At 61.9% G+C, this 56549-nt stretch carries 54 protein-coding genes (2 of these 54 running past the window's edge); 29 read left to right on the forward strand and 25 right to left on the reverse strand.

Annotated features, from left to right (window positions below; all coding sequences use genetic code 11):
* Positions 1-923: the 3' portion of a dihydrodipicolinate synthase family protein gene (locus B5E41_RS09770; RefSeq protein WP_176439364.1), read on the forward strand. It extends 25 nt beyond the left edge of the window; only the last 923 of its 948 coding nucleotides appear in the window; its start codon lies off the left edge, out of view; the stop codon is at positions 921-923.
* Positions 924-1102: 179 nt separating this feature from the next.
* Positions 1103-2488, forward strand: coding sequence for an MFS transporter (locus tag B5E41_RS09775; RefSeq protein ID WP_088393103.1), 1386 nt, complete (start codon positions 1103-1105; stop codon positions 2486-2488).
* A gap of 109 nt (positions 2489-2597) precedes the next feature.
* Here the strand turns inward: B5E41_RS09775 and B5E41_RS09780 are convergent, their stop codons facing one another.
* Complete coding sequence (locus B5E41_RS09780) at positions 2598-2906, reverse strand: hypothetical protein (protein WP_088393105.1); 309 nt, start codon at positions 2904-2906, stop codon at positions 2598-2600.
* Between the two features lie 338 nt (positions 2907-3244).
* Between B5E41_RS09780 and B5E41_RS09785 the strand changes: the two genes are divergently transcribed.
* A complete protein-coding gene (locus tag B5E41_RS09785; RefSeq protein ID WP_088393107.1) occupies positions 3245-6670 on the forward strand; it encodes a response regulator in 3426 nt (1141 codons plus the stop codon).
* A gap of 26 nt (positions 6671-6696) precedes the next feature.
* Here B5E41_RS09785 and mnmC2 read toward each other — a convergent pair whose 3' ends face one another.
* A complete protein-coding gene (gene mnmC2, locus B5E41_RS09790) occupies positions 6697-7425 on the reverse strand; it encodes a tRNA (5-methylaminomethyl-2-thiouridine)(34)-methyltransferase MnmC2 (RefSeq protein WP_088393109.1) in 729 nt (242 codons plus the stop codon).
* Between mnmC2 and B5E41_RS09795 the strand changes: the two genes are divergently transcribed.
* The 8 genes from B5E41_RS09795 to B5E41_RS09830 all read left to right on the forward strand — a co-directional run bounded on the left by B5E41_RS09795 (position 7424) and on the right by B5E41_RS09830 (position 12920).
* A complete protein-coding gene (locus B5E41_RS09795; protein ID WP_088393111.1) occupies positions 7424-8602 on the forward strand; it encodes an NAD(P)/FAD-dependent oxidoreductase in 1179 nt (392 codons plus the stop codon). The two genes, mnmC2 and B5E41_RS09795, sit on opposite strands and share 2 nt — an antisense overlap.
* A gap of 114 nt (positions 8603-8716) precedes the next feature.
* Complete coding sequence (locus tag B5E41_RS09800) at positions 8717-9424, forward strand: DUF1045 domain-containing protein (protein ID WP_088393113.1); 708 nt, start codon at positions 8717-8719, stop codon at positions 9422-9424.
* 114 nt (positions 9425-9538) lie between these two features.
* Positions 9539-10462 carry an allantoinase PuuE gene (puuE, locus tag B5E41_RS09805; protein WP_088393115.1) on the forward strand — a complete coding sequence of 308 codons (924 nt, stop codon included), beginning with the start codon at positions 9539-9541 and terminating at the stop codon, positions 10460-10462.
* Positions 10462-10962 carry a 2-oxo-4-hydroxy-4-carboxy-5-ureidoimidazoline decarboxylase gene (uraD, locus tag B5E41_RS09810; RefSeq protein ID WP_088393117.1) on the forward strand — a complete coding sequence of 167 codons (501 nt, stop codon included), beginning with the start codon at positions 10462-10464 and terminating at the stop codon, positions 10960-10962. The genes puuE and uraD overlap by 1 nt, the downstream gene beginning before the upstream one ends.
* Positions 10959-11321 carry a HepT-like ribonuclease domain-containing protein gene (locus B5E41_RS09815; protein ID WP_088393119.1) on the forward strand — a complete coding sequence of 121 codons (363 nt, stop codon included), beginning with the start codon at positions 10959-10961 and terminating at the stop codon, positions 11319-11321. The genes uraD and B5E41_RS09815 overlap by 4 nt, the downstream gene beginning before the upstream one ends.
* The gene (locus tag B5E41_RS09820) at positions 11305-11826 is read left to right on the forward strand and encodes an ureidoglycolate lyase (RefSeq protein ID WP_176439365.1); all 522 of its coding nucleotides are present in this window, start codon (positions 11305-11307) and stop codon (positions 11824-11826) included. The genes B5E41_RS09815 and B5E41_RS09820 overlap by 17 nt, the downstream gene beginning before the upstream one ends.
* Positions 11823-12179: a hydroxyisourate hydrolase gene (gene uraH / locus B5E41_RS09825; RefSeq protein ID WP_064804252.1), complete on the forward strand. Its 357-nt coding sequence runs from the start codon at positions 11823-11825 to the stop codon at positions 12177-12179. Before B5E41_RS09820 ends, uraH begins: the two co-directional genes overlap by 4 nt.
* Positions 12180-12920, forward strand: coding sequence for a metallophosphoesterase family protein (locus B5E41_RS09830; RefSeq protein ID WP_088393123.1), 741 nt, complete (start codon positions 12180-12182; stop codon positions 12918-12920).
* Between the two features lie 21 nt (positions 12921-12941).
* On the opposite strand, the gene B5E41_RS09835 is transcribed toward B5E41_RS09830, so the two are convergent.
* The 4 genes from B5E41_RS09835 to B5E41_RS09850 form a co-directional block, all read right to left on the reverse strand.
* The gene (locus tag B5E41_RS09835; protein ID WP_088393125.1) at positions 12942-14708 is read right to left on the reverse strand and encodes a flotillin family protein; all 1767 of its coding nucleotides are present in this window, start codon (positions 14706-14708) and stop codon (positions 12942-12944) included.
* The gene (locus B5E41_RS09840; protein WP_088393127.1) at positions 14705-15352 is read right to left on the reverse strand and encodes an OB-fold-containig protein; all 648 of its coding nucleotides are present in this window, start codon (positions 15350-15352) and stop codon (positions 14705-14707) included. Before B5E41_RS09840 ends, B5E41_RS09835 begins: the two co-directional genes overlap by 4 nt.
* 5 nt (positions 15353-15357) lie before the next feature.
* Positions 15358-16509, reverse strand: coding sequence for a PspA/IM30 family protein (locus tag B5E41_RS09845; protein ID WP_088393129.1), 1152 nt, complete (start codon positions 16507-16509; stop codon positions 15358-15360).
* Positions 16510-16693: 184 nt separating this feature from the next.
* On the reverse strand, positions 16694-17305 hold the full coding sequence (locus B5E41_RS09850; protein WP_088393131.1) for a CDP-alcohol phosphatidyltransferase family protein: 612 nt from the start codon (positions 17303-17305) through the stop codon (positions 16694-16696).
* A gap of 195 nt (positions 17306-17500) precedes the next feature.
* Between B5E41_RS09850 and B5E41_RS09855 the strand changes: the two genes are divergently transcribed.
* The 3 genes from B5E41_RS09855 to B5E41_RS09865 are packed head-to-tail and all read left to right on the forward strand — an operon-like array spanning position 17501 to position 21085.
* On the forward strand, positions 17501-19285 hold the full coding sequence (locus B5E41_RS09855) for a bifunctional alpha/beta hydrolase/class I SAM-dependent methyltransferase (protein ID WP_088393133.1): 1785 nt from the start codon (positions 17501-17503) through the stop codon (positions 19283-19285).
* Positions 19286-19295: 10 nt separating this feature from the next.
* Positions 19296-20624: a phosphatase PAP2/dual specificity phosphatase family protein gene (locus B5E41_RS09860; protein WP_088393135.1), complete on the forward strand. Its 1329-nt coding sequence runs from the start codon at positions 19296-19298 to the stop codon at positions 20622-20624.
* Positions 20621-21085: a hypothetical protein gene (locus B5E41_RS09865; RefSeq protein ID WP_088393137.1), complete on the forward strand. Its 465-nt coding sequence runs from the start codon at positions 20621-20623 to the stop codon at positions 21083-21085. Before B5E41_RS09860 ends, B5E41_RS09865 begins: the two co-directional genes overlap by 4 nt.
* On the opposite strand, the gene B5E41_RS09870 is transcribed toward B5E41_RS09865, so the two are convergent.
* From B5E41_RS09870 to puuD, 3 genes are all read right to left on the reverse strand, one after another.
* Positions 21066-22208 (reverse strand): alpha-hydroxy acid oxidase, encoded by a 1143-nt coding sequence (locus B5E41_RS09870; protein WP_088393139.1) that lies wholly within the window; start codon positions 22206-22208, stop codon positions 21066-21068. The genes B5E41_RS09865 and B5E41_RS09870 overlap by 20 nt on opposite strands.
* A 102-nt stretch (positions 22209-22310) precedes the next feature.
* On the reverse strand, positions 22311-23621 hold the full coding sequence (gene guaD / locus B5E41_RS09875; protein WP_088393141.1) for a guanine deaminase: 1311 nt from the start codon (positions 23619-23621) through the stop codon (positions 22311-22313).
* The gene (gene puuD / locus B5E41_RS09880; protein WP_088393143.1) at positions 23618-24856 is read right to left on the reverse strand and encodes a urate hydroxylase PuuD; all 1239 of its coding nucleotides are present in this window, start codon (positions 24854-24856) and stop codon (positions 23618-23620) included. The genes guaD and puuD overlap by 4 nt, the downstream gene beginning before the upstream one ends.
* A 335-nt stretch (positions 24857-25191) precedes the next feature.
* Here puuD and B5E41_RS09885 point away from each other — a divergent pair, with 335 nt between their 5' ends.
* The gene (locus B5E41_RS09885) at positions 25192-25524 is read left to right on the forward strand and encodes a hypothetical protein (protein ID WP_011426364.1); all 333 of its coding nucleotides are present in this window, start codon (positions 25192-25194) and stop codon (positions 25522-25524) included.
* A 54-nt stretch (positions 25525-25578) separates the two neighbouring features.
* Here B5E41_RS09885 and B5E41_RS09890 read toward each other — a convergent pair whose 3' ends face one another.
* Positions 25579-26475, reverse strand: coding sequence for a LysR substrate-binding domain-containing protein (locus B5E41_RS09890; RefSeq protein ID WP_088393145.1), 897 nt, complete (start codon positions 26473-26475; stop codon positions 25579-25581).
* A 101-nt stretch (positions 26476-26576) separates the two neighbouring features.
* Between B5E41_RS09890 and B5E41_RS09895 the strand changes: the two genes are divergently transcribed.
* On the forward strand, positions 26577-26777 hold the full coding sequence (locus B5E41_RS09895) for a hypothetical protein (protein WP_088393147.1): 201 nt from the start codon (positions 26577-26579) through the stop codon (positions 26775-26777).
* Here B5E41_RS09895 and xdhC read toward each other — a convergent pair.
* The 4 genes from xdhC to B5E41_RS09915 form a co-directional block, all read right to left on the reverse strand.
* The gene (xdhC, locus tag B5E41_RS09900; protein WP_088393149.1) at positions 26753-27562 is read right to left on the reverse strand and encodes a xanthine dehydrogenase accessory protein XdhC; all 810 of its coding nucleotides are present in this window, start codon (positions 27560-27562) and stop codon (positions 26753-26755) included. The genes B5E41_RS09895 and xdhC overlap by 25 nt on opposite strands.
* Before the next feature lie 81 nt (positions 27563-27643).
* Positions 27644-29983, reverse strand: coding sequence for a xanthine dehydrogenase molybdopterin binding subunit (gene xdhB, locus B5E41_RS09905; protein ID WP_088393151.1), 2340 nt, complete (start codon positions 29981-29983; stop codon positions 27644-27646).
* A gap of 181 nt (positions 29984-30164) precedes the next feature.
* Entirely contained in the window at positions 30165-31631 is a 1467-nt protein-coding gene (gene xdhA, locus B5E41_RS09910) for a xanthine dehydrogenase small subunit (protein WP_088393153.1), read from the reverse strand.
* A gap of 28 nt (positions 31632-31659) precedes the next feature.
* Complete coding sequence (locus B5E41_RS09915) at positions 31660-32436, reverse strand: 3-hydroxybutyrate dehydrogenase (protein ID WP_088393155.1); 777 nt, start codon at positions 32434-32436, stop codon at positions 31660-31662.
* Between the two features lie 256 nt (positions 32437-32692).
* Here B5E41_RS09915 and glpK point away from each other — a divergent pair, with 256 nt between their 5' ends.
* The 8 genes from glpK (at position 32693) to sbmA (ending at position 41778) form a co-directional block, all read left to right on the forward strand.
* Positions 32693-34186 (forward strand): glycerol kinase GlpK, encoded by a 1494-nt coding sequence (glpK, locus tag B5E41_RS09920; protein ID WP_088393157.1) that lies wholly within the window; start codon positions 32693-32695, stop codon positions 34184-34186.
* 276 nt (positions 34187-34462) lie between these two features.
* Positions 34463-34837, forward strand: coding sequence for a YciI family protein (locus B5E41_RS09925; RefSeq protein WP_085860185.1), 375 nt, complete (start codon positions 34463-34465; stop codon positions 34835-34837).
* A complete protein-coding gene (locus tag B5E41_RS09930; RefSeq protein ID WP_088393158.1) occupies positions 34834-36093 on the forward strand; it encodes an RNA polymerase sigma factor in 1260 nt (419 codons plus the stop codon). Before B5E41_RS09925 ends, B5E41_RS09930 begins: the two co-directional genes overlap by 4 nt.
* An 89-nt stretch (positions 36094-36182) precedes the next feature.
* The gene (locus tag B5E41_RS09935; RefSeq protein ID WP_085860183.1) at positions 36183-36650 is read left to right on the forward strand and encodes an SRPBCC family protein; all 468 of its coding nucleotides are present in this window, start codon (positions 36183-36185) and stop codon (positions 36648-36650) included.
* A 406-nt stretch (positions 36651-37056) separates the two neighbouring features.
* Positions 37057-38118 (forward strand): LLM class flavin-dependent oxidoreductase, encoded by a 1062-nt coding sequence (locus B5E41_RS09940; protein ID WP_088393267.1) that lies wholly within the window; start codon positions 37057-37059, stop codon positions 38116-38118.
* An 82-nt stretch (positions 38119-38200) separates the two neighbouring features.
* Positions 38201-38959, forward strand: coding sequence for a type I methionyl aminopeptidase (gene map, locus B5E41_RS09945; RefSeq protein ID WP_088393160.1), 759 nt, complete (start codon positions 38201-38203; stop codon positions 38957-38959).
* A gap of 245 nt (positions 38960-39204) precedes the next feature.
* Positions 39205-40389, forward strand: a complete 1185-nt coding sequence (locus tag B5E41_RS09950; RefSeq protein ID WP_170965847.1) for a YbfB/YjiJ family MFS transporter — start codon at positions 39205-39207, stop codon at positions 40387-40389.
* 123 nt (positions 40390-40512) lie between these two features.
* The gene (gene sbmA / locus B5E41_RS09955) at positions 40513-41778 is read left to right on the forward strand and encodes a peptide antibiotic transporter SbmA (RefSeq protein WP_088393162.1); all 1266 of its coding nucleotides are present in this window, start codon (positions 40513-40515) and stop codon (positions 41776-41778) included.
* Between the two features lie 223 nt (positions 41779-42001).
* Here the strand turns inward: sbmA and B5E41_RS09960 are convergent, their stop codons facing one another.
* On the reverse strand, positions 42002-42991 hold the full coding sequence (locus B5E41_RS09960) for a polysaccharide deacetylase family protein (RefSeq protein WP_088393164.1): 990 nt from the start codon (positions 42989-42991) through the stop codon (positions 42002-42004).
* 121 nt (positions 42992-43112) lie between these two features.
* Between B5E41_RS09960 and B5E41_RS09965 the strand changes: the two genes are divergently transcribed.
* The 3 genes from B5E41_RS09965 to der all read left to right on the forward strand — a co-directional run bounded on the left by B5E41_RS09965 (position 43113) and on the right by der (position 45921).
* A complete protein-coding gene (locus B5E41_RS09965; protein WP_085860178.1) occupies positions 43113-43697 on the forward strand; it encodes an NnrU family protein in 585 nt (194 codons plus the stop codon).
* Between the two features lie 103 nt (positions 43698-43800).
* Positions 43801-44484, forward strand: a complete 684-nt coding sequence (locus B5E41_RS09970) for a tetratricopeptide repeat protein (protein WP_064811019.1) — start codon at positions 43801-43803, stop codon at positions 44482-44484.
* Positions 44485-44499: 15 nt separating this feature from the next.
* Positions 44500-45921, forward strand: coding sequence for a ribosome biogenesis GTPase Der (der, locus tag B5E41_RS09975; RefSeq protein WP_088393166.1), 1422 nt, complete (start codon positions 44500-44502; stop codon positions 45919-45921).
* Between the two features lie 273 nt (positions 45922-46194).
* On the opposite strand, the gene B5E41_RS09980 is transcribed toward der, so the two are convergent.
* Entirely contained in the window at positions 46195-46632 is a 438-nt protein-coding gene (locus B5E41_RS09980) for a MarR family winged helix-turn-helix transcriptional regulator (protein ID WP_088393168.1), read from the reverse strand.
* Positions 46633-46791: 159 nt separating this feature from the next.
* Here B5E41_RS09980 and B5E41_RS09990 point away from each other — a divergent pair, with 159 nt between their 5' ends.
* Positions 46792-47805 carry an alpha/beta hydrolase gene (locus B5E41_RS09990; protein ID WP_088393172.1) on the forward strand — a complete coding sequence of 338 codons (1014 nt, stop codon included), beginning with the start codon at positions 46792-46794 and terminating at the stop codon, positions 47803-47805.
* A gap of 67 nt (positions 47806-47872) precedes the next feature.
* On the opposite strand, the gene B5E41_RS09995 is transcribed toward B5E41_RS09990, so the two are convergent.
* Both B5E41_RS09995 and B5E41_RS10000 read right to left on the reverse strand, forming a co-directional pair.
* Positions 47873-49054, reverse strand: a complete 1182-nt coding sequence (locus tag B5E41_RS09995) for a glycosyltransferase family 4 protein (RefSeq protein ID WP_088393174.1) — start codon at positions 49052-49054, stop codon at positions 47873-47875.
* Positions 49055-49292: 238 nt separating this feature from the next.
* Positions 49293-50333: a glutamine synthetase beta-grasp domain-containing protein gene (locus B5E41_RS10000; RefSeq protein ID WP_011426340.1), complete on the reverse strand. Its 1041-nt coding sequence runs from the start codon at positions 50331-50333 to the stop codon at positions 49293-49295.
* A gap of 431 nt (positions 50334-50764) precedes the next feature.
* Between B5E41_RS10000 and gstI the strand changes: the two genes are divergently transcribed.
* The gene (gstI, locus tag B5E41_RS10005) at positions 50765-50956 is read left to right on the forward strand and encodes a glutamine synthetase translation inhibitor GstI (protein ID WP_064804193.1); all 192 of its coding nucleotides are present in this window, start codon (positions 50765-50767) and stop codon (positions 50954-50956) included.
* A gap of 83 nt (positions 50957-51039) precedes the next feature.
* Here gstI and B5E41_RS10010 read toward each other — a convergent pair whose 3' ends face one another.
* The 7 genes from B5E41_RS10010 to B5E41_RS10040 form a co-directional block, all read right to left on the reverse strand.
* Entirely contained in the window at positions 51040-51963 is a 924-nt protein-coding gene (locus B5E41_RS10010; protein WP_280950616.1) for a sugar kinase, read from the reverse strand.
* 185 nt (positions 51964-52148) lie between these two features.
* Positions 52149-52490: a hypothetical protein gene (locus tag B5E41_RS10015; RefSeq protein ID WP_088393176.1), complete on the reverse strand. Its 342-nt coding sequence runs from the start codon at positions 52488-52490 to the stop codon at positions 52149-52151.
* 177 nt (positions 52491-52667) lie between these two features.
* Positions 52668-53654 carry an ABC transporter ATP-binding protein gene (locus B5E41_RS10020; protein WP_088393178.1) on the reverse strand — a complete coding sequence of 329 codons (987 nt, stop codon included), beginning with the start codon at positions 53652-53654 and terminating at the stop codon, positions 52668-52670.
* Positions 53647-54648, reverse strand: coding sequence for an ABC transporter ATP-binding protein (locus B5E41_RS10025; RefSeq protein ID WP_088393180.1), 1002 nt, complete (start codon positions 54646-54648; stop codon positions 53647-53649). Before B5E41_RS10025 ends, B5E41_RS10020 begins: the two co-directional genes overlap by 8 nt.
* A 1-nt stretch (position 54649) precedes the next feature.
* Positions 54650-55567: an ABC transporter permease gene (locus B5E41_RS10030; protein WP_088393182.1), complete on the reverse strand. Its 918-nt coding sequence runs from the start codon at positions 55565-55567 to the stop codon at positions 54650-54652.
* Positions 55564-56487: an ABC transporter permease subunit gene (locus B5E41_RS10035; RefSeq protein WP_088393184.1), complete on the reverse strand. Its 924-nt coding sequence runs from the start codon at positions 56485-56487 to the stop codon at positions 55564-55566. Before B5E41_RS10035 ends, B5E41_RS10030 begins: the two co-directional genes overlap by 4 nt.
* 48 nt (positions 56488-56535) lie before the next feature.
* A protein-coding gene (locus tag B5E41_RS10040; protein WP_088393186.1) for a peptide ABC transporter substrate-binding protein crosses the window boundary here: on the reverse strand, positions 56536-56549 show its final stretch. Its footprint extends 1567 nt past the window's final position; 14 of the gene's 1581 nt are visible here — the last part of the coding sequence; its start codon lies off the right edge, out of view; its stop codon occupies positions 56536-56538.

A 56549-nucleotide genomic window follows, 5' to 3' on the forward strand; every position in this document is an offset into this window, starting at 1 on the left:
TGAGCCCGGCGCCCGTTACCGCCTTCACTCGCGACGGCGAAGTCGATCACAAGGCCAACGCAAAGATCGCCAAATGGCTGGTTTCGATGGAAGGGGTCAAAAGCCTCGTCATTCTCGGCCATGCCGGCGAAGGCACTTTCCTTACCGAGGAGGAGAGGCTCGCTCTTATCCGTACTTACGTCGAGGCGGTCGACGGCTCCGTGCCGATCATTGCCGGGATCACCGGCGAGGGTACCAAGGTTGCTGCCCAAGAGGCGAAAAGGTGCAAGGCTGCCGGCGCCACTGGTGCACTGGTCTATCCAAACCATGGCTGGCTGCGCTTCGGCTTTCAGAAGGGCGCGCCTCAGGATCGCTACAAGGCGATCTGGCAGGAATCCGGCTTGCAGTGCATCCTGTTCCAATATCCTGACGCCACCAAGGCATCCTACGATCTCGATACGCAGCTGGCGATCGCCACGCAGGAAGGTGTCGTCGCCACCAAGAACGGCGTGCGCAATATGAAGCGCTGGTATGTCGAGATTCCGGAACTGAAGAAGGCCAATCCCAATCTTCAGGTACTGAGCTGCCACGACGAATGGCTGCTGCCGACCATGTTCGACGTCGACGGCCTGCTGGTCGGCTACGGCAATATTGCGCCGGAGCTGCTGATCGATCTGATCAAAGCGGGCAAAGCGCAGAACTATCCGGAGGCCCGCAAGATTTTCGAACGCCTTCTGCCGGTGACGCAGGCCGTCTATCACCGCGGCTCACACATGGAAGGCACCGTGGCGCTCAAACTCGGCCTCGTGCATCGCGGTATTCTCGATCATGCGACCATCCGCGAGCCGCTGAAGAATCTCGGCGAAAAGGCCGAAGCGGAAATTTTTGCCGCCTTCGATGCCGCCGGTATTGGCCGCGTCGACCAGCTCCTGGCTGCCGAGTGATGCATTCGACGCTTCTGCGCATGCCACAGGAGCGTCATTGCGATGGGAAGGAGAAGCCGTGGACGGCATCTCCTTTTGAAGCCCATGGTACTGACAGGACAAGCTGACACGCAGGAAACATCGAACAGGAGCGCCCCTGGCCGGGAGAGTGGTAGCCACGGGGCGAGAAGGAGGAACCAATGAATGTCATGCAGCCTATGCCGGCCGAGGCGGCGAATGCCGCTGATCGGCAGGCCGAAATCAGCGCTCGCCTGGAGCGTCTTCCCGTTACCCGCGAGGTCTTCTGGGCGCGCAATATCATCGGCGCAGCAACGTTTTTCGACGGCTATACGGTGATCGCCATCGCTTATGCCATGCCCGTGCTGGTGCGCGAGTGGGGACTCAGTCCGTCACAAACCGGCATGATCCTGTCGATGGGCTATCTCGGGCAATTGATCGGCGCCCTCCTGTTCGGCTGGCTAGCCGAGAAAATCGGTCGGCTGAAAGTTCTTCTGTTCACGATCCTGCTTTTCGTCAGCATGGATGTCGCCTGCCTGTTTGCCGCCGGCGCCGGCATGATGATCGTCTTCCGGTTCGTCCAGGGGATCGGCACGGGAGGTGAGGTGCCTGTCGCCAGCGCCTATATCAATGAGCTGATCGGATCGAAGGGGCGCGGCAAGTTCTTCCTTCTCTACGAGGTCATGTTCCTGCTCGGCCTGGTCGGCGCCGGGCTGATCGGCTACTTCATGGTGCCGGTCTACGGCTGGAAGGCCATGTTCGTCGTCGGCCTCGTTCCCGCAATCCTGATGATCCCGTTGCGCTGGTTCCTGAGGGAGTCACCGCGCTGGCTGGCCGCAAACGGTCGCTACCAGGAAGCCGACGCCATCGTCACCCGTATGGAAGAGAGTGCACGTGCAGCCGGCAAGGAGCTGCCCGAGCCGAAGCGGGTCCAGGCGCCGGTCCGCCGTACATCCGACTGGCGGGAGCTGTTCCAGGGCATCTATCTGAAGCGGACGCTTTCCATCTGGGCCACGTGGTTCACCGCCTATACGGTCGCCAACGGCACGATCACCTGGCTGCCAACGCTCTATCGGCAGGTCTTCAATCTTCCGCTGCAGACTAGCATTTTCTATGGGTTCCTGACGTCGCTGGGAGGCGTGATCGCTGCCGTCATCTGCGCGCTGCTCATCGACAAGGTGGGACGCAAGCGCTGGTACACCGGCGCGCTGTTTCTGGCTCCGCTGCCCCTTCTGACCCTCGCATGGCTTGGCGCAACCTCCGCCATTCAGGTTCTGGTGCTTGGCGGTCTTGCCTATGCCATCGTCCAGACCGTCACCTTCTCTCTCTATCTCTATTCGGCGGAAATCTACCCGACGCGCCTCAGAGCGCTCGGAACAGGAACCGGCAGCGCCTGGCTTCGCCTGGGCTCGTCGACCGGCCCGATCATCGTCGGCACGCTGATGTCTTCGCTGGGCATCCAATATGTCTTCGCGAGTTTCGCAGCCATTCTGATCGTCGGGGCGATCGTGACGATGCTGTTTGCGGTGGAAACCAAGGGCCGCATTCTGGAGGAGCTTTCTCCGTAATGGATGCAGCTCTGGTGGAAGCAATCGATCTGGCGGGCGAACGCCCGCCAGATCGGCTCGTTGCGGCCAGCGCCGCCGGGAGGTCAAGCGGCGCCGGATGCGGGTTGCTCTATTCCGGGCAAACCTTGACGCGATAGGGCTCGCCCCAGCGATCGTACCGCCATTCGATATGGCAGTAATGCGGCCTGTAATAGGTGCGGTAGACGGGATAGGGGCGATAGACAGGGTAGGCCGGATAGACCGGATAGGCGGGGCGAGCGGCTTCCGACAGCAGGGCCCCGCCGACGACGCCGGCGGCGAGGCCGCCCCAGAAGGCATCGCGCGGATGGGCATCGGCAGTGGTGGCAGTGGCGAGCGAGGCGCCGGCAAAGGTCAGCGCGATCAGGCCCGTCGCCATGGTCTTATGAAGAACGGACATGGTATTTCCCTTGGTTCTAACTGGCTTCTGTAAAGCCGTCTCCAGACTCCGCCCGGATCGCGGCGGAGGGATGGCCGCACAAGCGCCTGCCGGATTAAATTTTCGTCATGATCTCAAGGGATGCCGAGGCGGCAAGGGCGCCGATCGAGCCTCGTGGGATCGTCGCTGATAGATGCGTTTAGTTTTTTGTGGGTCGGACTGCCGATTGAAGGTATTTCGTCTTATCGAGCCGGCGTGCAGAAATTCGCCGCGCAAATTTATGGTTAAAACCTTGTTAAAAGCCTTGGCGTTATAGTCTTTGTCGTTGATATTCCATTCATTGCGGGAGCGACAATTTCTTGAAATCAGCCGGGGACATTCTGGAATTGGCTTGCCGCCGGATCGCAGATCTGGACACCCCGGCCTATGTCAAGAACAGCGAGCTGCGCTATGTCGCCGTCAACGGGGCCTATGCCGATTTCCTCGGCCGCGAGATTTCCGATTTCATCGGCAGGCGCAGCCGTGAACTCTTCGACCGCCCCGAGGAAGAGGACCGCGAGGACAAGGAGCGCCGCGCGCTGGTGTTCGGCACCGAGGAAAACGCCATCTGTTTCGATGCCGAGGGCCTTGGCCACCGGCGCATCCAGATCGAAAGCTTCTCGCCGTCGCCGGAGCGGATCTATGTGCTCGGCATCTTCGAAGCCCGCGAACGCAGTGCCGTCGCTCTTGGGGGGATTGCCGGCAACCCCAAGATTGCCGGTAGCTCCAGGACTGTAAACGATTCCGGAAATGCCGCCGACCTCGCCCAGGTGCGCGAGGCGCTGGAAAATCTCAGTCATCCGATCGGCATCTTTGCGGCGGACGGACGCCCGCTGGTCGTCAACGCAGCCTATCGCAACGGCGCGACGCCCGTGGCCGCCTGCGAATCGGCCTGGGGAGAGAGCGTCAACGAACTCGACGTTCTCCGCACCGTCCTGGAGGACCTGCCGGTGGCGGTTTTCGTTCGCGACGACAAGCACCGCCTGGTCTATGCCAACAAATATTATGAGACCTTCAGCGGCCGCGCCCGCTCCGAGTATCTGGGAATGACCGAACACGAAATGTTCGGGCCGGAAGGTGCTGAGGCGATCTACCAGGAAAACCTGCTGGCGCTCAGGGACGGCATTTCGGTGGAACTCGAGAGCGAGATGCCGAGCAATAGCGGCCATGTTTATCCCGTCATCTCGCGCGTCAACCGCGTCATCACGGCGGACGGGCGGACCTATGTCGTCGGCTCCTTTTCCGACATCTCGCCGCTCAAGGAGCGCGAGAAGGCGCTTATTGAATCGCGCAAGCAGCAAGAAATACTGCATCGGGACATCGAGAGCATTCTGCGTTCGCTGCCGATCGGCGTACTAATTCTCGATAACGACCACCAGATTCTCTACGTCAACGACGAATTCTACAGCATCTGGGAACTGCCGCTCGACGATCGCTTCGACGGCCGCCCGTTCATCGACGTCATCCGCCGTAATGACGAGCTCGGCCGCTACGACGGGACGCAGACGCCGGAAGAGATCTACGCCTTCCGCAAACATCTGTTCGAAGCCGAAGAGCCCGAGCCGATCGAGCTTGGCTGGGCGGGCGGCAAATCTGTGATCTTCGACAGCCGCCGCATCTCCAACGACCGCATCCTGCTGACCTATGCCGATATTTCGGCGGTGCGCGAGCGGGAAAAGGAAATCCACGAGACGCGCGCAGCCCTCGAACGGCTCGGCGAAATGATGCGCGACGCGACGCACGCGATGTCGCAGGGTCTTGCCATCGTCCAGGACGGCATCATCAAGATGTCCAACGAGGCGATGGCCGACATCCTGCAGATCGCGCCGCACTATATCGAGGCCGGCCAGGGCTGGCTCGGCATGTTCGAATTCTGCGCGGCGCGCGGGGATTTCCACGATGCGGCGGATGAGATCCTGCAGGAGTGGCGGGCGAATATCGCGGCCAGGCAGCCAATTTCCACCGTCTTCCATGTCGGCGGCGAGCGCTGGGTGAATATGGATGCGACCGTCAGCCGGGGACAGCATTGGGTGGCGCTGTTCACCGATGTCACCGAACTCAAGAGCCGCGAGGAGGAACTGCGCCAGCTCCTCTCGCGCGCCGAAGCCGCCGACCGCGCCAAGTCCGAATTCCTCGCCAATATGAGCCACGAAATCCGCACGCCGATGAACGGTGTGCTCGGCATGGCGGAGCTGCTGGCCAAGACCAATCTCGATACGCGCCAGAAGACCTTCATCGATATCATCGTCAAGTCGGGCAATGCGCTGCTGACGATTATCAACGACATCCTCGATTTCTCGAAGATCGATGCCGGGCAGATGAAACTGCGCAAAGCCGCCTTCGATATCACCGAAGCGGTGGAGGATGTGGCGACACTCCTCTCCTCGCATGCCGCCGAGAAGAATATCGAGCTCCTGGTGCGGGCAGCACCGGACCTGCCGGCCGCGGTGATCGGAGACGCCGGGCGTTTCCGCCAGATCGTCACCAATCTCGTCGGCAACGCCGTCAAGTTCACCGAGCGCGGCCATGTCTTCGTCGATGTCGGCTTCGAAACGATCGCTGGCGGGGAGATCATGGCGATCATCCGCATCGAAGATACCGGTATTGGCATTCCCCGAGAAAAGCTCGACTCGGTCTTCGACAAGTTTTCGCAGGTCGACACCTCGTCGACCCGCCGGCATGAGGGAACGGGGCTCGGCCTTGCGATCACTGCCGGCCTCGTCGATCTCTTCGGCGGCTATATCAATGTCGAGAGCGAATGGGGCAGGGGCTCGGTCTTCACCGTCAACCTGCCTTTTGCGGTGACGGCCGCCCGCCTAGAACCGAAGCCGCTGCCGATCAATGTGCAGGGCGCGCGCATCCTCGTCGTCGACGACAATGAAGTGAATCGGCGCATCCTGACGGAGCAGCTCTCACTCTGGGGCTTCGACGGAGTGGCTGCCGAGGGTGGCGGCACCGGTCTGGCGATCCTCGAGGCGGCGGCCGATCTCGGTGTCACCGTCGACGCCGTCGTGCTCGATTATCACATGCCCGACATGAACGGCGCCGACGTCGCGCGCCGGCTGCGCGCCGATCCCCGCTTCGTCGAGCTGCCGATCATCTTCCTCACGTCGATGGATATCTCGGGCACGGAAAAGGAATTCGCAGCGCTGAACGGCCATGCGCATCTGATGAAGCCGGCACGCGCCAATGTGCTGCGCAACACTGTCGTCGAGGTCGTCCGCGCCCGCCGGGTCAAACAGGCCTCGGAAGCCGAGATCGCCCGGCTGCGGGCGGAAGCGGCCGTGCCGGCGCCTGCGCTTGCAACTGCAACTGTGCCCGATCCGCAAAAGCGGGCGGCCGAATTCGTCGACGTGCTGGTTGCCGAAGACAACGAGGTCAACCAGATCGTCTTTACCCAGATCCTGCAGTCGACGGGGCTTTCCTTCCTGGTCGTCAACAATGGGCAGGAGGCGGTCGCCGCCTGGGAAAGCCACACGCCGCGCATCATCATGATGGACGTCTCGATGCCCGTCATGAACGGCCATGAAGCGACCCGGACGATCCGCGAGAGGGAAAAGGGGCAGGGCCACCGGGTGCCGGTCATCGGCGTCACCGCCCATGCGCTCGAAAGCGACCGCGAAGCCTGCCTCGACGCCGGCATGGACGATTACATGTCGAAGCCGATCAGCCCGGAACTGTTAGAAGAGAAGATCCGGCAATGGCTCGGCAAGGATGAACTGCAGCCGGAGCGCACCAGCTACTGATCGCCATCCAATGGCAGTCGCAGGATTTACCGGGCGGGCACCTTGGTGCCGCAGAGCATTTCGCGCTTGCCGGCGAAGCCCGTGCGGCGTTCCACGGCAAAGCCGGCGGCGATGAGGTTGCGGCGCACGAAGCCGGCCGCGGCGTAAGTTGCGAAGGTGCCGCCGGCCACGGTCTTTTCGTTAACCTCACGCATCAGTTCTTCCGACCACATGTCGCCGTTGCGCGAGGGCGCGAAACCGTCGAGATACCAGGCGTCGAAGCCGGGTTTTGCCGCGGCGACGCCGTCGAGTGCCGCGCTGCAGACGACGCTGAGCCGCGTCTGGGCATCGAGATCGAGCGAGACGGTTCCGGCAGGCGTTTGCGGCCAGGCCGCCGTCAGCGCCTCGCGTTCCGCATCGATCTCCGGCCAGTGCGAGAGCGCCCGGCCGATCTCTTCGCCGCGCATCGGATGAAGTTCGAAGGAGATGAAATGAAGGTGCTGGCCGTGTTCACGGTGAAGCTTCCATTGCCGCCAGGTCTCGGCGAAGTTCAAGCCGGTGCCGAAGCCAAGTTCGCCGATGACAAAATCCCGCCGGCCGTTCCAACGCTCCGGCAGGCCGTTGCCGGCGAGGAAGACATGGCCGCATTCCAGACGGCCATCGGTCTGGCAATAAAAATGATCGCCAAAGGCGGTGGAATAGGGCATATCGCCGTCGCGCCATTCGAGCGGCTGCGGCGCGCCCGCGCCAATCTGATCGGGATTCACGTCTCTCATGGAAAAAGCCGATAGTCCTGCACCGGCGTCCGGTCAATCTTCTTGCGACTTGCTGATCGTCGGCGGCGGCATCATGGGTCTCTGGGCGGCCATTCATGCCGGACGCTGCGGCATGAGCACCATCCTCGCCGACGCCGGTAGATTGGGCGGAGGCGCGAGCGGCGGCCTGCTCGGCGCGCTGATGCCGCATATGCCGGACCGGTGGTCGGAGAAAAAGCAATTCCAGTTCGATGCGCTGGTCTCGCTCGAAACCGAAATCACCGCGCTGGAAGCCGAAACCGGGCTTTCGACCGGCTACAACAGGTCCGGGCGGCTGATCCCGTTGCCGCAACCGCATCTCAACCGCATCGCCCGCGGCCATTCCGAAGATGCCGAGCGCCACTGGCGGGCTGGCGAGCGCTGCTTCCACTGGCATGTGCTCGACAGGCCTGATGTCGAGGACTGGGTCGAGGCCTCTGCCGGCGAGAGCGGTTTCGTGCACGATACGCTCGCCGCCCGTGTTGCGCCCCGCTCGTTGATCTCAGCTCTGGTCGCCTTCCTGCGGCGGGCAAGACAGGTGCGCATCATGGAAAATGCCGCTGTCGCCGATCTCAATCCCGATCGCGGGTCGGCCGAGATCGGCGGCGAAATCATCACGTTCGGCCGCTGCATCCTGGCCGCCGGCTATCAGTCCTTTCCCGTGCTGCAGGGGCTGACGCCGGGCTTGAGGCAGCCGCTCGGCCGGCCGGTGAAAGGGCAGGCGGCGCTGTTGAAAGCAGATGTCGACCCGGCGTTACCGACGATCTTCCTCGATGGACTCTATGTCGTCGCGCATGAGGGCGGGCATGCGGCGATCGGCAGCACCAGCGAGAACCGTTTCGACGCCCCCCTCTCGACCGATGCCCAGCTCGACGCTTTGATCGAGGCGGCGCGGGCGATCGTGCCGGCGCTCCGCAGCGCCCCTGTGATCGAACGTTGGGCGGGGCTTCGCCCGAAAGCCATCGACCGCGATCCAATGATCGGCCGCCACCCCATCCATCCCCGACTGATCGCACTGACCGGCGGTTTCAAGGTCAGCTTCGGGCTGGCTCATCGGCTGGCGGAGGCTGCGGTTTGTATCGCAGGCGATAGAGATTGCGAATTTCCGCTGCCGGAAAGCTTCGCGATTTCAAGCCACATCGCGGTCGCTTCACGTTAAACGTGAATTAGATACAGCTGCGTTTCGTTATTCTGTCATGCAAATCACCTATCTGCTTGCGCATCGGCAGCACCGGATTTTACCGGTGCTCACTTCCTTGATGGAGGAAATTGCATGCGCTATGCCATTTGCTTCACGCCTCCGGCGAGCGATCCCCTGTCGCTCATGGCCGCCAATTGGCTTGGCCGAAACGTGTTTTCGGGCGATATGGTGGAGCCTCCGGCCGTCCGCGGCCTCGGCATCCATGAGATCGCCTTTTATACCGCCGTACCGCGGCGCTATGGTTTTCACGGTGTTTTGAAGGCGCCTTTTCACCTGTCCGCCGACGCATCCGAGTCGCAACTCCTGCGCGATCTCATGCGGTTTGCCGGGACATACGCCCCTTTCCAGATTCCACGTCTCGAAGTCGCCCGGCTCGGCAATTTTTACAGCCTGATGCCGAGCATCCCCTGTGAGCAGATCCAGTATCTGGCTTCGGCGATCGTTCAGCAGTTCGATCGTTTCCGGGCGCCGCTGAGTGAAGCCGATATCGAACGCAGCGATCCCGATGGGTTGTCGGCGGCCCAATTCGCCAATCTGCATCGTTGGGGCAATCCTTACGTGATGGAGGAGTTCCGCTTCCATATGCCGGTGACGGGCCCCCTCAACGCGATCGACATGTCCCGCATCGAGCCAGTGCTGGGAACGATCTTCGAGCCCGTCTTGAGGGAGCCGGTGATGGTTTCGAATGTGGCTTTGATGATCGAGGAGGGCACTGGTGGTCCCTTCCGCGTTCACTCGCTCCACCCGATGGGCAAGGTCAGCGCGCGCAGGATCGCCTGAGCAGATGTCGATCTAAGTGGTTGTGTCGAAAAGAGAAATTCTGCTGTGCAGTTTCCGTCTCGACATTCCGGCTGCGGATGATACCGTTCCTTCGTCTTTTCAGAAGGTGATTTGATGGTATCCGAGACCTACCCGCGCAATCTCGTCGGCTACGGGCGTCAGACGCCCGATCCGAAGTGGCCGGGCGACGCCCGCGTCGCCGTGCAGTTCGTCATCAATTACGAGGAGGGCGGCGAAAGCTGCATCCTCGAAGGCGATCCGGCGTCCGAAAACCTGCTGTCGGAGATCGTCGGCGCGGCCGCCTGGCCGGGGCAGCGCAATCTCAACATGGAATCGATCTATGAATATGGTTCGCGCGCCGGCTTCTGGCGGCTCTGGCGGATGTTCACCGGTCTCAAGGTGCAGGCGACCGTCTACGGTGTGACGCTGGCGATGGCGCGCAATCCCGAAGCCGTCGCCGCCATGAAGGAGGCCGGTTGGGAGATCGCCAGCCACGGTTATCGCTGGCTGGAATACAAGGATTTCCCCGAGGATCTGGAGCGCAAGCACATTCTCGAAGCCGTGCGCCTGCATACCGAACTCACCGGCGAGCGGCCCTTCGGGATGTACCAGGGCAAACCTTCCGACAACACGCTGCGACTGGTGCAGGAAGAGGGCGGTTTCCTTTACTCCTCCGATTCCTACGCCGACGACCTGCCCTACTGGGTGAAAGGCGTCGACGGGAGGCCCTTCCTGATCATCCCCTATACGCTCGAAACCAATGACATGCGTTTCGCCACGCCGCAGGGTTTCAATGCCGGCGACCAGTTCTTTACCTATCTCAAGGATGCTTTCGACACGCTTTATCAGGAAGGCAAGGACGGCAGCCCGAAGATGATGTCGGTCGGCCTGCACTGCCGTCTCGTCGGGCGTCCGGGCCGGGCAGCCGCTCTGAAGCGCTTCGTCGAATATGTACTGAAGCATGACAAGGTCTGGATTCCGCGCCGCATCGAGATCGCCGAGCACTGGCACAAGCATCATCAGCCGGATGCGCTCTAATGCTGTCGCGTGAGGATTTCGTTTCCCGCTTCGGCGGCGTCTTCGAACATTCGCCTTTCATTGCCGAACGCGCCTATGATGCTGGCAGCGTGCCGGAGCCGCTGACGGCATCAGCTGTGCATGCAGCGCTCACCGCCGCCTTCCGTGCGGCAAGCCGTGAGGAGCGTCTCGGCGTGCTGCGTGCCCATCCCGATCTTGCCGGGCGTCTGGCGATAGCGGGTGAACTCACGGAAGACAGCCGGAAGGAGCAGGCCGGTGCCGGTCTCGATCGGCTGAGCCCGGCCGAACATGCCCGCTTCACCGAACTTAATGCGGCCTATGTCGAAAAATACGATTTTCCCTTCATCATCGCCGTCAAAGGGCTCGACAAGGACGACATCCTTTCGGCCTTCGAATTGCGGATCGGCAATGGCCGGGATGAGGAATTCGCGACCGCCACGACACAGGTCGAACGGATCGCGCTGCTGCGCCTGAAATCGATGTTGCCGGAGGGCAAATGAGCGAGCCTCGTGCTATCGACTATCTCAATGAAATGCAGAAGGCGGCAGCCGAAGCGCTCTACTTCGTCGGCGGAATGGATGAGGCGGCCTTCGCCGAGGACAATCTCACCTTCAAGGCGGTCGCCTTCTGCCACTTCACCATAGGCGCGGCCGCGTCCCGACTGCTCGTAACCCATCCGGAATTCGCAACCGAGCATCCCACTCTGCCGTGGACGAAAATCTGCGGAACGGGCAACCGTATCCTGGAGGACGTCTTCGCCCTCGATGCCGCCGACATCTGGGATGCAACCTATCGCACGCTGCCGGAACTTCTCGTCGAGATCGACGCCATTCGTCACTGGCATGCCGAAGGCGAGTGAACCATTGTCTGATTATCTCGACATCCGCCCGCTTACCAGATCGGCTTTCGCCCCTTTCGGTGAGGTGATCGAAGCCGATCCAGCCTCGATGCGGCTCATCAATGGCGGCACGACCGAGCGCTTCCATGCACTGGCCGCGGCGGAGGCGGCGGGCGAGGGAGCGCGCGTCATCATCAATCTCTTTCGCGGCCAGCCGCGCAGCTTCCCCTATGACGTCGACATGATGGAGCGCCATCCCTTCGGCAGTCAGAGTTTCTCGCCGATTTCCGGCCGGCCCTTCCTCGTCGTTGTCTCCGAGGACGAGGGCGGACGTCCGGGAAAGCCGCAGGTGTTTTTCGCGCGAGGGGACCAGGGCGTGAACTACCGCCGCAATGTCTGGCATCATCCGCTGATGGCACTCGGCCAGACCTCCGATTTCCTGGTCGTCGACCGCGACGGCCCTGGCAATAATCTGGAGGAATTCTTCTTCGAAACCCCCTATGTCATCAAAGAGCCAGCCCCATGACCGGACTGACGACACATGTTCTCGACACCGCCCTCGGCACGCCGGCCAAGGGGCTCAGGATCGATCTTTTCCAGCTCGACGGCGAGATTCGCAGACATCTGAAAACGGTTGAGACCAATGCGGACGGCCGGGTCGATGGTGGCCCGATCCTTGCCGGCGAAAATTTTCACGTCGGCACCTACGAGTTGGTCTTCCACGCCGGCGAGTATCTCAGGGCCTGCGGCACGCCGTTGCCGCATCCGGCCTTCCTCGATCTGGTGCCGATCCGCTTCGGTATTGCCGATGTCACGGCGCATTACCATGTACCGCTCCTGCTTTCGCCTTACGGCTATTCAACCTATCGCGGCAGCTAAATGAAGTTTGCTGCGATCGCTGATATTCACGGTAACCATATGGCGCTCGAGGCGGTGCTTGCGGATATCCGGGCTCAGGGCATCGAGGAAGTCGTCAATCTTGGCGACTTCTTCAGCGGGCCGCTGGAGGCTGGACGGACGGCCGATATGCTGATTCCGCTCGGGCTGACCTCTGTTCGCGGCAATCATGATCGCTATCTGATCGAGCAGGATTCGGCAGCCATGCATGTCTCGGATGCCGCCGCCCACCGGCAGCTGACGCCGTCCCATCTCGATTGGCTGCGGGGTCTGCCGTTCGATGCCGTCTATCGCGGCGAGGCCTATCTCTGCCACGCGACGCCGAAAGACGACAATCTCTACTGGCTGGACTCCGTTTCGCCGGAGGGGCACGTCTTCCTGAAGCCGATCGAAGCGATCGAGGCGCTCGCCGAAGGCATCGACCTGCCGCTGATCCTCTGCGGCCACAGTCACATTCCCCGTGTCGTCCGACTCTCGGACGGCCGGCTGATCGTCAATCCCGGCAGCGTCGGCTGCCCTGCCTATGACGACGTGCTGCCCAATTATCACAAGGTCGAAGCGGGCCATCCGCTGGCGAGCTATGCCATTCTGGAAAAGACCGCGGCCGGATGGATGTGGCAGTTCCGAGCCGTCGCCTATGACCACATGGCGATGTCGGCACTGGCCGCCGAAAGGGGCCGTGCCGACTGGGCGAGCGCGCTGGCGACAGGCTGGGTGCGATAGCTCGAACCTGCCTGCGTTGGATTATTCCTTCTTCGGCGCCTGAGGGGCCATCGGCGTTGCCGGGGCTGCGGCCGATGCTGCCGGCTTTGCCGAAGCCGTGGCCGGGATTGCAGGCCTTGCCGGAGGTGCAGCCGGCTTTGCCGGTTTTGCGCCATCGAGATTGCCAAGGAGGGATGAAATGGCGTTATCGCCGTCGAAGCCGGCTTCCTTCAACAATTTGTCGAGGATCGGCTTGTTGGCCTGATAGGAGAGCAACTGGCCGGCCAGCCCGTCGCCGAGACCGATGCCGCTTTCACCGTTCGCGCCGTTTCCGCGGCCGAGCATGCCGCCGGTGTCGAAGATGCGGATATCGGAGATCTTCTCGATCGGCTTGACCGCCTCGGCGAGGGCCTCGGGAATGATGCGGATACGCTCACGGGTGATCTCGAACTCGATGATGGTCTGGCTGAGCTTGTTGCGGGCCTCGTTGAGAAGCGCCTCGCTTTCAGCCTGAGCCCGGCCGGTTTCGAGGATACCCTTGGCCTTGATGATCGCCGCATCGGCTTCCGCGGTCGCAAGCGTCTTGATGGCTTCCGCCTGATCGATCGCGGCCTGTTTCTCGGCCTCCGCGCCGACGGTGACGGCGGTGGCTTCGGTTTCGGCGGTTTTACGCGCGTCAATCACGGCGATCTGCTTTTCGCGTTCGGCAATTTCGATCGCCTTGGCGGTGCCGACCTTTTCCTCGGCCGCGATCGCCCGGGCGCGGGCCATTTCGGCAGTCGCCTTTGCCTCGGATTCTTCGCGGCTCTTGTTGGCGACGGCGATGGCGCTTTCCTGGGCCACGATCTGAAGATCGCGTTTCGCCTCGGTGTCGCGCTGCTGGACGGCGCGGGCGGCATCGATGTTTGCACTTTCGCGGGCCTGCTTGGCGGCTGCCTCGCGCTCGGCGATCGCCTGTTCGGAGGCGATGCGGGCCTCCTCCTCGGCACGTTTTGCCGCCTGCTCCTGCTGGGCGGTCTCGGCGCGGGTCGCGGCGGATTTGTTGGCGATATCGCGTTCCTGATTGAGCTCGGCTTCGCGCTTCGTCCGCTCGATCGCCAGTGATTGCTGGCGGGCCTCCAGATCCTTCTGGGCGATGGCGACTTCGGTGTCGCGAACGATTTCGTTTCGCTCCTTCTTGCGGCCCTCGGTGATGCGGGTCAGCGCCGCAAGACCCTGGGCGTCGAAGAAGTTATTGGCGTTGAAATGTTTGATGTCGGTCTGGTCGAGGCGCGTGAGCGACACGGATTCGAGCTCGAGACCATTCGATTGGAGGTCGGCGCCGACGGCTTCCTGCACTGCCTTGACGAAATCCATGCGCTGTTCCTGCAGCGCGTCGAGGTTCATGGTCGCGGCCACCGAGCGAAGGCCGTCGACGAATTTGGCTTCGATCAGGATGCGCAGCGCCTCGGCGTCATTGGTGCGGCTGCCGAGCGTCTGGGCGGCAAGCGCGATCGAGGAGGCGTCGGGCTTCACGCGCACATAAAATTCGGCGCCGATATCGACGCGCATGCGGTCTTTGGTGATCAGCGCATCGCCTTCGCCGCGGCGGACTTCGAGGCGCAGCGTCTTGAGGTTCACCCGGGCGATCGAGTGGAAGATCGGCAGAACGACGGAACCGCCGTCGAGCACGACCTTCTGGCCGCCGAGGCCGGTGCGCACATAGGCCTCATCGCGGCTGGAGCGCGTATAGAGAGAGGCGAGGACAAAACCGATGCCGAAGATCAGAACGATGCCGATACCGGCCGGTAGAATAATGTCATACATCATGGCTGCTCCCTGAAAGATTGATTGTCCGCTCCGGCGGCATCCGCCAGTGCAGGAATGGCGATAAATACATCTGCCTTGCGATCGACGAGGAGAACCTCGGTGCCGACCTTCAGAGGGCCCTGGTCTCTAGCGGCCTTGGCTCTCAGCACGTGCCAGTTTCCATGTTGGTCTTTGACGCGGACGCGCCCCGGCAGTCCCTGGTCGAGCGGGCCGAGCGATACTTCGGCGGTCCGGCCGATCAACGTGTCGAGATCGACTGCATAGGTCTCGTCGTGCGGCACGATCCGCGCCACTGTTCTGCTCGACGCCCTGACCATGGGGACGGCGATCAGGATGGCGGGAATGGCGGCGACGGCGGCGGGTAACGGCGCCCAGAAGGCGTTGGCGACGGCCTGTATGGCAAAGCCCGTCATGGCGAAGAAGCCGAGCGCCAGCATGATGAGGATGAGCAGGGGAACGCCGCCGACATTGAGCCAGGAGAGATAGCCCGAAAATCCGTCATGGCCATGGAAATCCGGTTTTCCCAGAAATTCCATGATCGAAAAACCCATGAGGGTCGCAAGCATCTCGATTGCGGTCAGGCCTGCGAGCACGGCGGCGGCGATGGCGAAGGGAGCACATTCGGGGGCGAAGAGAAGTGCCATCGGCGTTACCGGTTATCCGCCTTGAAGCGTGCGAGGCGCGCCTCGATCGCCTGTTCGCGGTGCAGCCGGTCAAGTTCGTCCAGTTCGGAACTATGGCCATGGTCGCCTGAAGGAACGCCGGTCAGCCGCGAGACCGCCGCCGCAGCCCGGGCAGCATCGGCGCCCGGCGCGGGCCGGCTGTGACCGGGCGCGGCGTCTTCGGGATGCCTGGCGATGCTGCGCTTGAAATCGGCAAGGCGGGCGTCGGCCTCGCGGCGCGTGGCTAGCACGGCCTGCAGGGCTTTCTGACCTTCGTCCAGTTGTTGCCTGGCATCGGCCAGCGCCTTGTCGAGCGCCGCGATCTGGGATTCGAGATCGATCTGGCGGGCGACGCCGGCCTTTGCGAGGTCGTCGCGCCCGGAGGAGACGGCGAGGCGAATCTTCTCATCGAGCGCACTCATGTCTTCGACGATTTCGTCGCGGCGGCTCTGGATGCGGTATTCCTCGGCGCGCGCCTTACCGAGATCGGTGCGGGCCTCGTCCGCTGCCGCATCGATCTCGCGGATCGCCTGTTCGATGACCGCGATCTTGTTGACGCCTTCCGCCTTGTCGATCGCCGCATTAGCGATGCCCGCGATCAGGCGGCCCATGCGTGAAAGAATGCCTTCATTCGTCATGTTTTCCTCCATCCGTGCGGAATTCGGCGTGACGCCGATGTGAATCTCGTAGTGATCGGGGCCGGCAACGAGATAGGCCGGAAAAATGCTCTCCCATCCCCTGGAATAACCGGCGACGTCGAAGGGCACGGCAACGCGCCCATGCACCGTAGCGACGGTCAGGTCCGCAGGTCCTTTGATGGCGAAAAGCTTGTCGTCGAGCGGCATCTGCGGCGGATCGGCGATCACGCCGCGATTGGCGGCGAAATCGCGAAGCCCGAGCGTCACCAGCCGTGCCGGCAGGCCCGTCTGTTCGCGGACGGTTTCATAGGCAAGCTCATGCAGGACGACGAGATTGGCGCCCGCCTTGTCGTCGATGATTTCGGCGAGGATGTCGATCATCCTGCGATAGGCGGCAATGGTGTCATCCAGCGCCTGCCGGGCCTGGTCATCAGGCGCCAGCGTGTAGCGCAGCAGCGATGGGTGAGATGTCTTACCTGTGTTCGCCATAACATAAAACATAAAGCACCGCTTTTGTGCTTTCAAGAGGTGGCGCTAAAAATACAACCTTCTTTTGCTATGTAGTCACCCGGGAGAGAGGCTTGGAAGAAGCGCTTGCGAAGCAACTCGAAAGAAACAGTGTTCGACGTAGTTTCCGGAATACATTGCCGATGGAAGAACCAGCGGCCGGTCGGCGGTCCGCGCTCTACCGGGCGGCCCTGTGCGCCTCACGAACACCGGCGCCGATACGGTTGATGATGGTCCATACGAGAAGTAGAGCCACCATTGCCCAAAGCCAGAAGGTCCATGCTGCGAACGTACCGCCAACGGTGATAAAGAGGCCGAGGGCGCCGAAAAGCACCGCACGGTCGCTCTTGCCCAGCGGCCCGTCGTAACGCCGGCTTGCCCCGACCGTTTGACCCAGGACGCCGGCAAATTCCGTCAGCGCCGAGAGGAATATGACGGCCATTGCCGGCATCATATCGTTCGGATCGATGAGCGCAAACGGCAGATACAGGGCGGCATCCGATATGACGTCACCGATCTCGTTGAGATAGGCGCCCAAAATGCTCTTCTGCCCATGTTCGCGTGCGAGCATGCCGTCGATGGCATTGAGGCCCATGCGCAGGAGAAACCAAACAGGCACCAAGAGAAAACAACGCGGAAGCGGAGCGATGCTCAGAAAAAGGCCAAGTGCAACCGAGACGGCGGCAGCAACTGAAGTCACTTGATTGGCGGTAATGCCTCGCGCCGCCAGGGAGCGCACCAGAGGGCGGAGAATATCCTGAAATCGGGACTTCAATTGGTAAACGGACATGCTACCTCAGTGGAATTTTGTGGCATGGTAATAGTCTATCGGCTCGGACATGCAGATCGTCGTACTTGTGAGGAAGTCCACGTCATGTCGATCTTCGCAAGGACTTACATTTACAGCTAGACTTTTGCAATAAAAGCAAATCACTGTTGCCGCCAATGGTTGCAACCCATCCATTAATCAGAATTGGAGAAGACCGTGCTGCAAACTGCCGATCGTGAGCAACCGTCCTCGACGGTCAGATCAATGCGTGAATCCGAATTTGTCTCGCATGACGGAGCTCGACTGTTTTATCGGACGTGGCCCGCGACCGCCGCTGTAGCGAAGGGCGCGATCATTCTTCTCCATCGCGGCCACGAGCATAGCGGCCGCGTCGCCCATCTCACCACGGAGCTCGGCCTTGGTGATTTCGCCTTCTACGCCTGGGATGCACGCGGCCACGGGCGTTCACCGGGAGCGCGCGGCTATTCGCCATCCTTTGCCGCCTCGGTGCGAGATCTCGATTACTTCGTCCGCCATGTCAGCGAGACCAGCGGTACTTCAGTCGAAGACATCGCCGTCATTGCGCAGAGCGTCGGCGCGGTGCTGGCCAGCACCTGGGTGCACGACTATGCGCCGCCGATCCGTGCGCTGGTGCTGGCCTCACCGGCCTTCAGCGTCAAGCTCTACGTGCCGTTTGCGAGGGAAGGCATTGCGCTCTGGGAAAAGCTCAAAGGGACATTCTTCGTCAATTCCTATGTCAAGGCGAGGTTTCTGACGCATGATCCCGAACGAATCGCCTCTTATGAAGCGGACCCAATGATCACCCGGCCGATTGCCTCCAACATTCTGGTGCAGCTCTATGAGGCGGCAGCCCGCGTCGTCAGCGACGCCCGCGCCATCACCGTTCCGACCCAGTTGCTGATCTCCGGCAGCGACTGGGTGGTGCGACACGCGCCGCAGCACCGGTTTTACGAAAACCTCGGCAGCCGCATCAAGGAACGGCATGTGCTTGCCGGCTTCTACCACGACACGCTTGGCGAAAAGGACCGCGCGATTGCGCTCGCCGAGATCCGCCGTTTTATCGATGCGCGTTTCGCCGAGCCCCGGACGCCCGCCGACCTTCGCACCGCCCATATCCAGGGCTATACCAAGGACGAGGCCGACCGGCTGGCGAGCCCGCTGGACGCCACATCCCCACGCGGCGTCTACTGGGCGCTCAGCCGCCTCAACATCAGGCTCGGCGCGCTGGTCTCCGAAGGCATAAGGACCGGGGTCAAGACCGGTTTCGATTCCGGCTCGACGCTCGATTACGTCTACGAGCACGAGCCGCGGGGGCTCGGTCCCGGCGGGCGGTTGATCGACAAGATGTTCCTCGAGGCGATCGGCTGGCGCGGCATCAGGCAGCGCAAGCTGCATTTGCAGGAACTGATCGATCAGGGGCTGCAGCGTCTGAAAGCAGCCGGCCGCAGTACCCATATGCTCGACATCGCGGCCGGGCACGGCCGTTACGTCCTCGATGCGATCGAGACGGCTGCCGTGCGTCCCGATAGCGCGCGGCTGCAGGATTATTCCCCGATCAATGTCGAGGCCGGCCGCAACAGCATTGCCGCGCGTGGGCTTGGTGATTTCGTGAGCTTCCGCCAGCAGGATGCCTTCGACGGCGAGGGCTTGGCTGCAATCGTGCCGGCTCCGGATCTGGCGATCGTCTCCGGCCTATATGAACTCTTTTCCGACAATGCGATGATCGCCGCTTCGCTCGACGGGATCGCGCGCGCGATGCGGCCCGGTGGCCTGCTCGTCTACACCAACCAGCCATGGCATCCGCAACTGGAGATGATCGCCCGCGCGCTCACCTCCCACCGCGGCGGCCAGGCGTGGGTGATGCGGCGGCGCACGCAAGAGGAAATGGACCAGCTGGTCGCCGCGGCCGGTTTCCGCAAGATCGAACAGCGTATCGACCAGTGGGGCATTTTCACCGTCTCGCTGGCCGAGAGAGTTTGAGGGCAAAGCGTTGGGGCAGGCACGTTCTCCTCTTTCGCAGACCGCACCGGTCCTGAAGCGGGCGATGCTCTGGCTCGCCTTCCTGGCGCCGTTCTTCTATCTGAGCTATGGCGGCGCCAACTGGCTGGCGTCGCAACGCGCTCATGTGCCGAACATCGCCTTCGCATGGGAAAGCGCCATTCCGTTCTTCGGATGGACGATCATTCCATATTGGTCGATCAATCTGTTCTACGGGCTCTGCCTGTTCATCAACACGACGCCGCGCGACGTGGATAGGCTCGCGAGGCGTTATCTAACGACCCAGTTGATCGCGGTCGCTTGCTTTATCGCATTTCCGCTCGAAGCAATCTTCGTGCGGCCGGCAACGAGCGGCCTGCCCGGTTTCATGTTCGCCGTCCTCGGCGGCTTCGACAAGCCGTTCAACCAGGCGCCGTCGCTGCATATCGCGCTGCTGGTGGTGATCTGGGATCATCTGCGCGGCTGGCTGCCGCGGAGGCTGCGGCTTCTCTGGCATTTCTGGTGCTTCCTCATCGGCGCCTCCGTGCTGACGACGTGGCAGCATCACGTCATGGACATACCGACGGGCGTGCTGCTCGGCCTGCTTGCCATCTGGCTTTTCCCGCGCAATGCGGTTTCCCCTCTCGCCAATTTCGCTTTGAGCGGCGATCCGAAGTCGCGCCGACTCGGCATCTACTATCTGTGCGGCGCCGTGGCGTTTCTCGGCCTTGCAGCGCTCTTTACTCCTCTGTCGGCGGCAGCACTTCTGTTGCTCTGGCCGGCCGTTGCGCTGGCGATCGTCGCGGTCGGATATTTCGGCGCCGGTCCGCAAATATTCCTGAAACGCGCCGATGGCCGAGCCGCACTGACCAGCCGCTGGCTGTTGGCACCCTACCGGCTCGGCGCTATCATCAACGTTTGGCTCTGGACCCGGAAAATGCCGTCATCCGTGGTGATCGCTGACGGCGTCCATCTCGGCCGTTTTCCGCGTCGCCACGAAGCCGACCGTTTTGCCACGGTGATCGACATTACCGGTGAACTTCAGCGCCCAAGCGGGACGCTTGCGCGTTGGTGCAGCTTTCCGACCCTTGATCTTACGGGCCTCGACAAGATTCAAACGCGAGCAGCGGCGGACCTCATCGAGATCGCGCGTCATCAGGGGCCGGTCCTCGTCTGCTGTGCGCTCGGTTTCCAGCGGAGCGCCGGCGTCATCGTGCATTGGCTGCTCATCAGCCGACGTTGTGAAAATCCAGCCGAAGCGCTGCGGCTGATCGAACGGGCGGGGCGGCGTGTTCATCTGCCCGAAGAAAGCATCCATGCGGTGACGGAGGGCTTGCAATGACGCAATGGAATGCCACGGCCTGGGCGGCGGCACGAAGCCTCGGCCGCAATTCGATCGTCTGTGGGCTGACGGCGCTGTTGCCACTGACCGCCGGTCCGATCCTCGCGGGATATCGAGGCTTCACTCCCGCGCTCGGCTGGCTCTTGATGCTCGTTTTCTGCGGGATCGTCCTTGCGCTGGCGATCCATCTCCTCTTCGATGCGCTGTTGTTCCGCCTCGCGTCGAGCCACGAGACAGAGGCTGCAGGTCTTGCCGCTGTCGACGACGTGCTGTCCCGAATGCAGCTTCGCAAGCTTGACGGGGCCGCGCGTGGCCTCGAGAGGCGGATTGCCGGATCGCGCCGCATCGTCTGGCGGCAGCGTTTTGCGCTCGCCATCTATCTCGTGATTTTTGCGATCCTTCTGTTCAATGCGAGCGACGGCCAGGCGCTGCCGACTTCTCTCAGCCTCGCCCTGATATGATCGACGCGTTTACGTCGTTGATGTCGCGCTTGCCGCAGAGCGCCATGGTGATGTCCATCTCCTTGCGAATGATGTCGAGCGCCAGCGTGACGCCGTCCTTGCCCATGGCGCCGAGCCCATAGAGGAAGGGGCGGCCGATATAAGTGCCCTTCGCGCCGAGCGCCACGGCCTTCAGCACGTCCTGGCCGGAGCGGATGCCGCCGTCGAGATGGACTTCGATGCGATCGCCGACGGCCTCGACGATCGCAGGCAGCATGCTGATCGACGAGGGGGCGCCGTCGAGCTGACGGCCGCCGTGGTTCGAGACGATGATCGCATCGGCGCCGGTATCGGCCGCAGCCTTCGCGTCTTCCGGATCGAGGATCCCCTTGATGATCAGCGGGCCGCCCCATTGCTCCTTGATCCAGGCGATATCAGCCCAGGACAGCCGCGGGTCGAATTGCTCGTGCGCAAACTTGGGCACGGAGGCGACATTGGCAACGTTCTTTGCATGGCCGACGATATTGCCGAAGTATCGGCGTTTCGTCTGCAGCATATCAAGGCACCAAGAAGGCCGGGTTGCCATCTGCCAGATATGTTTCGCGGTCAATTTCGGCGGGGCCGAGAGACCGTTGCGCAGGTCCTTATGGCGCTGGCCGAGGATCTGCAGGTCGGCCGTCAGCACCAGCGCCGAGCATTTCGCCGCCTTGGCGCGGCGGATGAGGTCGAGGACAAAATCCTTGTCCCTCATCACATAGAGCTGGAACCAGAAGGGACGCGTCGTCACTGAGGCGACGTCCTCGATCGAGCAGATGCTCATCGTCGAAAGCGTGAAGGGAACGCCGAATTCTTCCGCCGCGCGCGCCGCCAGCATTTCGCCATCGGCATGCTGCATCCCGGTCATGCCGGTCGGCGCAAGAGCAACCGGCATGGACACTTTCTGGCCGATCATCGTCGTTTCGAGCGTGCGGTTGGTCATGTCCACCAGCACGCGCTGGCGCAGCTTGATCTCACCGAAATCGCTCTCATTCGCCCGATAGGTGGATTCCGTCCAGGCTCCCGAATCCGCATAATCGAAAAACATTTTAGGCACGCGGCGCTGCGCGAGCTTTTTCAGATCGGCGATGGTGAGCGGAGTGGCCATGAATGGAACCCTTCACATCTGAACGCGGCTATCGTCCGTAGCATGAAATTCGCATGAGTTTATGGGGAATCTGCCGTGTCAGGCTTGGGAGCAACAGAGGCATCATCGAAGCACCGCTTTCAAAGCGACGCCCGCCACGTAAGTCTCCGCGATCGACCGGTCGTCACCCATGGTCTGCATGAGGAAGAGTTCTTCGGGCAGGGTCTTCACCGTTTCCATCTTCAGCGCCATGGCCGGGGTCGCGGCCGCGTCGAGGACGACGAGGTCGGCGTCGGTGCCGGGTTCCAGCGTGCCGATTCGGTCGGCGAGCGACAGCGCCTCGGCATTGCCGCGGGTCATCAGATAATAGCTTTCCAGCGGGTTCAACCGTTCGCCGAGCAGCTGCTGAATCTTGTAGGCCTCGTCCATGGTTTTCAGCATCGAATAGCTGGAGCCGCCGCCGATATCGGTGGCGACGCCGATGCGGACCGGTTTTTGGCGCCGCGTCAGCGCCTTCAGTGGAAACAGGCCGGACCCGAGGAAAAGGTTCGAGGTCGGGCAATGGACGGCGACGGCGCCGGCCTCGCTCATGACGTCGGCCTCGCGTTCGGACAGGTGGATGGCGTGGCCAAAGAGGCTTTTCGGCCCGAGCAGGCCGTAGCGGGCGTAGATGTCGGTATAGTCGATCGCCTCGGGATAGAGCTCGCAGGTGAATTTGATCTCGTCGTGGTTTTCCGAAAGGTGCGTCTGGATGTGCAGGTCGGGAAATTCGCGGGCCAGCGCCGAGGTCGCCTCCATCTGCGCCGGCGTCGAGGTGATGGCAAAGCGCGGGGTGATGGCAACGTGGTTGCGGCCTTTGCCGTGCCAGTCCGCTATCACCTGGCGGGTCTCGTCATAACCCATCTCCGGCGTGTCGAGCAGGCCCTGCGGGGCGTTGCGGTCCATCATCACCTTGCCGCCGACCATGCGCATGTTGCGCTTCATCGCCTCGGCGAAAAAGGCGTCAGCCGAGGTCTTGTGCACGGAGCAGTAGGCGACCGCCGTCGTCGTGCCGTGGCGGATCAGTTCATCGTAGAAATGTGTGGCGATCCTTTGCGCATGCGCGCTCTCGACGAAGCGGCATTCCTCCGGGAAAGTATAGGTGTTCAGCCATTCGAGCAGGTTGGCGGCATAGGAGGCGATCACCTGCATCTGCGGAAAATGCAGGTGCATGTCGATGAAGCCGGGCATAATGAGATGCGGGCGGTGGTCGATCTCGGCCGCGCCCTCGGCGGCTTTCGCCTTGACGTCGGCATAGGGGCCGACTGCTGCGATCAGCCCATCCTCGATCAGCAGGCCACCGTCTTCCTCGTAGAGATAACTCTGGCTGTCGGCGAGACTCAGCGGCGCGCGATGGAAAGAGAGGAGGCGGCCGCGGAGAAGTGTCGTCGTCATTGTTTCTTGCCTTCGACTGCGCTTTCGAACCAGGCGACGAGCAGCCTGCGTTCGTCCGGCGTAATATCGGTCACGTTGCCGGGCGGCATGGCATGGCTGCGGCCCGCCTGTATATAGATTTCTCGGGCACGGGCGGCAATTTCTGCGTCGTATTCGAGCATCACGCCCTTCGGCGGCCGCACGACGCCTTCATAGGCGGGCTCGGCGGCATGGCACATGGAACAGCGCGTCGAGACCAGTTGCTTGACGGCCGGAAAATGCGGATTTCCGGCGAATTGCTGGAAGGCGGGCGCGACTGCGGCCGCATCCGTCTCGCCCGTCAGCTGCTTCGGCACGGTCGAAAGCCACATGATCAGGATGAAGAGGATGACGGTGACGATCCATGTCCAGGTCGGGCGGCCTTTCCTCGCGTGGGTGGTGTTGAACCAATGGCGAATGGTGACGCCCATCAGGAAGACCAGCGCCGCAATCACCCAGTTGAACGCCGTGCCGAAGGCCAGCGGATAATGGTTCGACAGCATGAAGAAGATGACGGGCAGCGTCAGGTAGTTGTTGTGCAGCGAGCGCTGCTTGGCGACCTGCCCGTATTTGGGATCGGGCGTACGCCCGGCGATGAGATCGGCGACGACGATCTTCTGGTTCGGGATGATGATCATGAAGACGTTCGCCGACATGATCGTCGCGGTAAAGGCGCCGAGATGCAGGAAGGCGGCGCGGCCGGTGAAAAGCTGTGTATAGCCCCAAGCCATGAAGACCAGCACGACATAGAGCACCGCCATCAGACCCCAGGTATTGCGGCCAAGCGGCGACTTGCAGAGCAGATCGTAGGCGACCCAGCCGAAGGCCAGTGACGCCAGCGAGATCAGGATTGCGACGGACGGCGTGATGTCGAGCACATGCCGGTCGATGAGGAAGAGGTCGGCACCGCCGTAATAGACGATGCAGAGCATGAGAAAGCCGGAGATCCAGGTGAAATAGCTCTCATATTTGAACCAGGTCAGGTGCTCCGGCATTTGCGCGGGCGCCACAAGATATTTCTGGATGTGATAGAAGCCGCCGCCATGGACCTGCCATTCCTCGCCATAAGCGCCAGGCGGCAGATGCGGGCGTTTCACCAGTCCGAGATCGAGCGCGATGAAATAGAAGGACGATCCGATCCAGGCGATCGCGGTGATGACATGGAACCAGCGCGCCGCGAAGGCGAGCCATTCCCATGCTATGGCATATTCATACATCGAATTCCCCTAACTTCCTCCGACTCGCAACATTGCGGAAATTTTGCCGGGGAGGGAAGAGAAGAATGAAGAGCTGCACATGCCTGTCGGTTTTCGTAACGGCGGCAGCCCAAGGGAGCAACGGAATGATCAACGGAACGCACATCGCCGATCTGTCGTCCCGTGCCTAAAAGCTGCCGAGAAGGCCGTGCATTATTACTGTCTCATATTGGATTTGCAAAAATTAGCGGATCTTGAAACTAGGATGCGCGGATACAGTTAGATTTGCAGGCCGCCGGCATGAAATAATAAGAACCGTTGGAATCGGCGGCGCATTCATCGACGGAGAGATGCCCATGCGCAGCATTCTGACGTGTGTGATGATGGCATACGCATCGTTGGCGATGGCTCACGACGCACCTTCGGGGTGGAGTTATGACCCCTATTGTTGCAATGGCGACAGTCATAATGGCGATTGCCAGATGATTCCGTCGAAAAGCGTGGCGGTGACGCCCAACGGATATCGTGTGACGCTGATGCCGGGCGACCACCGGCTGGTGACGCATGCTCACGTCTTTCTGCTGCCGATGACGAAGGCGATGCAGTCCGGCGACGGTGATTATCACCTCTGTCTGTTCCCCAACGAGAACACGCCGCGTTGCTTCTACGCGCCGGAAATGGGATTTTGAAGTCGACCGTAGCAAAGCCCGGTTCGGCGTGACTGGCCCTGATGTGTTGCCGGATTAGTTTCCGGTGGATTTCATCTCCTCCAGGATCCAATTGCGGAAGGCCTTGATCTTCGGCACGTTGCGGCGATTTTCAGGATAGGCGAGCCAGTAGGCTTTGCCGTCGCTGCGGGTCAGTTCGAAAGGCTGATAGAGCCGGCCGAGTGCGATTTCGGCCGCGTAGAAGGCCGGATGGAGGATGGCGACTCCGTGACCGGCGATCGCCGCATCGGCTTCCACCGCCTGCGAGCCGAGCTGGTTGCGCGGGCGCCGGTCGAGATCCGTGTCCGTGACGCCGGCTGCCTCGAACCATTGTTTCCACCAAATGTCCCCGGCGTCGAAGAGGTCGAATTTCAGGAGATCGCGCGGCTCCTTGATACCGCCCGCCGATTCCGCCAGTTTCGGGCTCAGCATCGGAGTGAATTCAAGTCCCATCAGCCGGTGCAGCGTCAGCCCCGGCCAGTTGCCGTCGCCCCAGCGGATGCCGACGTCGATCTGCTCGCGAGCGAAGTCGATGATGTCGGAGGTCGCCTGAAACCGAACCGCGATCGCCGGATGCTTCAAATGGAAGGAGCCGAGGCGCGGCGCCAGCCATTTCGACGCGAAAGTATGGGTCGAACTGATGGCGAGCGTGCCTTCGACGCTGTCGCGCGCCGTCGCCATGGCGTCATGCAGCATGGCGAAGGCTTCAGTCACCTTCGGCGCCAGCCGCTCGCCGGTCTCCGTCAGCGCGATCTGGCGCGGGCGGCGCAGGAAGAGCGGCTCGCCGACATTCTCCTCCAGCAATTTGACCTGATAGCTGACGGCCGTCTGCGTCATGCCAAGTTCGTCGCCCGCCTTGGTGAAACTGCCGAGCCGGGCGGCGGCCTCGAAGACGCGCAACGCATTCAGCGGGAACTGTTTCGAGAGTTTCATGGATAAGTTCTCTTGATGCAGGCAGACAGTCGTTCGATTGGAATTGCAGCATTTTTAGCGGCAGACTGCAACTCATACCATCAATCTGATGAGGTGACGTCATGGATTGCCACGCTATCGAAGAGAGCCGGCCGCAGCAGATCAGTGTTTTCCTGCGCCTTGCCGGCTGGTTGTCAGGCAGCGCGAACCGGCTCCGCCGTCTGCCGAGGCTCGACCTTTCCGCGACGCCGGACCGCGTCAAGCGCGACCTCGGTTTTCTCGACGGGCGTGATCCCTATTACGAGGACGAGCGCATGCTGTAGGTCGCGAGCGCGATCAGGATCTCGGCGGCGGTCATCGCGGCGATCACTTCCGGGCGCTTGTCGCTGACCGCGGAGCCGCCGATTGGCAGCGTCAGCCGCTCCATCCAGCCGCGCTCGCCGCCGCCTTCGCGCGAAAGCCAGCTTGCGAAGGTGGCGCGTTTGGTCGCGGAACCGATCATGCCGGTATAGGCGAGGTCGGTTCTCGCAAGCGCCTCGCGGGCGATGAGGAAATCAAGCGCGTGGTCATGGGTCAGGATGACCACCGCGCCGCCGGCGGGAATATCTTTCACCAACGCTTCCGGCATTGGCACGAGCCGGGCCCTGGTTTCATCCGGCAGGTTGGCGAGTTCTTGCTGTCTCGTTTCGACGACCGTCACCGACAGCGGCAGCGGCGCAAGGGCTGCCGCCAGCGCTCGGCCGACATGGCCGGCGCCGAAGAGAAAGACCTCCGGCAGGCGCTCGCCGGCAAGCCTTGCCTCGAGCTCGTCCGTCAGCGTCTTCGTCAGCCGCCGAAACCGCAGTTGCGTGCGCCCGCCGCAGCACTGGCCGATTTCTGGGCCGAGCGGGATGTCCATGGTAAGGGCTCCGCCGGTTCCAGCCAGCATCTCACGTGCATTTGCGATTGCCATGAACTCGAACTGGCCGCCGCCGATGGTGCTCCACAATGCGGTTGGCGAGACGAGCATGAAGGCGCCGGCCTCGCGCGGGGTGGAGCCTTGCGTGCCGGTGATGTCGACGAGGACGCTCTCTGGGTGGGCGGCGAGGAAGGTGTGGAGGTCGGTCATGGGAAGACAACCGATGGGTATGTGGCTGCTGCACCCGCTCTCCGCCGGTCCTGCCCATACAACAAATCAGCCGGACGCATCCTACACCCGCTTCATCCGCTCCACCGCCATCAGCACCCGCTCCGGCGTCGCCGGGGCGTCCAGCCTCGGGCAGACCTTGTAATCCGCGACGCTCGCCACGGCCATCGACAGGGCTTCCAGCACCGAGATCGCCAGCATGAAGGGCGGTTCGCCGACCGCCTTGGAGCGGCCGATCGTGGCCTCGGCGTTCTCCGACCATTCGGCAAGCCGCACGTTGAAGATTTTCGGACGGTCGGAGGCGAGCGGGATCTTGTAGGTCGATGGGGCATGGGTGCGCAGCCGGCCCTTGTCGTCCCACCAAAGCTCTTCCGTCGTCAGCCAGCCCAAGCCTTGCACGAAGGCCCCTTCGACCTGACCGAGGTCGATCGCCGGGTTCAGCGAGCGGCCGACATCGTGGAGGATGTCGGTGCGGTCGAGCAGATATTCGCCGGTCAGCGTATCGATCGAGACCTCGGTGCAGGCGGCGCCATAGGCGAAATAATAGAAGGGCGTCCCGCGCCCAGCCTTGCGGTCCCAGTGGATCTTCGGCGTCTTGTAGAAGCCGGCCGCGGAAAGCTGGACACGGGCGAAATAGGCCTGCTTGATGAAATCGGGGAAGGAGATCTCGATCTCGCCGACGCGCACGCGGTTCGGCAGGAAAACGACGTCGGAAGGCGCCACCTCCCATTTTTCGGCGGCAAAGGCCACCAGACGTTCCTTGATCTGGCGGGCGGCATCAAAGGCCGCCATGCCGTTCAGGTCCGAGCCGGAAGAGGCGGCGGTGGCCGAGGTATTCGGCACCTTGCCCGTCGTCGTCGCGGTGATTTTCACCCTAGAGATATCGACCTGGAAACTGTCGGCCAGCACCTGCGCCACCTTCGTGTAAAGGCCCTGGCCCATTTCGGTGCCGCCGTGGTTCAGGTGGATCGAGCCGTCCTGATAGATATGGACGAGGGCGCCGGCCTGATTGAAGGCGGTCATGGTGAAGGAGATGCCGAATTTGACCGGCGTCAGGGCGATGCCTTTTCTGATATAGCGGCTGTCGCGATTGAAGGCGATGATGGCGTTGCGCCGCGCCCGGTAGTCGGCCGTTTCCTCCAGCTCCTCGATGACACGGGCGATGATGTTGTCCTCGACCTCCTGATGGTAGGGCGTAAGGGTCCGTCCGGAGCCCGGTTGGCCGTAGAAATTCAGCTTACGGATATCGAGCGGATCCTTGCCGAGGGCATAGGCGATCTCCTCGATGATGCGCTCGGCACCCAGCATGCCCTGTGGCCCGCCGAATCCGCGGAAGGCGGTGTTGGAGACGGTGTGCGTCTTCAAGGGTTTCGACTGCAGATGCACATGCGGATAAAAATAGCTGGAATCGGCGTGGAAAAGCGCCCTGTCGGTCACCGGTCCCGAGAGGTCGGAGGAAAAGCCGCAGCGGGCCGCATAAGTCGCATCGACGGCGTGGATACGACCTTCAGTGTCGAAGCCCACCTCGTAATCAACGAGGAAATCGTGGCGCTTGCCGGTGGCGCTCATATCCTCGTCGCGGTCGGGACGGAACTTTACGGCGCGGCCGAGCTTCTTGGCGGCGATCGCCGCAAGGGCTGCGAACTGGTTGCCCTGCGTTTCCTTGCCGCCGAAGCCGCCGCCCATGCGGCGCACATTGACGGTCACCGCGTTGGAGGGGATATCGAGCACATGGCCGACGATATGCTGGATCTCGCTCGGATGCTGCGTCGACGACCAGACGGTAACCTCGTCATCCTCGCCCGGTATTGCCACGGCGATATGGCCTTCGAGATAGAAATGCTCCTGGCCGCCGATGCGCATCTGCCCCTTCAGACGCATGGCGGCGTTCGGCATTTCCGTTTCCGACTCGCCGCGCTGAAGCGTCATCGGCGTAATGACCAGCGGAGAGCCATTGGCGAGCGCGCCGTCGATATCGTGCCAGTGCGGCAGGTCGCGATAGTCGATCTTCGCCAGCCGCGCCGCGCGCCGCGCAGCGTCGCGTGTTTCGGCGATGACGGCAAAGATCGGTTGGCCGTGGAACTGAACCAGAGTTTCGGCGAGCAGCGGCTCGTCCTGGCTGCCGTTGGAACTGGTGTCGTTGACGCCGGGCACGTCCTTGCCGGTGAAGGCCCAGACGACGCCGGGATAGGCGGCGACCGCGGAAAGATCGATGCTTAGGATTTCGGCGTGCGCCCGATCGGAAAGGCCGAGCGCTCCGTGCAGCAGGCCTGAGGGCTCGGGAATATCGTCGATATAATCGGCGGTTCCGGTGACATGCTTATGCGCTGAATCATGCCGCAGCGAGCCGTGCATGGGGCCTGAGATGACGACTTTGGGATCTTCGAAGGTGGATTTGTCCATTAGATGGCTCCTTCGAGAGGAGATGTTGCGGCATGCGGCCCCCTCATCCGCCCTTCGGGCACCTTTCCCCCGAGGATAGAAGGGGGAAAGGCGACGGCGCGGCACTCCCTTCTCCCCAGCGGAGAGAAGGTGGCGGCAGCCGGATGAGGGGGGTGGTTTGCGCAAATATGAACCGTCTTCATCACGCCACCTCCTCGAACCGCTTCAGCTCAGCCGGCGCGCCCACCGTTTCCAGATAGAACCGCGTCAACAAATTCTTCGCCGTCAGCTGGCGGTATTCCGCCGTAGCGCGCCAGTCGGTGAGCGGCTGGAAATCGGCGTCGAAGGCTGGGCGGGCCGCTTCGATCGTTGCTTCCGCCCACGGCCTGCCGATCAGTTCGGCCTCCACCGTCCGGGCGCGTTTCGGCGTTGCCGCCATGCCGCCGTAGGCGATGCGGATGTCGGTGACGATCTCCGCGTCGTCGAGGGTCAGCAGGAAGGCGCCGAGCACGGCGGTGATGTCCTCGTCGCGGCGCTTGGTGATCTTGTAGGCGGCAAAGCGGCTGGTTGCCTTGGGGTAGGGCACGAAGACGCTTTCGACGAACTCGCCTGGCCTGCGGTCCTGCTTGCCATAGGCGATAAAGAAATCCTCGAGCGGCATTTTGCGCTGGCCTTCGAGGGAGCGCAGCGTCAACGTCGCCCCGAGCGCGATCAAGGGTGGCGGACTGTCGCCGATCGGCGAGCCGTTGGCGACGTTGCCGCCGATCGTGCCCATGTTGCGTACCTGCTCGCCGCCGATGCGGTCGATAAGCCGCCCGAGCGCCGGAATCTTTTTGGAGATCGCCGCGAAGGCGCCGGTATAGCTGACGCCGGCGCCGATGGTGATGCCGTCCTCGATCTCCGTGACCGACTGCAACTCGCTCAAGTGATTGATGAAGACGACGGGACTCAGCCGCCTCATCTGCTTCGTGACCCATAGGCCGACATCGGTCGAGCCGGCGACCACGGTCGCGTCGGGCTCTTCGGAGAGACTTTCGGCGAGCGCTTGAAGCGACGCCGGCACGATCAGCCGGTCCTCCCCGCTGCCAATCTCGATCGTGCCGCTCGCCTGCATGGCCCAGAGGCGCGCAATTATTTCCGAGCGTGTCCGCTCCAGCGGGTCGAACAGCGCGCTCGGGCGCGTCAGGCCCACCTGCTCGGCAGCCTTGACGATCGGCTCATAGCCGGTGCAGCGACAGAGATTGCCTTGCAGCGCCTTTTCGATCTCCCGGCGGCCGGGATTTTCCTTCGTCAGCCACAGCCCGTAGAGCGACATCACGAAGCCCGGCGTGCAGAAGCCGCATTGCGAGCCGTGGCAATCGACCAGCGCCTGCTGCACCGGATGCAGCGCACCGTCCCGGCCGGCCAGATGCTCGACCGTCACCACGTGCGTGGCGTGCAGCGACCCCATGAAGCGGATGCAGGCATTGACGGATTCATAGGCGAGCTTGCCGTCCGCTAGCCGCCCGACGAGCACGGTGCAGGCGCCGCAATCGCCCTCCGCGCATCCCTCCTTGGTGCCGGTCAGGCGCCGCTTCAACCTGAGAAAATCAAGAAGCGTCTCGGTTGGCCCGACATCGGTAAGCGCAATGTCGTCGCCATTCAGGATGAAGCGGATGCTGTCGTTCATGATATTCCCGGTTGTTTTTTCCAAATGGTTAGGCTGCGGTCCAGCCACCGTCAATCGAGATGTGCGTTCCGGTCACCTGCCGGGCGGCATCGCTCGCAAGGTAGAGCGACAGCGCGCCGATCTCCTCAGCCTTGACGAATTCACGCGTCGGCTGCGCCTTCAGGATGACCTCGCTCTTCACCTGTTCCTCGGTCATGCCGCGGGCCCTGGCGGTATCCGGTATCTGCTTCTCGACGAGCGGCGTCAGCACGTAGCCCGGGCAGATGGCGTTGACCGTCACGCCGAATTCGGCAAGTTCCAGCGCCGCTGTCTTCGTGAGGCCTAATATACCATGCTTTGCTGCGACATAGGCGGATTTGAAGGGGGAGGCGACGAGCCCGTGGGCCGAGGCGATGTTGATGATGCGGCCATGCTTCCTAGCCTTCATCAGCGGAATGGCGGCGCGCATGGTGTGAAAGGAGCTCGACAGATTGATGGCTATGATCTGATCCCATTTCTCGATCGGGAAATCCTCGATCTTCTCGACATGCTGAACGCCGGCATTGTTGACCAGCACATCGACGCTGCCGAAGGTCTTTGCCGCCGTTTCGATCAGATCGGTAATCTCGGCGGGCTTGGTCATGTCGGCCGGATGGTAGATCGCCCGGGCCTTCGACACTGATTCAAGCCGCGCGACGATCGCCTTGATTTCACCGGCATTTCCGAAACCGTTGATGACAATATTGTCGCCGGCTTCGGCGAAGGTGGTGGCGATCGCAAGGCCGATGCCGCTGGTGGAACCGGTGACGACGACTGATCTGCTCATGCTGTTTCTCCCTGAATGCCGATGCTGCGTCGCAGCGTTAGCCGCGAGGTTATTCCCAAAGCCGGCTGGCTGGCAATTCCGCTTTATTGGCTTTTCTCGCTCGCATCCGTGTCCTATTGATTTGTCATGATAATCGGCGTGGAGCATTTCCGTTTTTCTCCGAATCACGGAAATGCTCTATCTCTTTGTTCCACGCAATTCCGGACCCAAAACTGCTGCGCACTTTTGCTGGAATTGCTCTAGGGAGAGGGATTTCATGAGCGGATATGTTCTGGCGATCGATCAGGGAACGACGTCGACACGGGCGATTGTTTTTGATGGCGACATGCAGGTCGTCGGCAAGGGCCAGAAGGAATTCACCCAGATCTATCCGCGCTCCGGCTGGGTCGAGCATGACCCTGAGGAGATCTGGGATTCGGTCGTCGCCACCGTCAAGATGGCGCTACGCGAAGCGAAGCTGACGGCGAAGGACATCGCCGCGCTTGGCATCACCAACCAGCGCGAGACCGTGGTCGTCTGGGAGCGCGAGACCGGCCGGCCGATCCAAAATGCCATCGTCTGGCAGGACCGGCGCACGGCAAGCTATTGCGACAACCTGAAACGGCAGGATCTGGAGCGGGTTTTTACCAGGAAAACCGGCCTCATCCTCGATCCCTATTTCTCCGGCACGAAGCTCTCCTGGATGCTCGCCAACGTGAAGGGGGCGCGGACGCGTGCGGCCAGAGGCGATCTCTGCTTCGGGACGATCGACACGTTCCTGATCTGGCGGCTCACCGGCGGCAAGAGCTTCGTGACCGACGCGACCAATGCCTCACGCACGCTGATGTACAACATTGCCGAAAATGCATGGGACGAGGATCTGCTCGACATTCTGAGAGTGCCGGCCGCCATGCTGCCTGAGGTCAAGGACTGCGCCGCCGATTTCGGCACGGTCGATCCGGAGATTTTCGGCGCCGCGATCCCGATCCTTGGTGTCGCCGGCGACCAGCAGGCGGCGACCATCGGTCAGGCCTGCTTTGCGCCCGGCATGCTGAAATCGACTTACGGCACCGGCTGTTTTGCGCTGCTCAATACCGGCGCCGATATGGTGCGTTCGAAAAACCGGCTGTTGACCACCATTGCCTACCGCCTGAACGGCGAGACGACCTATGCGCTCGAAGGTTCGATCTTCATCGCGGGTGCTGCCGTGCAATGGCTGCGGGACGGGCTTCGCATCATCGGTAATGCCGCCGAGACCAATGTGCTTGCCGAAAAGGCCGATCCGACGCAGGAGGTCTATCTCGTCCCGGCCTTCACCGGCCTCGGCGCGCCATATTGGGATGCCCAGGCGCGCGGCGCGATTTTCGGGCTGACGCGCAACAGTGGTCCAGCGGAGCTTTCCCGCGCGGCGCTCGAAGCCGTCTGCTACCAGACCCGCGACCTGCTCGACGCCATGCAGAAGGACTGGAAGAACGGCGCCGAGGATACGGTGCTCCGCGTCGACGGCGGCATGGTCGCCTCCGACTGGACGATGCAGCGCCTCGCCGACCTGCTCGACGCCCCGGTCGACCGCCCGGTGATCCTGGAGACGACGGCGCTGGGCGCAGCCTGGCTCGCCGGCAGCCAGGCGGGGGTCTGGCCTGATAGGGACGGCTTTTCGGCGACGTGGAAACGCGATCGGCGGTTCGAGCCCGACATGGACGAGAAGGCGCGGGCGGCAAAGCTCAAGGGCTGGAAGAATGCGGTCAGGCGGACATTGAGCGAGGGGTGACGAAAGGACAGGTGTTCCTGTCAGCTCAACCAGTTCTCGACATCGCGGGCCGTATACCACTGCAGCGACGAAGATGCCCTAAGGCATGAGTTCGTAGATTGCGACATAGCGCCCTTCAATGAGAATCCGCGCTGTCAGACTCAACTCAGGGCGTGGCGAGCCCATGTGCGGGTGCTCGGCGGCAAGCAGATGGCGCTTCCACTTCGTCAACAATTTTTTGATGCGGTCTGTCGGGTAAGCGGTTACTCCTTCGTCATTCGGAAAGAGGAGTGACCGATGCTTTATGCAATCCTTTGTTACGCCCATGAGGAAACCGTCTTCGCCTGGAGCAAGGAGGAGGAGGCTGCCGTCATGGAAAAGCTTTACGCCGTGCAGGAGCCGCTTGCCAAAGCCGGCAAGCTGGGGCCTGTCGGCCGGCTGATGCCGACGACGGCGGCGACGACCGTGCGCAAGGGCAAGGACGAAGCTCTCGTCATCGATGGGCCTTTCGCGGAAACGAAAGAGGCGCTTCTCGGCTTCTACGTCGTTGATTTCGATACGCTGGAGGAGGCAGTCGCCTTCTCGAAACAGCTATCCGCCGTCAATCCCGGCTCCACCTCTTACGAAATTCGGCCTTTCTACGTGTTCAGGCCGGGAGATGCTGCATCATGACCGACATTGCCTGGATCGACCTCGCGCTTGCCTCTGCCCGCCCGAAGGCGCTCGGCGCGCTGTTGCGCTATTTCCGCGATCTCGATACCGCGGAAGAGGCGTTCCAGGAGGCATGCCTCAGGGCGATCCGGACATGGCCGGAAAAGGGGCCGCCGCGCGATCCGACGGCCTGGCTCATTTTCGTCGGTCGCAACAGCGGTATCGATGCGGTGCGCAAACGCTCAAAGCTCCAGGCGCTCCCGGATGAGGACGTCATTTCCGATACCGAGGATGCCGAAAGCGATATTGCCGAGCGGCTGGACGATTCCCACTATCGCGACGATATCCTGCGGCTTCTCTTCATCTGCTGCCATCCCGATCTGCCGGCGACCCAGCAGATCGCGCTGGCGCTGCGCATCGTGTCCGGCCTTTCGGTACCGCAGATCGCGCGCGCATTCCTGGTCTCCGAAAGCGCCATGGAGCAGCGCATCACCCGGGCCAAGGCGCGTGTCGCGAAGGCGGGCGTGCCTTTCGAAACGCCGAGCCCCGAGGAGCGGGCGGAGCGGCTTTCGATCGTCAGTACCATGATCTATCTGATCTTCAACGAGGGCTACAGTCAGGCCGACCCTAGACATGAGGCGGCAGCCTTCAGCGACGAGGCGATCCGGCTCGCGCGGCTGATGCTGCGGATCTTTCCCGCCGAACCCGAACTGATGGGACTGCTCGCGCTGATGCTTCTGCAAATCTCGCGCCGGCCAGCGCGGTTCAGCGCCGAAGGCGAGATCGTGCTGCTCGAGGATCAGGACCGCTCTCTCTGGGACCAGCTTTTCATCAACGAGGCCCTGGCGCTGCTCGACAAGGCGCTGCGCCACCGCCAACCCGGACCTTATCAGCTGCAGGCGGCCATTGCCGCCGTTCATTCCCGGGCAAAGCGGGCTGAAGATACCGACTGGGTCGAGATCGATCTGCTGTATCGCGCGCTGGAACGCATTCAGCCATCGCCCGTCGTAACGCTCAATCGCGCGGTCGTTGTTTCCAAGCTGCGCGGGCCGCAGGAGGCGCTGGATCTCATCGATCCGCTCGGCGAGAAACTCGACGGTTATTTCTATTATCATGGGCTGCGTGGCAATCTCTTGAAGCAACTCGGCCGCCACGGTCAGGCTCGCGAAGCCTTCGATCGCGCCATCGCGCTTGCCCATTCGGCGGCGGAAGCCGCCCATATCCGCCGGCAGATCGACAAGATGCAGGAAGAGGCGGCGCAGCCGATTGCAAATTAATTTCGGCGTGCCGTCGGAACGGCGAACTTCGACACGTCCTTGTAATAACCTGAAACCAACGGGTTTCACTCAAACGGAGAGATGTTGAAATGACCGCCAGCACGCAACATGAACTCGTCCTTGTTCGCGAATTCGACGCTTCGCGCGAGAAGATTTACAAAGCCTGGACCGATCCGGAGCTGCTGAAGCAATGGTTCGTGCCGCGCCCCTGGGGTGTGGCGGAAGCAACGCTCGACGTGCGGCCCGGCGGCTCCAGCGTCGTCGTCATGCAGGATCCCGAGGGCAATCAGTATCCGAACCGCGGCGTCTATCTGGAGGTCGTCGAGAACGAGAAGATCGTGTTCACCGACGCCTATAGCAGCGCCTGGGTACCGTCGGAAAAACCCTTCTTCACCGGCGTCATCCTGCTCGAAGACCTCGGCAACGGTCGCACGAAATATACGGCCAAGGCGCTGCACTGGCGCGCCGAGGACAAGGAAGCGCACGAGAAGATGGGCTTCCATGAGGGGTGGGGCAAAGCTGCTGATCAGTTGGCGGAGCTGCTGGCGAAGATGTGAGCGGCGGGGCGTGGCGCTTCAGGTAAGGTCTGAGGCGGCTTGGAAGATGATTCCGCCGGTGGCTGGAAGTCGTTGAATTCAGATTCGAATTGGTGGTTCGGGTTCGTGCTTCGGTCGCGGCTCCGGTGCGCGTGACACCCCCCTCTGCCCTGCCGGGCATCTCCCCACAGGTGGGGAGATCGGCAAGCGGGTGGACCGTCGCTCCCTCTCTGCGACAGGGCAGAGGGGGTGGCCACGGCGCAAAGACTCCTTGTCGTTTCGCCGATCAAGCTCGGTCGACAATAACACGTTCGCGAAAATCACCGCGCCGCCTATCAAGATTCTCGAACAATCCGTTCCACAATTTGTATTTGCGCTCCATCACCGCCATCCTTATCTCCGGATCGAGTTCAACAGGATGCCGACGATGGAACTGGGTCTTTACACATTCGCCGATGTCAATCCCAATCCCTCCCGCAGTAAGGGAGCTGAAGGGGCCGAGCGGCTGAAGCATCTGATCGAGGAGATCGAGCTTGCCGATCAGGTGGGGCTCGACGTCTTCGGGCTCGGCGAACATCATCGGCCGGATTATGCGGTATCGGCCCCCGCCGTGGCGCTGGCCGCCGCGGCCGTCAAGACAAAAAACATCCGGCTGACCAGCGCCGTGACTGTGCTCTCCTCCGATGATCCGGTGCGTGTGTTCCAGCAGTTTTCGACGCTTGATCTGATTTCCAACGGCCGTGCCGAGATCATGGCAGGGCGTGGGTCTTTCATCGAGTCCTTCCCGCTGTTCGGCTACAACCTTGAGGATTACGATCAGCTTTTCGAGGAGAAGCTCGATCTGCTGCTGGCGTTGCGCAAGGACGAGACCGTCGCGTGGAAGGGTGAGCTTCGCGCGGCGATCAACGGACGCGGTGTCTATCCCAGGCCGCTGCAGGATCCGCTGCCGCTCTGGGTCGCGGTCGGCGGCACACCACAGTCTGTGGCGCGCGCCGGAGCGCTCGGACTGCCGGTGGCGCTCGCGATCATCGGCGGCGAGCCGCGCCGTTTCGCGCCGCTCTTCGATCTCTACCGCGAGGCTGCGCGCCGGGCAGGGCAGGATCAGGCGAAGTTGAAGACCAGCATCAATGTCCATGGCTTCATCGCCGACACGACGGAGAGAGCCGCTGACCAGTTCTACGGCCCGCAGGCCGAGGTGATGAACCGTATCGGCCGCGAGCGCGGCTGGGGACCGACGAGCCGAGCGCATTTCGATCTGTCGCGCGGGCCGAACGGCGCGCTCTTCCTCGGCGATCCGGAGGCGGTTGCGGAAAAGATCATCGCCCATCATGCGATATTCAAGAACGACCGCTTCCTGCTGCAGATGGCGATCGGCCTGATGCCGCATGAGCAGATCATGCGCGGCATCGAGCTCTACGGCACGAAAGTCGCGCCGATCGTCAGAAAGGCATTGACTGAAAGGGGTGAAGGGGCGAAAGCCACGGCCTAATTAGTGCAACTCCTCAGCGCGTCCTCCCGGACGCGTGCTCCAAGACGGCTGCGGCCGTCCCGCGCAAGGCGGGAAGAGACGAATGGTAATCGCAAACGACGATGAACTGACAAAGCTCAAGGAGATCGGCCGGATCTGCGCCAACGCCATACAGGTGATGGCGGCGGCGATGGAGCCCGGCATGACGACGCTCGAGCTCGACCGGATCGGCCGCAAGGTGCTCGAGGATTCCGGCGCGCGCTCGGCGCCGGAGTTCTGCTACCAGTTTCCCGGCGCCACCTGCATCAGCGTCAACGAAGAAATCGCCCACGGCATTCCAGGCGCGCGTGTCATCCAGGCCGGAGACCTGATCAATATCGACGTCTCGGCGGAAAAGGATGGCTTCTTCGCCGATACCGGCGCTTCCTTTGCGATGCCGCCGGTCAAGCCGAAGATCGAACGCCTCTGCCGCGACGGCAAGCGGGCGCTCTGGGTGGGCCTTAATCAGGTGAAAGCGGGCGAGCCGCTGGCAAAGATCGGCACCGCCGTCGGCGCTTTCGCGCAGAAGAACCGCTACACGCTGGTCGCCAATCTGGCGAGCCACGGCGTCGGCCGCTCGCTGCACGAGGAGCCGGCCGAGCTCTCGACCTGGCCGGACCCTTCGGAAAAACGCGTGATGACGGATGGCCTCGTCTTCACCGTCGAGCCGTTTCTTTCGCTCGGCGCGACCTGGGCCGAAGGCGGCGACGATGCGTGGACGCTCTATGCCGATCCGAAGGCGCCGACCGTGCAATTTGAGCACACGGTGGTTGCGACGCGGAACGGACCGGTGATTCTGACTTTGCCGGATGGGCGGGGGTAGGGTTTCATCGTCAGCGCACCCGCTCGTCCTTCGAGGCCTCTGCGGGGCGCCTAGCGCGGCATCCTCCAAAGCCCCTCATGTTGAGGTGCGCGGCCCATAGAACGAAGCCTCGAAGCACGCCGCAGCGCCGCTCCTTGCATCATCGAACTCGGAGCGCTCACCTCATCCGTCGACTTTCGCAGAATTGATCGATCGATCAGAAATACTCGTTTGTGGCGATCGTGCTGCGGCGCGATAAGCGGTGCATGCTTTCCCGCCCCCCTCGCTCCCCGCCGAATCTCGTCTCTACCGCCGCTGCCGGCGCCGTCGCCATGGCGGCGGCCATGGGCTTCGGGCGTTTCTCTTACACGCCGATCCTGCCTGGCATGATGAGCGGTGTGCCGCTTTCTGCGGCGGATGCCGGCTTTATCGCTTCGGCCAATTTCGTCGGTTATCTCGTCGGCGCCGTGCTGGCGGCCTATGGCTGGGCGGCGGGGCGCGAACGGCTGGTGGCGCTCTTGGCACTGCTTGCCAACGCGATCCTGCTCGCCGCCATGGCGGCCACCGATTCCGTCGCGATCTTTGCGGTCATCCGGTTCCTGGCCGGCCTTGCCAGCGCCTTCGCAATGGTTTTCACCTCGTCGATCGTGCTCAGCCACGGGACTGCTGCCGGCAATGACCATGTGCAGGCGGCGCATTTCGGGGGGCCGGGTGCGGGCATCGCGCTTTCGTCGGTCATGGTGCTGCTGATCGGTCTTGGCTTTCACGACGAGCCGGGCGGCTGGCGCGCCGATTGGATCGGCGGGGCGCTCTATTGCGCGGCAAGTCTCGCCATTGTCTGGTGGCTCTTGCCCGTGGCGCCGGCGCAATCGCTGCAGACGGGCAAGGAACCGGCGCTCAACTGGAGCCGGCCGATGGTGCTTGTCACGCTCTCCTACGGCCTGTTCGGCTTCGGCTACGTTATCACGGCGACCTTCCTCGTCACCATCGCACGCATGGCGGCGACGGGGGCTTTCGTCGAATTTCTCTGCTGGTTCATTGCCGGTGTGACGGCGGCGGTGGCGCTGTTTGCCTGGAAGCCGTTGGTCAGGCCGCTCGGGCTCGGCGGCGTCTATGTCGCGGCGCTCTTCATCGAGGCGGCCGGTGTGCTCGCCACCGTAGCGCTGCCGCCCTCGGTCGCGCCGCTGATCGGCGGTGCGTTATTCGGAGCGACGTTCCTTGCGATCACAGCCTACGGACTGCAGATCGGCCGCAAGCTTTCGCCCAAGAGCCCGCGGCGGATCCTGGCGATGATGACAGCCGCCTTCGGCGTCGGCCAGATCGTCGGGCCGATTGTTGCCGGCTGGATTGCCGAACGCTCGGGCAGCTTTACCCTGCCGACGGTGATCGCTGCCGCAGCACTTCTTGTCTGCGCGGCGCTCGTAATGCCCGTCATCAGGAAAGTCGCCTAACCGGTTACATCTGCGTAACAATCGGCCAAACCCATTGCTGCTTCCTTCGAACTGCCGTAGTTTCCGGCACAATCAGTGTTCCGACACTCCCGAGACTCACAGTTCAGGAAAGCAAAGCCCCCCGTGTTTCATTCCTTCTTTCCCCAGCCGAAACCTTTCTTCGTTTCGCTTGTCGTCTGGACGCTAATTTCAATATTGGGCTGGTATTTCTTCGCAGCCGGTCTCGGCGCGTCGCTCGGCTTTGCGCCAGTTCCGGAAGAGCAGCAGCCGATCGATCTTTCCTTCTTCTTGCTGCCCGAGAATATCTGGTTCTACAGCTATTTCTTTCTATCGGCGATCATCTTCTGCGGCGTATGGCATCTGAGGGCGCTGCACCATCCGTGGAAGCTGTGGTCGATCTGGGGTTCGGCGCTCATCATTTTCGTGACCTATTTCGGCGTGCAGATCACGGTCGTGATCAACAATTGGCGCCGCCCGTTCGGCGACCTTCTGCAGAATGCCCTGTCGAAGCAGCCGGGCATTTCAGTAGACAATTTCTATAACCTGATGTGGGTCTTCTGTCAGATCGCGTTCCTCAGCATGTTCGTGTCGATCATGACTGACTTCTTCACCAGCCACTACATCTTCCGCTGGCGCGCCGCGATGAACGATTTCTATATGTCGAAGTGGGAAAAGCTGCGGCACATCGAAGGCGCTTCGCAGCGCGTGCAGGAAGACACGATGCGTTTTTCGAGCACGCTCGAAGGTCTTGGCATCAGCCTCATCAATTCGGTGATGACGCTCGTGGTGTTCCTTCCGATCCTTCTGGCACTATCACATTATGTGACCGAGCTGCCGGTCATCGGACCGCTGGCGAATTCGCTCTTCTGGCTGGCGCTCTTCTGGTCGGCATTCGGCACGCTGCTCCTGGCGGTCGCCGGTATCAAGCTGCCGGGCCTGAACTTCCGCAATCAGCGCGTAGAAGCCGCCTATCGCAAGGAACTCGTCTACGGTGAGGACCATGCGGAGCGGGCGCAACCGCTGACGGTCAGGGAGCTTTTCAACAACGTTCGGCGGAACTATTTCCGCATGTATTTCCACTACATGTATTTCAATGTCGCCCGCTATTTCTACATTCAGGCGGACGCGCTTTTCGTGATCTTCATGCTGGTGCCGACGATCGTGGCCGGGACGATCACCTACGGTATCTTTCAGCAGATCTCGACCGCCTTCGGCCAAGTCAGCAACTCGTTCCAGTATCTGGTCAATTCCTGGACGACGATCATCGAGCTGCTGTCCATCCACAAGCGCCTCAAGGCCTTCGAGGCAGCCATCGACGACGAGCCGCTGCCTGCCATCGATCGGCACTATCTGGAGCGCGAGGCGGGTGTCGTGCATGCGGATGGTTGATGGGTAGGATTTGGCGGGCGAGGTGGTGCCGTGCGGCCCCCTCATCCGGCTGCCGCCACCTTCTCCCCGAGGGGAGAAGAGACCCGTGGCAATGCCTCGCCTTATCCATCGCTTGAGAGAATTTTCGTCGACTTTGCGATTCCCTCTTCTCCCCAGAGGGGAGAGCCCGTCAGGGCGGATGAGGGGGCCACACGGCACCGCCCCTCGTTCTCAAAAGCGTTCGTCAGAGCCCTGAGGTCTGCTCCAATTTCCCACGCGCCTTGATCATCGGTATGGCTTCGGAATAGCTGACACAGGCGACATCCGCCCGGTGGCAGACGTCGCTAACCAGGCGGTCGAGCGCGCGCCAGTAGGCGCCGCCGTTCATTTCCACGAAATGGAAGCCGAGCTGGAGGGGGATGCGGTCGCCGTTATATTGGCGGTCGAAAGCCTGGGAGAAGGCGGCGTAGGCGCGGTTTTCGAATGCCTTCGAATCCGCGCTGTCCTCCTCACCCTTGGAATGGCGGACGAAGAGATTGTAGTCCATGCCGATGATCGGCTTTTCGTTCGGACCCTCTGGGATCAGGGGAAGGCCGAAGCGGAGGATGCCGTCTTCTTCGACAGGCATGGCCGGCCCCTTGGTGACAAGGCTTGCATCATAGGTGAAGCCCGCCTTCTTCTCGGCGGCGATCATGTCGGCGCCCGCCGTCGCCGAGAGATAGGGAGCGCGAAAGCCCTTGATGCCGTGATCGACCAGATCCTGCCAGCCGGCGGGTTCATCGAGGCCGACGCTCTTCCAGGCGTTTTTCAGCGTCGTATGAAAGGTCGCGTATTCGGCCGACCAGTCGGCCTCGCTCCAGAGGCGCCCGTCGAAATGACCGCAGGCATGGCTCGATATGTCGTGGCCTTCGAGATGGGCATGCCAGATATTGCCGAGACGCTCGCGGATTTCGTTTTCGCTCTGGGCAAAGCCGACATTGGATTTTCCGCGTTTCTGGTGCGGCGCCTGATAGGCCTTCTTCGCCGCATCGTTCATCAGAAACGTACAGGAAAGGAAATAGGTGAAGTGGGCGCCGTTCCTGGCGGCCATCTCGCGGCTTTTCAGCCAGAGCGCATTATCGTGGGCGCCGTCGAAGGAGATAATGACAAGCTGCTTCGGCCGGTCGGCCGCCTCTGCCGCCGCGGGAAGAACGAGGGAGGCAAGCAGACAGGTGGCGAGGAGAGGACGAGACATGGGCACCGCGACAATTTGTTCGCGGTTTCCCTCCGATAGAATTGCGGCGAAGCTGCGGTCACAACTGGCATTTTTTCCCGCCAACCGCTAAGTCATGTCAAACTGCACGGAAGGGATCGCAATGGCACTGCTTATCGTCGGCATCATACTTTTTCTCGGGGTGCATCTGGTGCGGGTGGTGGCTCCGGATCTGCGCCGCTCGATGATCGCGCGCCTCGGCGAGAATGGCTGGCGGGCCGGGTATTCGGTTGCGAGCATCCTCACGCTGATCCTGTTGATCTATGGTTTCGGGCAGGCCCGGCAGGTGACCGGCATGCTCTACAATCCGCCGGTCTGGACGGCGCATATCGCAATCACGCTGATGCTGATCGCGATGATCTGTCTCGTCGCCTCGCTGCTGCCGGCGGGGCATATTGCGACCAAGACGAAACATCCGATGGTGCTGTCGGTGAAGATCTGGGCGCTGGCGCATCTGCTTGCCAATGGCGAGACGTCGTCGGTGCTGCTGTTTGCGGCGTTCCTTGCCTGGGGCGTGATCGTGCGCATTTCGCTCAAGCGCCGCGAGCGGGCGGGGGAAATCACGCTCCGGCCCTTCGTCTCGGCCAAGTACGACGTCTATGCCGCCGTTATTGGCATCGTCCTCTGGGCGCTGATCATCTGGAAGCTGCACGAATGGCTGATCGGCGTTTCGCCGCTCGCCATGTGACGAATCTTTCACATCCCCCTTACAACGGCGGCAAAATGGGGTAGAAGGCCGGAAATGTGCGTGTCATGCACATGCTATAGGTATTCCGCGGCCGGAGACGAGAATGGCATTCAACGACGACAGCTTCATCCGTGAAGTCAATGAGGAATTGCGGTCAGACCAGATGAAGGGCGTTTGGCGCCGGTTCGGCCGCTATATCATTGTCGTCGCCATTCTGATCGTTCTCGGCACCGCCGGCAAGGTTCTCTACGAATATTGGGACGATACCCGCTCCTCCGGCGCCGGCGACCAGTTTCTGGCGGCGATGAAGCTTGCCGACGAGAACAAGAACGACGAGGCGCTGGCCGCGCTTGAAAAGCTGGAGAAGGAAGGCCATGGCGCCTATCCGGTGCTGGCGCGCATGCGGGCGGCGACCGTCCAGGCGCAGAAGGGCGATGCTGCTGCTGCGATCGCCGCCTTCAACGAGATCGGCAAAGACAACAGCGTTCCGGCTGCCGTGCGTGATGTCGCCAAAATGCGCGCGGGCTGGCTGCTGATCGAGAACGGCTCTTATGAGCAGGTTTCGGCCGCGATCGAAGAAATGGCCGTGCCGAGTAACGCTTTCCGCCATTCGGCGCGCGAAGCACTCGGTCTGGCGGCCTACAAGGCCGACAACATGGCGCAAGCGCGGCAATGGTTCCAATCGATTGTCGACGACGCGGGCAGCCCGCGTCCTGTTGCCAATCGCGCGCAGATGATGCTTGATCTCATTACCGCATCCGGCAAGGCGCCCGCCGCGCAGGGCTGAGTTTAAGGAAAAAGAATGAGTTTCACGGTCGCCATCGTCGGTCGTCCGAATGTCGGCAAGTCGACGCTTTTCAACCGCCTGGTGGGCAAGAAGCTTGCGCTCGTCGACGATACACCAGGGGTCACCCGTGACCGCCGGCCGGGTGATGCGCGGCTGATGGGACTGACCTTTACGATTATCGACACGGCCGGTCTGGAGGAAGCCGACGAGGAAAGCCTGCAGGGCCGGATGCGCGCTCAGACCGAAGCGGCGATCGACGAGGCCGATCTTTCGCTTTTCGTCGTCGACGCCAAGAATGGGCTGACGCCCGTCGATACCGCTCTGGCCGAGATGTTACGCCGGCGCGGTAAGCCGGTGGTGCTCGTCGCCAACAAATCCGAGGCGCGCGGCTCCGACAGCGGCTTTTACGACGCCTATACGTTGGGATTGGGCGAGCCGACGCCGATTTCGGCCGAGCACGGGCAGGGCATGCTCGACCTGCGGGATGCGATCGTCGAGGCGATCGGCAAGGACCGGGCCTATGCCAAGGAGGATGTTGCCGTCACGGACGTCGATATTCCCCATTCGGCCGATGAGGGTGAGGACGAGGACGAAGAGCCGGCCTACGACGAGACCAAACCGCTCCGGGTGGCGATCGTTGGCCGGCCGAATGCAGGCAAATCGACGCTGATCAACCGCTTCCTGGGCGAGGATCGGCTGCTGACGGGCCCGGAGGCAGGCATTACCCGCGATTCCATTTCGGTGGAATGGGACTGGCGTGGCCGTACCATCAAGATGTTCGACACGGCCGGCATGCGCCGCAAGGCGCGAGTGACCGAGAAGCTGGAGAAGCTTTCGGTGGCGGATGCGCTGCGGGCCATCCGCTTCGCCGAAACCGTCGTCATCGTTTTCGATGCGACGATTCCCTTCGAGAAGCAGGACCTGCAGATCGTCGACCTTGTGCTGCGCGAGGGGCGTGCAGCCGTGCTTGCCTTCAACAAGTGGGACATGATCGAAGACCGCCAGGCGGTGCTTGCGGATCTGCGCGAAAAGACTGACCGGCTGCTGCCGCAGGCGCGCGGCATCCGCGCCGTGCCGATCTCCGGCCAGACCGGCTGGGGCCTCGACAAGCTGATGCAGTCGATCATCGATACCGACAGGGTCTGGAACAAGCGTATTTCGACGGCGCGGCTCAACCGCTGGCTGGAGACGCAGCAGATCCAGCATCCGCCACCGGCCGTTTCCGGCCGCCGCATCAAGCTGAAATACATGACGCAGGTCAAGGCCCGCCCGCCGGCCTTCATGATCTCCTGCACCCGCTCCGACGCCCTGCCGGAATCCTATACGCGCTACCTGATCAATGGGTTGCGTGCGGATTTCGACATGCCGAGCGTTCCGATCCGCATCCATTTCCGCTCGCCTGACAATCCGTACGAGTCGAAGAAGAAGCGGACGTAGGGCGCCTGTTGGCGTCTTGAGGAAGGTCCGTTTTGCGTTGTGCCTGGGACACCCCTGTGCCCAGCCCGTCCCGGCGTCGAGCCACGGGTCTCGACCGGTCCCTCGGACCCCCACAGGGGGGATGGACAAATGGCCCAAACTTCGCGCCTATCTACAGTTTCGTCGGACTGTGACGCTCGTTGTTCGAGAACCCATCGCGCCCAGCCGATCTCTGGGGGGCCCAGCTGGGCAGAGGAGGGTGCCACAGGCACGACCTATCACGATCGTCTGAACCTAAGCCACGCTTCCATTCAGCGCCTCGCGCAGCGCGACGATCTCAGCCCGCAGCCGAGTGAGATCCGTCGCATCGCGGCCGCTCGCTTCCACGATGCAGCCGGGAATGCCGATCGCTTTTTCCTTCAGGCGAATGCCCGCTGCACTCAGACGTATGACGACAACGCGTTCGTCCTCGGTGCTGCGTTCGCGCCTGATATAGCCGGCGATTTCCAGGCGCTTGAGCAGAGGGGTCAGCGTGCTCGATTCCAGGAACAGCCTTTCGCCGAGGCCGCCGACGGTCTGGGCGTCCTGCTCCCACAGCGCAACCATGGCCAAATATTGCGGATAGGTGAGGCCGAGTTCGTCGAGAAGCGGCTTGTAGACGCGGTTCAGCGCGTGGCTTGCCGTATAGACGGCGAAGCAGATGAAATTGTCGAGCTTCAGCTGATCCAGCATGGGGCACTCCGGAAATGAGCGAATTTATATCGTGCGATAAATAATTGAAAGCAATTTTTTTGCATGGCAGGCATGGTGAAATTTCTGTTGTTCAATAAACAATCGTGCGCGATATAAAAGCCGTGTCCGGGACGGGCACCGAAACGAGAGGACAAGACAATGTCGACCATCAAGACCGCAGTTTCCGCAGCAGCACTCCTGGCAGCTTCCGCCGTCGGCGCGCTCGCCGACCCGGTGCTCGAGCCGACAACGCAGAAGTTCATCGATAGCTTGGCCGGCGGCAAGCCGATCTACACGCTGTCACCTGCCGATGCCCGCAATGTGCTGGCGGGTGCGCAGAAGGGCGGTGTCAAGAAGCCGGCAGTCAAGGAGGAAGACAAGGTCATCAAATCAGGCCCGACCGGCAGCATCAAACTACGGATTGTCCGCCCTGAGCATGCCAAGGGCACGCTGCCGGTTATTCTCTATTTCCACGGCGGCGGCTGGGTGCTCGGCGATGCCGACACGCATGACCGGCTGGTGCGAGAGATCGCCAACGGCGCTGATGCCGCCGTTGTCTTCGTCGATTACGAACGCTCGCCGGAGGCCCGCTATCCCGTGGCTATCGAGCAGGCCTATGCCGCGACCAAATATGTCGCCGAGCATGCCAAGGAATTCAACGTCGACGCCAGTAGGCTCGCGGTCGCAGGTGACAGCGTCGGCGGGAACATGGCGGCGGTGGTGACGCTGCTTGCCAAGGAGCGCGGCGGCCCAGATATCGACCAACAGGTGCTGTTCTACCCTGTCACCGACGCCAATTTCGACAATGGTTCCTACAACCAGTTCGCCAACGGCCCTTGGCTGACAAAGGAAGCGATGAAGTGGTTTTGGAACGCCTATCTGCCTGATGAGGCGAAGCGCAAGGAACCGACGGCTTCGCCGCTGCAGGCATCGCTGGAGCAGCTCAACGGTTTGCCGCCGGCTCTCATCATCACCGATGAAAATGACGTTCTGCGCGATGAAGGCGAGGCCTACGGCCGTAAGCTCAGCCAGGCCGGCGTCAAAGTCACCTCGATCCGCTACAACGGCACGATCCACGACTTCGTGCTGCTGAATGCGATTACCGAAACGCCAGCCGTGCGTAGCGCAATCACGGTTGCAACCGACACGCTGCACAACGTCTTGCACAAGTAAGTCGATTGGAACTCTCTATTCGCGCAATTCCGGATGCAAACCCGCTCACAGTTTTGCTGGAATTGCGTCAATCCGAGGATGGGAGAGGCCCGGCGGTTTCGCCGGGCTTTCTGCTTCTTGGAAGCGACTTAGCGAATTGCCAAGCCTTTTTCCACTTGGGCGTGATGACGCCATTGGCAGCGCGAATATTGTTGATGAATTGCTGCGTTGCCGCTTCCCAGGAATATTGCATGGCAAGCTCACGCGCCTTGGTGCGCGAGGCGGCGAGAGCGGCCAGGCAGGCGGCCTGCAGGTCGGCGTCGAGTGCGCCGACCTCGCTGTCCTCGCCGATGATATCGAGCGGGCCGGTGACGGGGTAGGCGGCGACCGGAACGCCCGATGCCAAGGCTTCGAGAATGGTGTTGCCGAAGGTGTCGGTGAGCGAGGGGAAGACGAAGACATCGGCCTGGGCGTAGATTTTCGCCAGATTCTCGCCGAATTTGACGCCGGTGAAATGGACGTTCGGATAACGCTGCTCCAGTTCGGCGCGCGCCGGGCCATCGCCGACGACGACCTTGGAGCCCGGCAGCTCGAGATCGAGAAAGGCAGGCAGGTTCTTTTCCAGCGCCACGCGGCCGACGGTCATGAAAATCGGGCGAGGCAGGCCAAGGGGCTCCGGCTCAAGCGGCATCGGATGGAACTGTGTGGCGTCGATGCCGCGGGTCCAGGGCATCAGGTTCTTGATGCCTCTTGCGGACAATTCACGGGCAAGACTTGGCGTCGCGACCATGCAGCCGGCGCCGCCATTGTGGAACCAACGCACGAAGGCATAGAGCCAGCTCTCCGGGATCGGCAGGCGGGCGGAAACATATTCCGGAAAGCGTGTGTGATAGCTGGTGGAGAAAGGCATGCGCCTGCGCAGGCACCAGCGGCGGGCGGTCAATCCCAGCGGACCTTCAGTGGCGATATGCACATAGGTCGGATTGTGCTTTTCGATCTCTCGCGCGACACGTCGGTAATTGGCAATCGACAGCCGGATTTCCGGATAGGTCGGGCAGGGGATGCTGCGGAAACGCTCCGGGGTCACCATCGCAACCTCGACACCCATTTTCGCCAATTCGCGATTGGTGTTCTCGATCGAGCGGACGACCCCGTTGACCTGCGGATACCAGGCGTCGGTAACGATCACCAGCGTTTCCGGCAGGTTTCCGGCGGCTGCGGCATTGGCCCAGCTCTCGCCGCTGTAAGTATTTGCCGGACGTTGCAGCATGTCGCGATTTCCATCCGCGTTGCAGTGATCTGTCAACGCTCGACCCCAGAGCGGGGTTCCGGAACGGCGATTCCCGCTCTCCTATTTTGAGGCATGACCATGATGGAAATATTACAGCCGCTTGCCAGTGTTTTCAGGCTTTTAGCGGCTCGATCGCCGCGAATATGTCAGAGGCTGATCGCCGTTTCCAGGCAGAAAGAATGACGGCGCCGGTCGGGGACCGGCGCCGTTTGGGAGGTTAGGCGGCAGCGGAAGCCGAACCGGCGAGCGGAACTTCCGAGATCGTCTTCAGAACCTGCGAAGCGATCTGATAGGGGCAGCCCTGCGAGTTCGGGCGGCGATCTTCCAGATAGCCCTTGTAGTCGTTCTTGATGAAGGAGTGCGGCACGCGGATCGAAGCGCCGCGGTCAGCAACGCCGTAGGAGAACTTGTTCCACGGAGCGGTTTCGTGTTTGCCGGTCAGGCGCTTATCGTTGTCAGGACCGTAGACGTTGATGTGGTCCATGAGGTTCTTTTCGAACTGCGCCATCAGCGCTTCGAAGTAGGCCTTGCCGCCGACTTCGCGCATGTACTTGGTCGAGAAGTTGCAATGCATGCCCGAGCCGTTCCAGTCGGTGTCGCCGAGCGGCTTGCAGTGATATTCGATATCGATGCCGTATTTTTCGGTCAGACGCTGCAGCAGATAGCGTGCCATCCAGATCTGGTCGGCGGCCTTCTTGGAGCCCTTGCCGAAAATCTGGAATTCCCACTGGCCCTTGGCCACTTCGGCGTTGATGCCCTCGTGGTTGATGCCGGCAGCGAGGCAAAGATCGAGATGCTCTTCGACGATTTCGCGGGCGACGTCGCCGACATTAGAATAGCCGACGCCGGTGTAGTAGGGGCCCTGCGGAGCCGGATAACCCTGCTCGGGGAAGCCGAGCGGACGACCGTTCTGGTAGAAGAAATATTCCTGCTCGAAGCCGAACCAGGCATCTTCGTCGTCGAGGATGGTGGCGCGGGCGTTGCTCGGGTGCGGCGTGACGCCATCGGGCATCATGACTTCGCACATGACGAGCACGCCGTTGGTGCGGGCCGGGTCGGGATAGATGGCGACGGGCTTCAGTACGCAATCGGAGCTGCGGCCTTCGGCCTGCATGGTCGACGAGCCGTCGAAGCCCCAGAGCGGAAGCTGTTCCAGCGTTGGGAATGCGTCGAATTCCTTGATCTGCGTCTTGCCACGCAGGTTCGGTACCGGGGTGTACCCATCGAGCCAAATATACTCGAGCTTATATTTTGTCATCGTGACTCTCTCAATGCGACGAAGGTGAGCAAACCCGGAGACGATCTGGGCGCGCAAACGCATCCGACCGCCAGGGGATGCACCTATCGAAGCACGTAGCGTGCCAGTTTGATTGCCGACAAAAGAAAAATCTTAAATCGGCTGGTCGATCCGCACTTTTCCCTTTCTCGAAAGAAGCCCGTTTGAACGATCGAAGGCTGATTCATCAGGAGGATAAAGAGGTTTCTTGCCTCGGAACCGGATGAAAATTTGGGCGTTAGTTCGAAATGGTGAAGTGTTGAACAAATAGGCGGAAGCTTCAGTCGTAGCCAGCATATGGATCAATCATAGTTACCTCATGCATATATTTTGTGCAATTTGCATAAAGTATGTGCATCATGCTATGGTCGCAGTCCTGTTATCGATGCACCGAACGGAATGGAGGCGATCTCATGCCCACCGGTTTCCATCGTGAATCCGCGACGATCTACCAGTTTCCCGTCAAGCCGACGCGGGCTGCAAACCGATTCGAACGCGCCAGGCTGATGGAGCGCGAGGCTGCTGATGTCTGCGACGCCGCTCTCGACAGCTGCTGGTATCACGACGAGGCGGTTCGCGAGACGGATCGGCCGACGAAGTCCTGATTTTTAGGCCCTTGACGGGGAAGAATGCCGATAAGGCGGGAGCGCCCGCGCATGGCATACGTGCGCGGTGGTCATGCGGGGGTTCAGCGATCGCTCAACCCGAGTTTTTCTCTTGCAACCAACGCGCCATGCTCGCTGACGACGCGAGCCGCCACGCCTGCGGCGAAGCGGGCGGCTGCCGGCGCGTCCTGACTCTCAAGATATCGTGCGAGGAAGGCACCATTGAAACTGTCGCCGGCGCTGGTGGTGTCGACGACCTTCTTGACCTTTTCGGCCGGAACGAAGGTCTCCTCGCCGCCGAAGTTCAAGTTGACACCGTCCGCGCCATTCTTGACCACGATATTGAGAGCGCCCAGCGCGCGGTAGCGATGAATGGTCGCCTCGATGGAATCATCGCCGAAATGAGCGGCCTCGTCGTCAAAGCTCGGCATGACGAGCACGGAGGAGCGAGCGCCTTCGCTGATCGTCGTATGCATGACATCGTAGCTCGACCACAGGCGGGGACGGATGTTCGGGTCGAACACCACGAGCTTGCCGGCTGCCTTGGCGCGGCGGATTTCGGAGAGCAGCGTTGCGGCATCCTCCTGCGGCAGGATGGCAAGGGTGATGCCGGAGAAATAGACGAGATCCGCGCTTTCCACCGCCTCACGCAGATGATCCGGATCGGCTGCCAGGCTGCGGGCGGCCGAACTGTCGCGCCAATAGCTGAAGGAGCGTTCGCCGTTCTTCAGGTTAATCATGTAGAGGCCCGGCGTCTTGCCCTTGATGCGGCGGATGAGGTTCGTGCCGATACCCGCCCCGGCGATAAAGGCAGCCATCTCGTCCGACATGGCGTCGTCACCGAGCGCGGTGAAATAATCGACCGACCAATCGGGGCCGAGGCAGGCGCGGGCATACCAGGCGGTATTGAAGGTATCGCCGGCAAAGCCCTTGCGCAGCAGGCCGTCGCCGGCATGCGAGAGCTCCACCATGCATTCACCGATCGACAGAAACCGTCTTTCGTTCACCTTGTCCTCCCGGCATTGGAGCGCCGCTGATGCAACAGGCCGCTCTATCACTTTGAATTAACGCTTCATCCGCTGATACGCGGAGCCGGGCAGAGTGACAAGCGTCGATATTGCGAGCGCCATTGCGACAAGGAACTGAAAGCCGCCTTCGCGGTCAAGCGAAGGCGGGCGAGCGCGAAGGGTGTTTATTCGTGGATGGTATAGCTGCCGAGCTCGCAAAGATCCTGCGTGTCTTCGGTGGTGTCGAGGTCCGAGTCTTCGTCGAATTCGAAGCGCATGTCGTATTTGCAGACGGTGCGGCCGTCGGCAATGGTGATGTTCACGGTCTCGCCCGGATTGAGGACATCCTCGCCGAACACGTCTTCTTCCCAGCTGTTGACGCCTGTCGGCGAGCTGTAGAAGCGCGTCAGGACGGACTTGGTCCCGTTGGTGAGCTGGAATTTCAGATCTTCGGCATGTGACGATACGGCGGAGGTGGCGATAATCGCGGCGGCAAGCGCGATCAATCCGGACAGTTTCGATTTCATATATGCGGTTCCCCAAGCCCATGATTAGGCGGAGAAAGGCATAGCATATCCGCATCTAAATCTTTCTTAGCGGAGACTATAGATTTCGGAAGTAACTGTGTTTTGGCCTTTTCGCCGCGAAGGGACGTGACAGGCGCTTGGAAAAGCGAAGGCCGCTTCATGCGGCCCTCGTTCCATTCACGGCCTGTCCATATGATAGCAGGCGGCCTTCTGGCCGGGCCGGACTTCCTCGGTCGGCGGCATTTCGGTGCGGCAGATGTCGGTCGCCTTCCAGCAGCGGGGAGAGAAGACGCAGCCCTTCGGCGGGTTGAGCGGCGAGGGCGGATCCCCCTGCAGGCGGATGCGGGTGCGCAGGCGCGCAAGCTTCGGATCCGGGATCGGCGCCGCGGAAAAGAGGGCCTGGGTATAGGGATGGGCGGGATGATCGAAGACGGTGGCGCAGTCGCCTGATTCCACCACGCGGCCGAGGTAGAGCACCAGCACATCGTCGGAGATCAGGCGCACGACGGAGAGGTCGTGGCTGATGAAGATCAGCGTCAGGCCGAATTCCTTTCGCAGCCTGCGCAGGAGCGTAATGACCTGACCTTGGATCGAAACGTCGAGAGCCGAAACCGGCTCGTCGCAGACGATGAGCTTCGGTTTGGTGACGATCGCCCGCGCTATCCCGATGCGTTGCGCCTGGCCGCCGGAGAATTCGTGCGGATAGCGGTTGATCATCTCAGGCACCAGACCGACGGCGCTCATGATTTCGCGCACGCGCTGGGTACGCTCGGCCTTCGAAAGCTTCTTTTCGAAGACGGTCAGCGGCTCGGCGATGATGTCTCCAACCGTCATGCGCGGGTCGAGCGAGGCGATCGGATCCTGGAAGATGATCTGCATGTCGCGTCGCGCGGCACGCATTTCCTCCTCTGTGAGGTCGAGAAGATTGCGTCCCTGCCAGAGGATGCGGCCCTTCTGCGATTTCAACAGCCGCAGGATCGAACGGCCGAGCGTGGATTTGCCGCAGCCGGATTCGCCGACGACTCCGAGTGTGCGGCCTTCGGCGAGATCGAAGCTGACATTGTTGACGGCGGTAAGGAAGACCGGCGGCTTGAAGAGCCCTTTCGCCGGCAGTTCGAACTGGGTGGTGAGGTTTTCGACCCTCAGCAGCGATCGATCAGCCATGGTTCAGCAACTCCTCACGGCGCGGGAACGGGTGGTAACAGGCCGCACAGTGGCGCGGTGCCAACGGTTCGAGGGGAGGCGGACGGTCGATGCAATCGTCCTGGACCTGCGAACAGCGCGGCGAGAAATTGCACCCCTTCGGCAGGTGCTGCAGGTTCGGCGGGCGGCCGGGGATGACGACGAGGTGGTCGACATCCTGGTCCGGGCGCGGGATAGAGGCATGCAGCGCCGCCGTATAGGGATGGGCGGGACTATCGAAGAGTTCGTCGACAGGCGCCTCCTCGACAATGCGGCCGGCATACATGACGGCGACGCGGTCGGCGAGGCCGGCAACGACGCCGAGATCGTGGGTGATCATAATGAGCGCTGTGTTCATCTCCGCTGTCAGATCGTTGAAGAGATCGAGGATCTGCGCCTGGATGGTGACGTCGAGCGCCGTCGTCGGCTCGTCGGCAATCAGGAGCTTCGGCTTGGTGAGCAGCGCCATGGCGATGACGATGCGCTGGCGCATGCCGCCTGACAGTTCGTGCGGATAAAGGTGGAAGCGCCGCGTCGGGTCTGGGATGCCGACGCGTTTGAGCATGTCGAGGGCAGCGTCGGATGCGGCGCGCGCCGTCAGGCCGCGGTGGACCTCCAGTTGTTCCGTCAACTGCCGGGAAATCTTCAGTGACGGGTTCAGCGCTGTCATCGGGTCCTGGAAGACCATCGCCATGTCCTTGCCGCGGATCTGGTCGAGCTCGCGCGGCTTCAACGCCAGCACGTCCTTGCCTTCGAGCAGCGCCTGTCCCGTCGTCCTGCCGTTCTTGGCAAGCAGGCCCATGATGCCGAGGAAGGTCTGGCTCTTGCCGGAGCCGGACTCGCCGACGATGGCGATGCGCTCGCCGCGCCGGACGGTGAGGTTCATGTTGGACACCGCCTTCACGTCGCCGTCTGGGGTCGCAAAGGTGATCGAGTAATCCTTGAGTTCGAGGAGGATGTCTTTTTCTTGGAGCATTCTATCGATCCTTCGGGTCGAACGCGTCGCGCAGGCCGTCGCCGATGAAGAGCAGGCTGAGCAGCAGGGCGACGAGGAAGCTGGCCGGGAAGATCAGCAGCCAGGGCATGCTTTCCATGGCGTCGGTCCCTTCCGCGATCAGCGTGCCGAGCGAGGTCAGCGGTTCCTGCACGCCGAAGCCGAGATAGGAGAGGAAGCTTTCGGTGGCGATGATTTCAGGCACGGTCAGCGCCGCGAAGATGACGACGGGGCCGACGAGGTTCGGGATGATGTGCTTGACGATGATCTTGAACGGCCGCTGCCCGGAGGCGCGCGCCGCTTCGATGAATTCGCGATGCTTGATCGACAGCGTCTGGCCGCGCACGATGCGGGCCATGGTCAGCCATTCCAGCGCGCCGATCGCGGCAAAGAGCAGGTAGACGTTGCGGCCGAAGATCACCATCAGCAGGATGACGAAAAGGATATAGGGAAGCGCGTACATGATGTCGACGAAACGCATCATGATCGCATCCAGCCTGCCGCCGATATAGCCTGAGACCGCGCCATAGAGCACCCCGATGACGACCGAGACGACGGTTGCCGTCAGCGCCACGGCCAGCGAGACGCGGGTGCCGTAGAGCACCCGGGCGAGAAGGTCGCGGCCGTTCGGGTCGGTGCCGAAATAATGGCCGGTCTCGATCGAGGGCGGGATGCGGAAGGCCGCCCAATCCGGGTCCTCGTAGTTGAAGGGAATGAACCAGGGGCCGAGGAAGGCGGCGAGGATCAGGAGCCCCAGGACGGCGATCGAGAGCACGGCGGCCTTGTTGCGCGCCAGGCGACGGAGCGCATCCCTGGTCAGCGAACGGCCTTCGGGCGCCAGACCTTCCGCCTCCAGAAGTTCCTGGGCGAGCAGCTCGCGTTTTGCGGGGTTGAGGATCATCGGTTTCTCACTTTCGGATCGAGCCACGCATAGGCGATATCGACGAGAAGGTTCAGGAACACGATCAGCACCATATAGAAGATGACCGTACCGAGAACCATGCCGTAATCGCGGTTCAACGCCGCATTGACGAAGTAGCGGCCGATGCCGGGCAATCCGAAGATGCTCTCGACAACCAGCGAGCCGGTGAGAAGGTAGCTTGCTGCCGGTCCGAGATAGGAGACGACAGGCATCAGCGCAGGCTTTAGCGCGTGGCGCATCACCGTCAGCCGCGGGCCGATGCCCTTGGCCTTGGCAGTGCGGATGAAGTTCTGGTTCATCACTTCGATCATCGAGCCGCGGGTTATGCGCGAGATGCGCCCGGCATGGGGCAGGGCCAGAACGACGATCGGCAGGACAAGGAATTTGAGCGAGCCGTCACCCCAGCCGCCAACCGGAAACCAGGCGAGATGGATGCCGAAGATCAATTGCAGGATCGGCGCGATCAGGAAGTTCGGCAGCACGACGCCGATCAGGATGAGGCTGCCGAGAATGTAATCCGGCGCCTTGTTCTGATAGAGCGCCCCGAGACAGCCGACGGTCACGCCGACGATGATGGCAATCAGAAAGGCGGCCGTGCCGATGGTGAAGGTGTAGGGCAGGCCGATCATGATCTGCTGAGCGACGCTGAAATCCTCGCTGGAGAAGGAGGGGCCGAGATCGCCCTTGAGCAGATCTCCGACGTAGAGCAGGTATTGCTGGATCAGCGGCTTGTCGAGATTGTAGTGGGCCGCGAGATTTTTGAGAATGACCGGCGGCAATGGCCTTTCGCCATCGAAGGGGCCGCCGGGAGCGAGGCGCAGGACGAAAAACGAGGCTGTTACGGCGATCCACATGACGGGGATCGTCGACAGCAGGCGACGGAGAGCGTATTTGATCATGGTCGTGGGCCGGTCCTTCCCGCAGTGTGCGGGAAGGACCGTTTTCCCTTACTCTTTGATCG

The sequence above is a fragment of the Rhizobium esperanzae genome, from assembly GCF_002204185.1.
Lineage (GTDB): Bacteria > Pseudomonadota > Alphaproteobacteria > Rhizobiales > Rhizobiaceae > Rhizobium > Rhizobium esperanzae.

Bases quoted from the DNA above. Each gene is read 5' to 3' on its own strand.
- B5E41_RS09775 (WP_088393103.1), top strand. From the start codon at position 1,103: ATGAATGTCATGCAGCCTATGCCGGCCGAGGCGGCGAATGCCGCTGAT.
- B5E41_RS09780 (WP_088393105.1), bottom strand. From the start codon at position 2,906: ATGTCCGTTCTTCATAAGACCATGGCGACGGGCCTGATCGCGCTGACC.
- B5E41_RS09795 (WP_088393111.1), top strand. From the start codon at position 7,424: ATGGAAAAAGCCGATAGTCCTGCACCGGCGTCCGGTCAATCTTCTTGC.
- mnmC2 (WP_088393109.1), bottom strand. From the start codon at position 7,425: ATGAGAGACGTGAATCCCGATCAGATTGGCGCGGGCGCGCCGCAGCCG.
- B5E41_RS09800 (WP_088393113.1), top strand. From the start codon at position 8,717: ATGCGCTATGCCATTTGCTTCACGCCTCCGGCGAGCGATCCCCTGTCG.
- puuE (WP_088393115.1), top strand. From the start codon at position 9,539: ATGGTATCCGAGACCTACCCGCGCAATCTCGTCGGCTACGGGCGTCAG.
- uraD (WP_088393117.1), top strand. From the start codon at position 10,462: ATGCTGTCGCGTGAGGATTTCGTTTCCCGCTTCGGCGGCGTCTTCGAA.
- B5E41_RS09815 (WP_088393119.1), top strand. From the start codon at position 10,959: ATGAGCGAGCCTCGTGCTATCGACTATCTCAATGAAATGCAGAAGGCG.
- B5E41_RS09820 (WP_176439365.1), top strand. From the start codon at position 11,305: ATGCCGAAGGCGAGTGAACCATTGTCTGATTATCTCGACATCCGCCCG.
- uraH (WP_064804252.1), top strand. From the start codon at position 11,823: ATGACCGGACTGACGACACATGTTCTCGACACCGCCCTCGGCACGCCG.
- B5E41_RS09830 (WP_088393123.1), top strand. From the start codon at position 12,180: ATGAAGTTTGCTGCGATCGCTGATATTCACGGTAACCATATGGCGCTC.
- B5E41_RS09835 (WP_088393125.1), bottom strand. From the start codon at position 14,708: ATGATGTATGACATTATTCTACCGGCCGGTATCGGCATCGTTCTGATC.
- B5E41_RS09840 (WP_088393127.1), bottom strand. From the start codon at position 15,352: ATGGCACTTCTCTTCGCCCCCGAATGTGCTCCCTTCGCCATCGCCGCC.
- B5E41_RS09845 (WP_088393129.1), bottom strand. From the start codon at position 16,509: ATGTTTTATGTTATGGCGAACACAGGTAAGACATCTCACCCATCGCTG.
- B5E41_RS09850 (WP_088393131.1), bottom strand. From the start codon at position 17,305: ATGTCCGTTTACCAATTGAAGTCCCGATTTCAGGATATTCTCCGCCCT.
- B5E41_RS09865 (WP_088393137.1), top strand. From the start codon at position 20,621: ATGACGCAATGGAATGCCACGGCCTGGGCGGCGGCACGAAGCCTCGGC.
- B5E41_RS09870 (WP_088393139.1), bottom strand. From the start codon at position 22,208: ATGGCCACTCCGCTCACCATCGCCGATCTGAAAAAGCTCGCGCAGCGC.
- guaD (WP_088393141.1), bottom strand. From the start codon at position 23,621: ATGACGACGACACTTCTCCGCGGCCGCCTCCTCTCTTTCCATCGCGCG.
- puuD (WP_088393143.1), bottom strand. From the start codon at position 24,856: ATGTATGAATATGCCATAGCATGGGAATGGCTCGCCTTCGCGGCGCGC.
- B5E41_RS09885 (WP_011426364.1), top strand. From the start codon at position 25,192: ATGCGCAGCATTCTGACGTGTGTGATGATGGCATACGCATCGTTGGCG.
- B5E41_RS09890 (WP_088393145.1), bottom strand. From the start codon at position 26,475: ATGAAACTCTCGAAACAGTTCCCGCTGAATGCGTTGCGCGTCTTCGAG.
- B5E41_RS09895 (WP_088393147.1), top strand. From the start codon at position 26,577: ATGGATTGCCACGCTATCGAAGAGAGCCGGCCGCAGCAGATCAGTGTT.
- xdhC (WP_088393149.1), bottom strand. From the start codon at position 27,562: ATGACCGACCTCCACACCTTCCTCGCCGCCCACCCAGAGAGCGTCCTC.
- xdhB (WP_088393151.1), bottom strand. From the start codon at position 29,983: ATGGACAAATCCACCTTCGAAGATCCCAAAGTCGTCATCTCAGGCCCC.
- xdhA (WP_088393153.1), bottom strand. From the start codon at position 31,631: ATGAACGACAGCATCCGCTTCATCCTGAATGGCGACGACATTGCGCTT.
- B5E41_RS09915 (WP_088393155.1), bottom strand. From the start codon at position 32,436: ATGAGCAGATCAGTCGTCGTCACCGGTTCCACCAGCGGCATCGGCCTT.
- glpK (WP_088393157.1), top strand. From the start codon at position 32,693: ATGAGCGGATATGTTCTGGCGATCGATCAGGGAACGACGTCGACACGG.
- B5E41_RS09925 (WP_085860185.1), top strand. From the start codon at position 34,463: ATGCTTTATGCAATCCTTTGTTACGCCCATGAGGAAACCGTCTTCGCC.
- B5E41_RS09930 (WP_088393158.1), top strand. From the start codon at position 34,834: ATGACCGACATTGCCTGGATCGACCTCGCGCTTGCCTCTGCCCGCCCG.
- B5E41_RS09935 (WP_085860183.1), top strand. From the start codon at position 36,183: ATGACCGCCAGCACGCAACATGAACTCGTCCTTGTTCGCGAATTCGAC.
- B5E41_RS09940 (WP_088393267.1), top strand. From the start codon at position 37,057: ATGGAACTGGGTCTTTACACATTCGCCGATGTCAATCCCAATCCCTCC.
- map (WP_088393160.1), top strand. From the start codon at position 38,201: ATGGTAATCGCAAACGACGATGAACTGACAAAGCTCAAGGAGATCGGC.
- B5E41_RS09950 (WP_170965847.1), top strand. From the start codon at position 39,205: ATGCTTTCCCGCCCCCCTCGCTCCCCGCCGAATCTCGTCTCTACCGCC.
- B5E41_RS09960 (WP_088393164.1), bottom strand. From the start codon at position 42,991: ATGTCTCGTCCTCTCCTCGCCACCTGTCTGCTTGCCTCCCTCGTTCTT.
- B5E41_RS09965 (WP_085860178.1), top strand. From the start codon at position 43,113: ATGGCACTGCTTATCGTCGGCATCATACTTTTTCTCGGGGTGCATCTG.
- B5E41_RS09970 (WP_064811019.1), top strand. From the start codon at position 43,801: ATGGCATTCAACGACGACAGCTTCATCCGTGAAGTCAATGAGGAATTG.
- der (WP_088393166.1), top strand. From the start codon at position 44,500: ATGAGTTTCACGGTCGCCATCGTCGGTCGTCCGAATGTCGGCAAGTCG.
- B5E41_RS09980 (WP_088393168.1), bottom strand. From the start codon at position 46,632: ATGCTGGATCAGCTGAAGCTCGACAATTTCATCTGCTTCGCCGTCTAT.
- B5E41_RS09990 (WP_088393172.1), top strand. From the start codon at position 46,792: ATGTCGACCATCAAGACCGCAGTTTCCGCAGCAGCACTCCTGGCAGCT.
- B5E41_RS09995 (WP_088393174.1), bottom strand. From the start codon at position 49,054: ATGCTGCAACGTCCGGCAAATACTTACAGCGGCGAGAGCTGGGCCAAT.
- B5E41_RS10000 (WP_011426340.1), bottom strand. From the start codon at position 50,333: ATGACAAAATATAAGCTCGAGTATATTTGGCTCGATGGGTACACCCCG.
- gstI (WP_064804193.1), top strand. From the start codon at position 50,765: ATGCCCACCGGTTTCCATCGTGAATCCGCGACGATCTACCAGTTTCCC.
- B5E41_RS10015 (WP_088393176.1), bottom strand. From the start codon at position 52,490: ATGAAATCGAAACTGTCCGGATTGATCGCGCTTGCCGCCGCGATTATC.
- B5E41_RS10020 (WP_088393178.1), bottom strand. From the start codon at position 53,654: ATGGCTGATCGATCGCTGCTGAGGGTCGAAAACCTCACCACCCAGTTC.
- B5E41_RS10025 (WP_088393180.1), bottom strand. From the start codon at position 54,648: ATGCTCCAAGAAAAAGACATCCTCCTCGAACTCAAGGATTACTCGATC.
- B5E41_RS10030 (WP_088393182.1), bottom strand. From the start codon at position 55,567: ATGATCCTCAACCCCGCAAAACGCGAGCTGCTCGCCCAGGAACTTCTG.
- B5E41_RS10035 (WP_088393184.1), bottom strand. From the start codon at position 56,487: ATGATCAAATACGCTCTCCGTCGCCTGCTGTCGACGATCCCCGTCATG.